General features: G+C 67.3%; 57 protein-coding genes and 1 riboswitch (2 of these 58 running past the window's edge). Of the genes, 21 read left to right on the top strand and 36 right to left on the bottom strand.

Annotation, left to right across the window (positions count from 1 at the left end; translation table 11 throughout):
• Together FQS62_RS02540 and FQS62_RS02535 are read left to right on the top strand one after the other, a co-directional pair.
• Positions 1-340, top strand: the 3' portion of a protein-coding gene (locus tag FQS62_RS02540; protein ID WP_049444878.1) for a free L-methionine (R)-S-oxide reductase MsrC. It extends 143 nt beyond the left edge of the window; only the last 340 of its 483 coding nucleotides appear in the window; the start codon falls outside the window, past its left edge; its stop codon occupies positions 338-340.
• On the top strand, positions 337-699 hold the full coding sequence (locus FQS62_RS02535; protein ID WP_049444877.1) for a TfoX/Sxy family protein: 363 nt from the start codon (positions 337-339) through the stop codon (positions 697-699). The genes FQS62_RS02540 and FQS62_RS02535 overlap by 4 nt, the downstream gene beginning before the upstream one ends.
• Positions 700-785: 86 nt before the next feature.
• Here FQS62_RS02535 and FQS62_RS02530 read toward each other — a convergent pair whose 3' ends face one another.
• Positions 786-1,364: a histidine phosphatase family protein gene (locus tag FQS62_RS02530; protein WP_032128728.1), complete on the bottom strand. Its 579-nt coding sequence runs from the start codon at positions 1,362-1,364 to the stop codon at positions 786-788.
• 142 nt (positions 1,365-1,506) lie between these two features.
• Positions 1,507-1,730, top strand: a riboswitch (cobalamin riboswitch).
• A gap of 113 nt (positions 1,731-1,843) precedes the next feature.
• Between FQS62_RS02530 and btuB the strand changes: the two genes are divergently transcribed.
• Entirely contained in the window at positions 1,844-3,685 is a 1,842-nt protein-coding gene (gene btuB / locus FQS62_RS02525) for a TonB-dependent vitamin B12 receptor (RefSeq protein WP_208044202.1), read from the top strand.
• Between the two features lie 99 nt (positions 3,686-3,784).
• Here btuB and gph read toward each other — a convergent pair whose 3' ends face one another.
• The 3 genes from gph to FQS62_RS02510 all read right to left on the bottom strand — a co-directional run bounded on the left by gph (position 3,785) and on the right by FQS62_RS02510 (position 6,223).
• Positions 3,785-4,441 carry a phosphoglycolate phosphatase gene (gene gph / locus FQS62_RS02520; RefSeq protein WP_049444873.1) on the bottom strand — a complete coding sequence of 219 codons (657 nt, stop codon included), beginning with the start codon at positions 4,439-4,441 and terminating at the stop codon, positions 3,785-3,787.
• A gap of 64 nt (positions 4,442-4,505) precedes the next feature.
• Complete coding sequence (locus FQS62_RS02515) at positions 4,506-5,297, bottom strand: class I SAM-dependent methyltransferase (RefSeq protein WP_107379062.1); 792 nt, start codon at positions 5,295-5,297, stop codon at positions 4,506-4,508.
• On the bottom strand, positions 5,294-6,223 hold the full coding sequence (locus FQS62_RS02510; protein ID WP_032128732.1) for a LysR family transcriptional regulator: 930 nt from the start codon (positions 6,221-6,223) through the stop codon (positions 5,294-5,296). Before FQS62_RS02510 ends, FQS62_RS02515 begins: the two co-directional genes overlap by 4 nt.
• A gap of 107 nt (positions 6,224-6,330) precedes the next feature.
• Between FQS62_RS02510 and FQS62_RS02505 the strand changes: the two genes are divergently transcribed.
• Positions 6,331-6,969: an NAD(P)-dependent oxidoreductase gene (locus FQS62_RS02505; protein WP_049444869.1), complete on the top strand. Its 639-nt coding sequence runs from the start codon at positions 6,331-6,333 to the stop codon at positions 6,967-6,969.
• A 91-nt stretch (positions 6,970-7,060) separates the two neighbouring features.
• Entirely contained in the window at positions 7,061-7,975 is a 915-nt protein-coding gene (locus FQS62_RS02500) for an MBL fold metallo-hydrolase (RefSeq protein ID WP_208044203.1), read from the top strand.
• A 275-nt stretch (positions 7,976-8,250) separates the two neighbouring features.
• Here FQS62_RS02500 and dinB read toward each other — a convergent pair whose 3' ends face one another.
• On the bottom strand, positions 8,251-9,345 hold the full coding sequence (gene dinB / locus FQS62_RS02495) for a DNA polymerase IV (RefSeq protein ID WP_049445937.1): 1,095 nt from the start codon (positions 9,343-9,345) through the stop codon (positions 8,251-8,253).
• 191 nt (positions 9,346-9,536) lie between these two features.
• On the opposite strand from dinB, the gene fabA reads away from it, so the two are divergent.
• The gene (fabA, locus tag FQS62_RS02490; RefSeq protein WP_049445920.1) at positions 9,537-10,052 is read left to right on the top strand and encodes a 3-hydroxyacyl-[acyl-carrier-protein] dehydratase FabA; all 516 of its coding nucleotides are present in this window, start codon (positions 9,537-9,539) and stop codon (positions 10,050-10,052) included.
• Entirely contained in the window at positions 10,052-11,260 is a 1,209-nt protein-coding gene (fabB, locus tag FQS62_RS02485; protein WP_049445922.1) for a beta-ketoacyl-ACP synthase I, read from the top strand. The genes fabA and fabB overlap by 1 nt, the downstream gene beginning before the upstream one ends.
• Positions 11,261-11,598: 338 nt before the next feature.
• On the opposite strand, the gene FQS62_RS02480 is transcribed toward fabB, so the two are convergent.
• From FQS62_RS02480 to FQS62_RS02470, 3 genes are read right to left on the bottom strand one after another with little or no spacing between them, the layout of a single operon-like run.
• Positions 11,599-12,282 (bottom strand): HAD family hydrolase, encoded by a 684-nt coding sequence (locus FQS62_RS02480; RefSeq protein WP_049445923.1) that lies wholly within the window; start codon positions 12,280-12,282, stop codon positions 11,599-11,601.
• The gene (locus FQS62_RS02475; protein WP_049445925.1) at positions 12,279-12,980 is read right to left on the bottom strand and encodes a pseudouridine synthase; all 702 of its coding nucleotides are present in this window, start codon (positions 12,978-12,980) and stop codon (positions 12,279-12,281) included. The genes FQS62_RS02480 and FQS62_RS02475 overlap by 4 nt, the downstream gene beginning before the upstream one ends.
• Positions 12,977-14,041, bottom strand: coding sequence for a class I SAM-dependent methyltransferase (locus FQS62_RS02470; protein ID WP_049445928.1), 1,065 nt, complete (start codon positions 14,039-14,041; stop codon positions 12,977-12,979). Before FQS62_RS02470 ends, FQS62_RS02475 begins: the two co-directional genes overlap by 4 nt.
• 156 nt (positions 14,042-14,197) lie before the next feature.
• On the opposite strand from FQS62_RS02470, the gene FQS62_RS02465 reads away from it, so the two are divergent.
• On the top strand, positions 14,198-14,461 hold the full coding sequence (locus tag FQS62_RS02465; RefSeq protein WP_005407925.1) for a hypothetical protein: 264 nt from the start codon (positions 14,198-14,200) through the stop codon (positions 14,459-14,461).
• 70 nt (positions 14,462-14,531) lie between these two features.
• Here FQS62_RS02465 and FQS62_RS02460 read toward each other — a convergent pair whose 3' ends face one another.
• Both FQS62_RS02460 and FQS62_RS02455 read right to left on the bottom strand, forming a co-directional pair.
• The gene (locus tag FQS62_RS02460; protein WP_049445930.1) at positions 14,532-14,825 is read right to left on the bottom strand and encodes a DUF3247 family protein; all 294 of its coding nucleotides are present in this window, start codon (positions 14,823-14,825) and stop codon (positions 14,532-14,534) included.
• 20 nt (positions 14,826-14,845) lie between these two features.
• Positions 14,846-16,834 carry a hybrid sensor histidine kinase/response regulator gene (locus FQS62_RS02455; protein ID WP_088480671.1) on the bottom strand — a complete coding sequence of 663 codons (1,989 nt, stop codon included), beginning with the start codon at positions 16,832-16,834 and terminating at the stop codon, positions 14,846-14,848.
• 244 nt (positions 16,835-17,078) lie between these two features.
• On the opposite strand from FQS62_RS02455, the gene FQS62_RS02450 reads away from it, so the two are divergent.
• Positions 17,079-17,642, top strand: a complete 564-nt coding sequence (locus tag FQS62_RS02450; protein ID WP_208044160.1) for a DUF3016 domain-containing protein — start codon at positions 17,079-17,081, stop codon at positions 17,640-17,642.
• A 283-nt stretch (positions 17,643-17,925) separates the two neighbouring features.
• On the opposite strand, the gene alr is transcribed toward FQS62_RS02450, so the two are convergent.
• Together alr and FQS62_RS02440 are read right to left on the bottom strand one after the other, a co-directional pair.
• Complete coding sequence (alr, locus tag FQS62_RS02445) at positions 17,926-18,993, bottom strand: alanine racemase (protein WP_049443492.1); 1,068 nt, start codon at positions 18,991-18,993, stop codon at positions 17,926-17,928.
• Entirely contained in the window at positions 18,972-20,276 is a 1,305-nt protein-coding gene (locus FQS62_RS02440; RefSeq protein WP_005412127.1) for a D-amino acid dehydrogenase, read from the bottom strand. The genes alr and FQS62_RS02440 overlap by 22 nt, the downstream gene beginning before the upstream one ends.
• Positions 20,277-20,425: 149 nt before the next feature.
• On the opposite strand from FQS62_RS02440, the gene FQS62_RS02435 reads away from it, so the two are divergent.
• The gene (locus tag FQS62_RS02435) at positions 20,426-20,905 is read left to right on the top strand and encodes an Lrp/AsnC ligand binding domain-containing protein (RefSeq protein ID WP_019660918.1); all 480 of its coding nucleotides are present in this window, start codon (positions 20,426-20,428) and stop codon (positions 20,903-20,905) included.
• 55 nt (positions 20,906-20,960) lie between these two features.
• Here FQS62_RS02435 and FQS62_RS02430 read toward each other — a convergent pair whose 3' ends face one another.
• Positions 20,961-21,116 carry a lana protein gene (locus tag FQS62_RS02430; RefSeq protein WP_208044161.1) on the bottom strand — a complete coding sequence of 52 codons (156 nt, stop codon included), beginning with the start codon at positions 21,114-21,116 and terminating at the stop codon, positions 20,961-20,963.
• 171 nt (positions 21,117-21,287) lie between these two features.
• Positions 21,288-21,662, bottom strand: coding sequence for a hypothetical protein (locus FQS62_RS02425; protein ID WP_057501662.1), 375 nt, complete (start codon positions 21,660-21,662; stop codon positions 21,288-21,290).
• A 140-nt stretch (positions 21,663-21,802) separates the two neighbouring features.
• Here FQS62_RS02425 and msrB point away from each other — a divergent pair, with 140 nt between their 5' ends.
• The 5 genes from msrB to FQS62_RS02400 all read left to right on the top strand — a co-directional run bounded on the left by msrB (position 21,803) and on the right by FQS62_RS02400 (position 25,029).
• Positions 21,803-22,270 (top strand): peptide-methionine (R)-S-oxide reductase MsrB, encoded by a 468-nt coding sequence (gene msrB / locus FQS62_RS02420; RefSeq protein WP_005412124.1) that lies wholly within the window; start codon positions 21,803-21,805, stop codon positions 22,268-22,270.
• A 91-nt stretch (positions 22,271-22,361) separates the two neighbouring features.
• Positions 22,362-23,216: a flagellar motor stator protein MotA gene (gene motA / locus FQS62_RS02415; RefSeq protein WP_005407915.1), complete on the top strand. Its 855-nt coding sequence runs from the start codon at positions 22,362-22,364 to the stop codon at positions 23,214-23,216.
• A 3-nt stretch (positions 23,217-23,219) separates the two neighbouring features.
• Positions 23,220-24,158 (top strand): flagellar motor protein MotB, encoded by a 939-nt coding sequence (gene motB, locus FQS62_RS02410; protein ID WP_049398339.1) that lies wholly within the window; start codon positions 23,220-23,222, stop codon positions 24,156-24,158.
• A 93-nt stretch (positions 24,159-24,251) separates the two neighbouring features.
• On the top strand, positions 24,252-24,740 hold the full coding sequence (locus tag FQS62_RS02405) for a hypothetical protein (RefSeq protein ID WP_049443497.1): 489 nt from the start codon (positions 24,252-24,254) through the stop codon (positions 24,738-24,740).
• Positions 24,741-24,753: 13 nt separating this feature from the next.
• A complete protein-coding gene (locus tag FQS62_RS02400; RefSeq protein WP_099589381.1) occupies positions 24,754-25,029 on the top strand; it encodes a DUF4031 domain-containing protein in 276 nt (91 codons plus the stop codon).
• A 219-nt stretch (positions 25,030-25,248) separates the two neighbouring features.
• Here the strand turns inward: FQS62_RS02400 and FQS62_RS02395 are convergent, their stop codons facing one another.
• Positions 25,249-25,791: a DUF6630 family protein gene (locus FQS62_RS02395; RefSeq protein WP_005407911.1), complete on the bottom strand. Its 543-nt coding sequence runs from the start codon at positions 25,789-25,791 to the stop codon at positions 25,249-25,251.
• A 90-nt stretch (positions 25,792-25,881) separates the two neighbouring features.
• Between FQS62_RS02395 and FQS62_RS02390 the strand changes: the two genes are divergently transcribed.
• Complete coding sequence (locus FQS62_RS02390; protein ID WP_012509930.1) at positions 25,882-26,130, top strand: DUF3297 family protein; 249 nt, start codon at positions 25,882-25,884, stop codon at positions 26,128-26,130.
• 101 nt (positions 26,131-26,231) lie between these two features.
• Here FQS62_RS02390 and FQS62_RS02385 read toward each other — a convergent pair whose 3' ends face one another.
• From FQS62_RS02385 to FQS62_RS02375, 3 genes are all read right to left on the bottom strand, one after another.
• Complete coding sequence (locus tag FQS62_RS02385; RefSeq protein ID WP_208044162.1) at positions 26,232-27,881, bottom strand: Na+/H+ antiporter; 1,650 nt, start codon at positions 27,879-27,881, stop codon at positions 26,232-26,234.
• Between the two features lie 117 nt (positions 27,882-27,998).
• Positions 27,999-28,787: a dioxygenase family protein gene (locus FQS62_RS02380; RefSeq protein WP_208044163.1), complete on the bottom strand. Its 789-nt coding sequence runs from the start codon at positions 28,785-28,787 to the stop codon at positions 27,999-28,001.
• 31 nt (positions 28,788-28,818) lie between these two features.
• Entirely contained in the window at positions 28,819-29,229 is a 411-nt protein-coding gene (locus FQS62_RS02375; protein WP_107379052.1) for a DoxX family protein, read from the bottom strand.
• A gap of 96 nt (positions 29,230-29,325) precedes the next feature.
• Between FQS62_RS02375 and FQS62_RS02370 the strand changes: the two genes are divergently transcribed.
• Positions 29,326-30,207, top strand: a complete 882-nt coding sequence (locus FQS62_RS02370) for a LysR family transcriptional regulator (protein WP_049443505.1) — start codon at positions 29,326-29,328, stop codon at positions 30,205-30,207.
• A 19-nt stretch (positions 30,208-30,226) separates the two neighbouring features.
• Here the strand turns inward: FQS62_RS02370 and FQS62_RS02365 are convergent, their stop codons facing one another.
• A complete protein-coding gene (locus FQS62_RS02365) occupies positions 30,227-33,289 on the bottom strand; it encodes a bifunctional diguanylate cyclase/phosphodiesterase (RefSeq protein WP_088480662.1) in 3,063 nt (1,020 codons plus the stop codon).
• 176 nt (positions 33,290-33,465) lie between these two features.
• Between FQS62_RS02365 and FQS62_RS02360 the strand changes: the two genes are divergently transcribed.
• Positions 33,466-35,577 carry a M13 family metallopeptidase gene (locus FQS62_RS02360; protein WP_208044164.1) on the top strand — a complete coding sequence of 704 codons (2,112 nt, stop codon included), beginning with the start codon at positions 33,466-33,468 and terminating at the stop codon, positions 35,575-35,577.
• A 150-nt stretch (positions 35,578-35,727) separates the two neighbouring features.
• Here FQS62_RS02360 and FQS62_RS02355 read toward each other — a convergent pair whose 3' ends face one another.
• Positions 35,728-36,900 carry an MFS transporter gene (locus FQS62_RS02355; protein ID WP_208044165.1) on the bottom strand — a complete coding sequence of 391 codons (1,173 nt, stop codon included), beginning with the start codon at positions 36,898-36,900 and terminating at the stop codon, positions 35,728-35,730.
• Complete coding sequence (locus FQS62_RS02350) at positions 36,897-38,111, bottom strand: MFS transporter (protein ID WP_208044166.1); 1,215 nt, start codon at positions 38,109-38,111, stop codon at positions 36,897-36,899. Before FQS62_RS02350 ends, FQS62_RS02355 begins: the two co-directional genes overlap by 4 nt.
• A 133-nt stretch (positions 38,112-38,244) precedes the next feature.
• Between FQS62_RS02350 and FQS62_RS02345 the strand changes: the two genes are divergently transcribed.
• Entirely contained in the window at positions 38,245-38,832 is a 588-nt protein-coding gene (locus tag FQS62_RS02345; protein ID WP_208044167.1) for a TetR/AcrR family transcriptional regulator, read from the top strand.
• A 111-nt stretch (positions 38,833-38,943) separates the two neighbouring features.
• Here FQS62_RS02345 and FQS62_RS02340 read toward each other — a convergent pair whose 3' ends face one another.
• Positions 38,944-39,873 (bottom strand): oxygenase MpaB family protein, encoded by a 930-nt coding sequence (locus FQS62_RS02340; RefSeq protein ID WP_107379049.1) that lies wholly within the window; start codon positions 39,871-39,873, stop codon positions 38,944-38,946.
• 309 nt (positions 39,874-40,182) lie between these two features.
• Between FQS62_RS02340 and FQS62_RS02335 the strand changes: the two genes are divergently transcribed.
• A complete protein-coding gene (locus tag FQS62_RS02335; protein ID WP_049443519.1) occupies positions 40,183-40,797 on the top strand; it encodes a hypothetical protein in 615 nt (204 codons plus the stop codon).
• A 39-nt stretch (positions 40,798-40,836) separates the two neighbouring features.
• On the opposite strand, the gene FQS62_RS02330 is transcribed toward FQS62_RS02335, so the two are convergent.
• From FQS62_RS02330 to FQS62_RS02270, 13 genes are all read right to left on the bottom strand, one after another.
• Positions 40,837-41,181 carry a hypothetical protein gene (locus tag FQS62_RS02330; RefSeq protein WP_208044168.1) on the bottom strand — a complete coding sequence of 115 codons (345 nt, stop codon included), beginning with the start codon at positions 41,179-41,181 and terminating at the stop codon, positions 40,837-40,839.
• Positions 41,182-41,214: 33 nt separating this feature from the next.
• A complete protein-coding gene (locus FQS62_RS02325) occupies positions 41,215-41,985 on the bottom strand; it encodes a LytR/AlgR family response regulator transcription factor (RefSeq protein ID WP_208044169.1) in 771 nt (256 codons plus the stop codon).
• Positions 41,975-43,234, bottom strand: a complete 1,260-nt coding sequence (locus FQS62_RS02320) for a histidine kinase (protein ID WP_049443525.1) — start codon at positions 43,232-43,234, stop codon at positions 41,975-41,977. Before FQS62_RS02320 ends, FQS62_RS02325 begins: the two co-directional genes overlap by 11 nt.
• A 176-nt stretch (positions 43,235-43,410) precedes the next feature.
• Positions 43,411-45,060 carry a M28 family metallopeptidase gene (locus tag FQS62_RS02315; protein WP_208043290.1) on the bottom strand — a complete coding sequence of 550 codons (1,650 nt, stop codon included), beginning with the start codon at positions 45,058-45,060 and terminating at the stop codon, positions 43,411-43,413.
• Positions 45,061-45,443: 383 nt separating this feature from the next.
• Entirely contained in the window at positions 45,444-47,093 is a 1,650-nt protein-coding gene (locus tag FQS62_RS02310; protein WP_049443868.1) for a CsgG/HfaB family protein, read from the bottom strand.
• A gap of 16 nt (positions 47,094-47,109) precedes the next feature.
• Positions 47,110-47,784 carry a hypothetical protein gene (locus FQS62_RS02305; RefSeq protein ID WP_049443870.1) on the bottom strand — a complete coding sequence of 225 codons (675 nt, stop codon included), beginning with the start codon at positions 47,782-47,784 and terminating at the stop codon, positions 47,110-47,112.
• Positions 47,785-47,883: 99 nt separating this feature from the next.
• Positions 47,884-48,984: a hypothetical protein gene (locus FQS62_RS02300; RefSeq protein ID WP_049443871.1), complete on the bottom strand. Its 1,101-nt coding sequence runs from the start codon at positions 48,982-48,984 to the stop codon at positions 47,884-47,886.
• Positions 48,975-50,171, bottom strand: a complete 1,197-nt coding sequence (locus tag FQS62_RS02295) for a hypothetical protein (protein ID WP_088480654.1) — start codon at positions 50,169-50,171, stop codon at positions 48,975-48,977. The genes FQS62_RS02300 and FQS62_RS02295 overlap by 10 nt, the downstream gene beginning before the upstream one ends.
• Before the next feature lie 107 nt (positions 50,172-50,278).
• Positions 50,279-51,541 (bottom strand): RNA polymerase sigma factor, encoded by a 1,263-nt coding sequence (locus FQS62_RS02290; protein ID WP_107379046.1) that lies wholly within the window; start codon positions 51,539-51,541, stop codon positions 50,279-50,281.
• A 45-nt stretch (positions 51,542-51,586) separates the two neighbouring features.
• Positions 51,587-51,943, bottom strand: coding sequence for a DUF1428 domain-containing protein (locus FQS62_RS02285; RefSeq protein ID WP_049443877.1), 357 nt, complete (start codon positions 51,941-51,943; stop codon positions 51,587-51,589).
• A gap of 24 nt (positions 51,944-51,967) precedes the next feature.
• Positions 51,968-52,378: a VOC family protein gene (locus FQS62_RS02280; RefSeq protein ID WP_088480652.1), complete on the bottom strand. Its 411-nt coding sequence runs from the start codon at positions 52,376-52,378 to the stop codon at positions 51,968-51,970.
• A gap of 34 nt (positions 52,379-52,412) precedes the next feature.
• Positions 52,413-52,835, bottom strand: coding sequence for a VOC family protein (locus FQS62_RS02275; RefSeq protein ID WP_005415090.1), 423 nt, complete (start codon positions 52,833-52,835; stop codon positions 52,413-52,415).
• Between the two features lie 67 nt (positions 52,836-52,902).
• A complete protein-coding gene (locus tag FQS62_RS02270) occupies positions 52,903-53,316 on the bottom strand; it encodes a YciI family protein (RefSeq protein WP_049443882.1) in 414 nt (137 codons plus the stop codon).
• A 725-nt stretch (positions 53,317-54,041) separates the two neighbouring features.
• On the opposite strand from FQS62_RS02270, the gene FQS62_RS02265 reads away from it, so the two are divergent.
• The gene (locus FQS62_RS02265) at positions 54,042-54,449 is read left to right on the top strand and encodes a YciI family protein (RefSeq protein ID WP_010484148.1); all 408 of its coding nucleotides are present in this window, start codon (positions 54,042-54,044) and stop codon (positions 54,447-54,449) included.
• Here FQS62_RS02265 and FQS62_RS02260 read toward each other — a convergent pair.
• Positions 54,427-54,468 carry the 3' end of an NHL repeat-containing protein gene (locus FQS62_RS02260; RefSeq protein WP_208043291.1) on the bottom strand. 2,040 nt of this gene lie beyond the right edge of the window, so the window shows 42 of its 2,082 coding nt (coding positions 2,041-2,082); its start codon lies beyond the right edge, outside the window — the gene reads right to left on this strand; the stop codon is at positions 54,427-54,429. The genes FQS62_RS02265 and FQS62_RS02260 overlap by 23 nt on opposite strands.

The raw sequence follows: 54,468 nt of genomic DNA, 5'->3' as shown, positions 1-54,468 counted from the left end.
CGACCTGAACTGGGTGGGCTTCTACCTGTACGACGGCAAGGAGCTGGTGGTCGGCCCGTTCCAGGGCCTGCCGGCCTGCGTGCGCATCCCGCTGGACAAGGGCGTGTGCGGTGCCGCCGCCAGCCAGCGCGTGACCCAGCGCGTGGACGACGTCGATGCCTTCCCCGGCCACATCGCCTGCGATTCGGCCTCGCGTTCGGAGCTGGTGGTGCCGCTGCTGCGCGGTGATGAACTGATCGGCGTGTTCGATATCGACAGCCCGAAGGTCGGCCGCTTCGATGCCGACGATCAGGCCGGCCTGGAAGCCATCGCCCGCGTGTTCATCGAGGCGCTGGGATGAGCGCACCGAAGCTGCGCAACATCGGCCCCAAGAGTGCGGCGTGGCTGCGCCAGGTCGGCCTGCGCAGCCGCGAAGACCTGGTTGCGATCGGTGCCGTGGGCGCCTTCGTCAAGGTCAAGCGCGCCGGCTTCAGGCCCAGCCTGAACCTGCTGTACTCACTGGAAGGCGCACTGCTGGACTGCCACTGGCAGGAACTGAGCGAGCCGCAGCGTGAGGCGCTGGTGCAGGATTACGAAGCGCGCATCGCCGCGCATCCGCTGAAGGCAGCCGGCCCGGCGTCGGGCCCGGTGCATGAGCAGCGCTTCGATGCTGACGATGACGCTGAGGACAGCGTGGCCGAGCGCGCGGACGAGGATTGACGGGTAGTGCCGGCCGCAGGCCGGCAACCTCAGGAACGTTACAAAGATCGTGCAGTTGCCGGCCAGCGGCCGGCACTACCGATGGGTTACGGCTGCTGCAGCTCCAGCAACTCGCCCACCAGCCCGACCTCACCGCGTTCCAGCCACACCCGCAGGCGCGTGCCGTGGTCGATGCGCAGGGCCCAGCACAGCGACATCGGCAGGCCGCAGACCTGCGACAGCACCATGCGCAGCGGGCCACCATGGCTGACCACCAGCGTCGGTACCGGATCGTCATCATCGAGCAGGCGATCCAGCGCGCGCGCAATGCGCCGCTCGAAGTGGCCCCAGCTTTCACCGTTCGGCGGCGGGAACGCGTGCGGGTCGGCATGGAAGGCGGCCAGTGCATCCTCCGGCAGGTCGAACAGCGACTGCCCGTCCCAATCGCCGAAGTCCAGCTCTTCCCATTCCTCGTCCGCTTCCACGTCCAGCCCACGCGGGGTGGCCAGGGCCATCGCCGTGTGCAGCGAGCGCAGCCGCGGCGAACTGATCACCCGCTCCCAGGGCTGCGCGGCGTAAGCGTCGACCAGTTCCTGCGGCAGGCGGGCCAGCTGCGGCGGATCACTGCGGCCATCGAGGAACTCATCGCGACCGTTGCCGGCATGGCGGACCAGGTCGAGGATCATGCGCAAGTCCTGTACAGGCAACGCGGGAACAGCGGGAAACGGGCGGACATCGGCAACGGCACCACGGGATCGAGGGACCATTCTAAAGGCACAGCAAAGGCAGTCGAACACGTTCGACACTACGGGCCGCCTGCGATGCCGTAGACTGCGCGCACTTCCAGGTGACCTGCGGCCACGGCCGGCAGGTTGAAACGGGAAGCCGGTGACGCGTGATTCCACGCCATGCCGGCGCTGCCCCCGCAACGGTAAGCACGTCAGTTCCAGGCAACAACGCCACTGTGCCGCAAGCATGGGAAGGCGCCTGGACGGTGGCCTCGCGCCACCCGGCGGCAAGCCCGGAGACCGGCCCGGAAGCCTCAGGTCGCGATGCGGTGGGCATGGCGCTGGATGACGTGGCCTGTGCTGCGGCATCGGCGCGTGCCTGCCTTCGCGGCTCCTCCCCTTCGCCACGCGGGCGTGCGTGGCACCTGGAGTCCCCCATGAAGCTGCAGTCCCGAATGCTGTCCCTGGCCGTGCTGGCCGCCCTGCCCGCGCTGGCCCAGGCCGCCGATGACACCACCGCGCTCGACCAGATCCTGGTCACCGCCACCCGCACCCCCATCGCGCTGCAGGACAGCATCGCGCCGGCGCAGGTGATCGACCGCGCGCAGATCGAATCCAGCCAGGCCACCTCACTGCAGGAGCTGCTGCGCGGCCGCGCCGGCATCAACCTGACCAATGCCGGCGGCCTCGGCAAGCAGAGCTCGCTGTTCCTGCGCGGTACCAACTCGGGCCACACCGTGGTGCTGGTCGATGGCGTGCGCATCAACAGTGCCGACCTCGGCCTGGCCATGTACCAGGACCTGCCGCTGGCGCAGATCGAGCGCGTGGAAATCGTGCGTGGACCGCAGTCGAGCCTGTACGGCGCCGACGCCATCGGTGGCGTGATCCAGATCTTCACCCGCCGCAACCAGGGCGATTTCGCCCCGCACTTCCAGCTTGGCGTTGGCAGCAACGGCCTGCGTGAAGCCAGCGGTGGCATTGGCGGTGGTACCGAGCGCGGCTGGTTCGGTGCCGACATCGCCTACCAGCATTCCGATGGCATCGATGCCTGCCGCGGCTCGGCCACGCTGTTCGCCGGCTGCTTCGCCGACGAGCCCGACCGCGACGGCTACCGCAACCTGTCCAAGAGCCTGCGCGGTGGCTACACCTTCAACGACCAGTGGAACGTGGAAGGCAGCGCCCTGCGCGCCGACGGCAAGAACCATTACGACGGCTACTACAACTATTCGGAAACCCGCCAGCAGGTGCTGGCCGGCAAGGTGCGCTACACCCCTTCCGAGCGCCTGGCATTCACCGCAAACGTCGGCCGCAGTGACAACGAGTCGGACAACTTCGGTGATTTCGGTGCCCGTGGCAGCGCACAGACCCACCGCGACAGCGCCTCGCTGCAGGGCGACATCATGCTGGCCGAAGGTCAGCTGCTGAGCGCAGGCGTGGACTGGAGCGAAGACAACCTGGATGGCAGCAGCGCGGGCTACCTCGTCGACAGCCGCCGCAACACCGGCGTGTTCGTGCAGTACCAGGGCCGCTTCGGCCGCCACCAGCTGCAGGCCAGCGCGCGCAATGACGACAACCAGCAGTTCGGCAACCACGCCACCGGCAGCGTTGGCTGGGCCATGGAACTGGGCGACGGCCTGCGCGTCAACGCCAGCTACGGCACGGCGTTCAAGGCACCGACCTTCAGCGATCTGTACGACCCGTGGAGCGGTGTGCCGACGTTGAACCCGGAGAAGTCCAAGAGCGCCAACCTGGGCGTTTCGCAGCAGGGACAGGGCTGGCACTGGGGCCTGGACGTATATGAAACCCGCATCGATGATCTGATCACCTACGATGCGGCGACCTTCAAGATGCAGCAGGTGGAGAAGGCCCGCATCCGCGGCGCCGAACTGACCGGTGGCGTGCTGCTGGCCGGCTTCGACATCAACGCACAGCTCAGCTACACCGACCCGCGCAACCGCACCGGCGGCAGCACCCAGTTCGACAACTGGCTGCCGCGCCGTGCACAGCAGACCGCGCGCCTGGACGTCGACCGCCGCTTCGGCGATTTCCGCGCCGGCCTGACCGTGCAGGGTGCCGGCAAGCGCTACGACGATGCCGCAAACGCGGTGAAGGTGGGAGGTTACGGCACGCTGGATCTGCGCGCCGAATACGCGCTGACGCCGTCGTGGTCGCTGCTGGCGCGTGCCGCCAACGTGTTCGACCGTAGGTATGAGACGGTGGCGTGGTTCAACCAGCCCGGCCGCGAGTACCAGCTGAGCGTGCGTTACCAGCCGAAGTGACCGCAACGGTCATGGTAGTGCCGGCCGCTGGCCGGCAACATCATGACCTTCGGCAACGCGTTCCGGGTTGCCGGCCAGCGGCCGGCACTACCCCCTGCTTCAGCCCCGCAACCCCGGCAGTTCACGCAGGTCGTCGATCACCGCCACGGCATGCGCGGTGGCCAGGTCCAGGCCGCGCGGGTAGCCGTAACGCACCAGCGCGATCGGCATGCCGGCATCTTCGGCGGCGCGGTAGTCGGTCAACGAATCCCCCACCATCAGACAGGCGTCCACCGGCAGCCCGAAGTGCGCGGCGATGTGCCGCAGCGGCTCACCGCTGGGCTTGCGCTGCGGCAGCGAGTCGCCCCCCAGCACCAGCGCAAACACATCACCGATACCCAGGTGCTGCAGCAGCGGCGGCACCAGCGCTTCGGGCTTGTTGGTGCAGATCGCCAGCGGCACGTTGCGTGCACGCAGTTGTGCCAGCGCTTCACCCACGCCATCGAACAGGCGCGGGCTGCGCAGCAGGCATTCGCGGTAGTGCACCATGAAGATCGGCATCACTTCGGCCAGGTCGATCACGCGGCCGACCGCCTGCAGGGCCTGCTCGACCAGGCGGCGCACACCGTCGCCGATCCAGCCCAGTACCGTGGTTTCCGGTACGCGTGCCACACCGATGTCCTCCAGCGTGCGGTTCAGCGCTTCGGCGATATCAGCTGCGCTGTCGACCAGCGTGCCATCAAGGTCGAACACGACCAGCGGATAGGGATACGACAAGGGACGGCACCTGCATGACGTGGGGCCGTCCATTGTACGCCGCTGGTTTTTGCACCGATCCGCCTCAACCGATGCGGCGCGCGCGGGTAGCCAGGAACGTGGGCAGGTAGCGGTCGATCAGGAAACGCGGCTGCGGCTGCCAGTCTTCCATGAAGCGATCGATGATGAAGCCGGCATCCAGCTGCCCGCCGATCAGTTCGGTCAGGCTGTGGCCGAAGGTCAGCGCATCGCCGCGGGCGAGTTTCGCCTCACGTTCTGCGGCGGGCAGGTCTTCCAGGTCCGAATAGGGAATGGCGTACTGCGGCCGGATCAGGCCCTGCGCATCGAGCTGCGGATCGCGCGCGCCGACGAACAGCACCGGGTTGTAGAAGCTGGCCATCAACATGCCATCGCGCGCCAGCACGCGGCGGCATTCGGTCCACACCGGGCGCACGTCGGGTACGTACAGGTTGGAGATCGGATGGAACACCACATCAAAACTGTCGTTGGCGAACACGTGCAGATCGCGCATGTCGCCCTGCACCGTGCGCAGCTGCAGGCCATCGCGCGCCGCCACGCTGCGGTCCTGTTCCAGCTGCCCGTCGGAGAGATCGAACACGGTGACGTCGGCGCCCGCAGCGGCCAGCACCGGTGCCTGCTGTCCACCGCCCGAGGCCAGGCACAGGATGCGGCGGCCGCGCACATCACCCATCCAGTCCAGCGGCAACGCGCGGGGCGTCAGGTGCACCTGCCAACGGCCTTCGCGCGCGGCGGCAATCGTTGAACTTTCCACCGGGCGCGACCATTCGCGCACTTCGCTGGCCTGGCGGTCCCAGGCAGCACGGTTGTGGTCAATCAAGGCCTGTCCATGGTTCATGTGTTCTCCTTGCCCGGTGGGCGCCAATCCAGATCCTGGAAGGCCGGGCTGGCGAAGCACTCGCCCAGGAAATCCAGGAATCGCCGCATGATAGCGGGCTGCTGGCGCCGTGACGCGTACACGGCATGAATGCCGAGTTCGTCCAGACTGAATTCAGGCAGCAGTTCGATCAGCTCACCACTGCGCAGCAGCGGCGCCACCTGGTAGGTCGGCAGCATGGCGATACCGGCACCGGCCCGCACCGCCTCCAACAGCAGCGAGGCCTCGTTGGCGCTGATGTTGCCGCCTACCGCCACCGACAGCGAACGGCCGTCTCGGTGCAGCTGCCACAGGCTCTTGCCGACGTAATGGTGGGTCAGGCAGTTGTGCGCGGCCAGATGCTCGGGGGCGGTCGGCGTGCCGCGTGCCTGCAGGTAGGACGGCGTCGCGCACAGCACCGAGCGGCAGGTGGCCAGCCGCCGTGCGATCAGGCTGGGGTCGATCTGGCGCGCAATGCGCACGGCCAGGTCCACCCGCTCCTCCACCAGGTTCACCGTGCGGTCGACCAGCAGCAGCTCGATGCGCGCCGCCGGATGGCGCGCAACGAAGCCGGCCACCGCCCGTGCCAGATGGCTCTGCCCGAACGACACACTGGCGGTCACCCGCAACGTGCCGTGCGGCTCGGGATCATCGCTGGCCAGCTCGCCCTGCAGTTCTTCGCCGATCGCCAGCATCTGCCGGAAGCGCGCCAGCGCCGCCTCACCGGGGCCGGTCAGGCTGACCCGACGCGTGGTCCGGTGCAGCAGGCGCGCCCCCAGCCAACCCTCGACCTCGGCCAGGTAGCGGCTGACCATCGCCCGCGACATGTCCAGCACCTCGGCGGCGGCGGTGAGGCTGCCGCGCTCGGCCACCTCGACGAACACGGTCATGGCGGTCAATCGGTCCATATGCTCGATCCATGCAACAAACAAGCGCGTTATACGCTGTTTTTCGATCAACTGCAGCAGCCTAGAGTGGCCCCATTCCCACCCCACACCGCCCCACGGAGTCCTGCATGAAAATCGCCCTCGTTGGTTCCACCGGCAACATCGGCCGCCAGATCGCCCGCCACGCGCTGGCCCGCGGCCACGAACTCACTGTCATCGTGCGCAGCGCGCAGGACCTTCCGGCAGAACTGGCCGGCGCCCATCCGGTGATCGCTTCGCTGGATGACCAGGACGCGCTGGTTGCCGCCATCGCCGGCCACGACGTGCTGGCCAGTGCCTACGGCCCGCGCCCGGGCGATGACATCGGCCGCGTCGGCGAGGTCGCCGCGCAGCTGGCTGCCGTCGCACGCAAGGCCGGCGTGCCGCGCCTGGTGGTGGTCGGTGGTGCCGGCAGCCTGGAGGTCGCCCCCGGCGTGCAGCTGGTCGATACCCCCAGCTTCCCGGAGGCCTACAAGCCCTACGCGCTGGCCCACCGTGAAGCGTTCAACCGCCTGCAGGCAGTGGACGACCTGGACTGGACCTTCTTCTCGCCGGCCGCCGAAATCGGCCCGGGCGAAGAGCGCGGCCAGTACCGCGTGCAGCCCAAGGCTTTCCTCGCCGACGCCAGCGGCCACAGCCGCATCAGCTACGCCGACTACGGCGCCGCGTTCGTCGCCGAGCTGGAAGCGCACCAGTACCCGAAGCAGATCATCACTGCGGCGTACTGATCCACGCACGTCCCTTGTAGAGCCAAGCCCGCGCTCGGCTCTACGCGAACCTGCAGCCGGGCATTGGCCCGGCTCTACACAAGGAATTCCCATGCGTACCGCTGCCCTGCTGCTTCCCCTCGCCCTGGCCGCCACCTTCACCAGTGCGCCGTTGCTTGCTGCATCGGCCTCCTCCCCGGCGCCGGCCACGGCGACGAATTCCCAACTCCACCTGCAGACCTTCCATCCCGGCCCGCAGGCGATGTTCTCGGTGTCCTCGGTGCTGATCGAAGGCCGCCACGATGCGATCCTGGTCAACGCGCAGTTCGGCGCCAGCGACGCGCGCAAGCTGGTCGAGCTGATCCGCGCCAGCGGCAAGCAGCTGACCACGATCTACATCAGCCACGGTGATCCGGACTATTACTTCGGCCTGGCCACCCTGCAGGACGCCTTCCCGCAGGCACGCATCGTCGCCACCGCGCAGACCGTCGCCCATATCCAGCAGACCCAGGCCGGCAAGCTGGCCTACTGGGGACCGAAGATGGGCGCCGACGTGCCGGCACGCATCGTGGTGCCACAGGTACTGGACGGCGACGCCCTGCAGCTGGAAGGCCAGCGCCTGCCGCTGATCGGCCTGGATGGCCCGACCCCGGACCGCACGGTGCTGTGGGTGCCGTCGCTGCGCGCGATCGTCGGTGGTATTCCGGTGGTAGCCGGCGAGCACGTGTGGATGGCCGATACGCAGACGCCGAAGTCGCATGCCGACTGGCTGCAGACCCTGCAGCGGCTGCAGGCACTGAAGCCGAAGGTGGTGGTGCCGGGTCACTACGCGCCGGGAATGGCGCTGGATGCCAGTGCGTTGCGCTTCACCGCGGACTACATCCGCGCGTTCGATGTTGAGGCGGCAAAGGCGAAGGACAGCGCGGCGCTGGTGAAAGCGATGCAGGCGCGCTACCCGAAGCTGGCGGGCGTGGAGTCGCTGGAATTGAGTGCGAAGGTGGCCAAGGGCGAGATGCAGTGGCCTTAAGGTGAAGGGTTGTTTTGCAGGGCTGCGCCCTGCACCTGCTCAATGCAACGGCAACGCAACGGCAACAGCTGGATATCTGTAGGTTGGCGGGGTGGGTCCGGTTGCGGGGGACGCCGTGAATCCGTCCATGGAGGCTCGGTCGCCGCATCCATGCGGCTCGCGCCCCCGCAACCGGACCCACCCCGCCTTCGACAGGTTCCCGCTGCTGTTGGTGGGTGCTGACCGTTGGTCGGCACGCGGCTGTTGGTAGGTGTCGACCTTGGTCGACACATGCATCAGGTCCGTGGGGAATCGTTCGTTGCGTGCTCGAACAATTCCCCCTGCACCACCGGCTCCTTTTCGCGGAAGCCACCGAGTCCGACACCCACCAGCCGGTAGCGGGTCTCCGCCGGCAGGTCGACGCGGGCGCGCAGGGCCAGCGCGATGTCGCGCAGTTCTTCCATCGATTCCGGCGGGCGCTCCGGGGTGAAGCTGCGGGTGAGGATGCGGAACTGCGCGGTCTTCAGTTTCAGCACCACGGTGTGGCCGACGCGTTCGGTCTTGCGCGTGGCATTCCAGGTCTTCTCCGCCAGCTGCACGATGGCCTCACCCAGATCTTCCAGCGGCAGATCCTCGGCGAAGGTGTCTTCGGAGGAAATCGACTGCACCTGCTGGTCCGGCTCCACCGGCCGTTCATCGATGCCGCGTGCGCGGTTGTACAGGCTGCGGCCGAAACTGCCGAACGCCTCTTCCAGATCGATCAAGGCCCACTGCCGCAGGTCGCCGCAGGTGACGATACCGCGTGCGGCCAGCTTGCCTTCCATCACCTTGCCGACGCCGGGCACCCGGTTCACCGGCAACGGCAGCAGGAACGCATCCACCCGCTGCGGGGGGATCACGAACTGGCCATCGGGCTTGCGCCAGTCCGAAGCGATCTTGGCCAGGAACTTGTTCGGCGCGATCCCGGCTGAAGCAGTCAGGTTCGTTTCCTCGCGGATCTGCGTGCGGATGGTACGGGCGATGTCGGTGGCCAGTTCGATACCGCTCTTCGGCTCGGTCACGTCCAGGTAGGCCTCGTCCAGCGACAACGGCTCGACCAGGTCGGTGTGACGCAGGAAGATCTCGCGCACGTGGCGTGACACCGCCTTGTAACGCGCGAAGTCCGGCGGCACGAAGATCGCATCCGGACACAGGCGTTCGGCACGCAGCGCCGGCATCGCCGAGCGCACGCCGAACACGCGGGCCTCGTACGAGGCCGCGCACACCACCGAGCGTGCGCCGCGCCATGCCACAACCACCGGCTTGCCGCGCAGTGACGGATCGTCGCGCTGCTCCACCGACGCGTAGAACGCGTCCATGTCGACGTGGATGATCTTGCGCAGTCGGGTCATGTCAGGCGGAAAGGGCGGGGGCGTGCCGAACGGGCCACACGCCGAAGTATGGTCGTTGCACATCAACAGGATGCGCGTATTCCATTGAAAACACTACGGTTGCGTACGGTTGAAATGTTTGATCGGCGCAGTTTCCACGGGCATCCTCGAGCGCTTGTTTCCCTGTTTCCCCGCTTCCAGGATTGTGCTTCATGACCCGTCTCCACGCGTTCAACCGCGAACAGCTGCTGGCCAGCGCACGCGGTGAACTGTTCGGCGCCGCCGCCGGCCGTTTGCCCAACGATCCGATGCTGATGTTCGACCGCATCACCGACATCCGCGAGGACGGCGGACCGCATGGCAAGGGCATGGTACGCGCCGAACTGGATATCCGCCCGGACCTGTGGTTCTTCGGCTGCCACTTCATCGGCGACCCGGTGATGCCCGGCTGCCTCGGCCTGGATGCCATGTGGCAGCTGACCGGCTTCTTCCTCACCTGGCTGGGCGCCCCCGGCAAGGGCCGCGCACTGGGCTGCGGCGAGGTGAAGTTCACCGGCCAGGTACTGCCGGAGGCCAAGCGGGTGCGCTACGAGATCGACATCAGCCGCGTCATCAACCGCAAGCTGGTGATGGCCCAGTCGGACGCGCGCATGTACGTGGATGACCGCGAAATCTACAGCGCGCGCGACCTGCGCGTCGGCCTGTTCACTGAAACCGGGAGCTTCTGATGCGTCGCGTCGTCATCACCGGCATGGGCATCACGTCCTGCCTCGGCAATGATCTGGATACCGTTTCGGCCGCGCTGCGCGAAGGGCGCTCGGGCATCACCGCCCTGGCCGACCACGCCGAAGCCGGCCTGCGCAGCCAGGTTGGCGGCCGTGTCGACCTCGACCTGGACGCATTGATCGACCGCAAGCAGAAGCGCTTCATGAGTGATGCGGCAGCCTTCGCCTACCTGTCCATGCGCGATGCCATCGCCGATGCCGGGCTCAGCCCCGAGCAGGTCAGCAACCTGCGCACCGGCCTGATCGCCGGTTCCGGTGGCGGCTCCAGCGAGTGGCAGATCGGCGCGGTCGACCTGCTGCGCGAACGTGGTGTGCGCAAGGTCGGCCCGTACATGGTGCCGCGCACGATGTGCTCGACGGTCTCGGCCTGCCTGGCCACCGCCTACCAGATCAAGGGCGTCAGCTATTCGCTGTCGGCCGCCTGCGCGACCTCGGCACACTGCATCGGCGCCGCCGCGGACATGATCCGCCATGGCGCTCAGGACATCATGTTCGCCGGTGGCGGTGAAGACCTGCACTGGTCGATGAGCGTGATGTTCGATGCGATGGGCGCGCTGTCGACCAGCTTCAACGAGACCCCGGCCAGCGCCTCGCGTCCGTACGACAAGGACCGCGACGGCTTCGTCATCGCCGGTGGCGGCGGCATGCTGGTGCTGGAGGACTACGACCACGCCGTTGCGCGCGGCGCGCACATCCATGCCGAGCTGATCGGCTATGGCGTGACCTCCGACGGCGCCGACATGGTCGCGCCGTCCGGCGAAGGCGCGGTGCGCTGCATGAAGATGGCGCTGCAGGGCGTCGATCGCCCGCTGGACTACCTCAACACCCACGGCACCTCGACGCCGCTGGGCGACGTCACCGAGCTCAATGCGATCCGCGAAGTGTTCGGTGATGCGGTGCCGCCGCTGTCCTCGACCAAGGCGCTGTCCGGACATTCGCTGGGTGCGGCCAGCGTGCACGAGGCGATCTACTGCCTGCTGATGATGCGCGATGGCTTCGTCGCCGGTTCGGCCAACATCGGCGAACTGGACCCGAAGGTGGAGAGCTTCCCGATCCTGCGCGAAAGCCGCGAGCAGAAGCTGGATACGGTGATGTCCAACAGCTTCGGCTTCGGTGGCACCAACGCCGCGCTGGTGTTCGGGCGGGTGTGATGGGGCAGGTGTGCCGACCAACGGTCGGCACCCACCAACGGATGTAGAGCTGAGCCATGCTCGGCTGCATTGAAAAGCGTGCCAACCAAGGTTGGCACCTACCGAAGCATTAACGCCGCGCTGGTGTTCGGGCGGGTGTGATGGGGCAGGTGTGCCGACCAACGGTCGGCACCCGTAGAGTCGAGCTTGCTCGACTCCATTGAAAGAAAAGCGTGCCAACCAAGGTTGGCACCTACCGGGGCATTGGGCGTGCCAACCAAGGTTGGCACCTACCGGGGCATTAGGGTGTGCCGACCAACGGTCGGCACCCACCGTCAGGGGCGGTCGGCACCTACCGGTTACCTCGGCAGCAGCGGCAGCAGCAGCGCGTGCGCGTCCACCAGCGAGCCGACGATGCGGTGGCCCAGTGCGCGCAGCTCTTCGTCAGGATGCACCAGGTCCGGCACCTGGATCACGGTCATGCCGGCGGCCAATGCCGCGCGCGTACCGGCCGGTGAGTCTTCCAGCGCCAGGCAGCGTTCCGGGGCCTGGCCCAGCCGCTGCGCGGCCAGCAGGTAGATGTCCGGCGCCGGTTTCGGCCGCGCCACGTCGCCACTGGTGATCACCGCATCGAAATACGGCAGCAGGCCGGCAGCGGCCAGCTTGCGGTTGGCCCGCGGCTGCCGCGTGGTGGTTGCCACTGCACGCGGTACCGCGTGCGCCTTCAACAGCTCCAGCAGCTCCAGGATGCCTGGCCGCAGCGGCAGACCGGTCTGCGTGCGTGCTTCGTACAGCTCATGGCAACGTGCCGCCACTGCGTCGATCACGCTGTCCTCGATGCCCTGCGCGCGCAGCAGCGCGTGCGTGTCACGGTCACCAAGGCCGACCATGCGCAGGAACACCGCCTCGTCCAGGCCCAACCCGAATTCGTCGGCGGCCTCGCTCCAGCAGGCCAGCGAGACCCGCTCGCTGTCGATCATCAGGCCGTCCATGTCGAAGATGACGGCGTCGGGGAGGAACGGCAGCGCAGCGATGGTGGTCATGGAGCGAACAGCGTATCCAGGTCGGTGGAAGTGAGCTGCCGCCATTGCCCCTCGTCCAGTCCCTGCAGGTCCAGCCCGCCAACACGACTGCGGTGCAGGGCCTGCACGTGGTTGCCGGTGGCGGCGAACATGCGGCGTACCTGATGGTAGCGGCCTTCGTGCAGCACCAGGCGCGCGCGACGCGCATCCAGCACTTCCAGTTCAGCCGGCAGCAGGGGCGTCTTCTCGGACTCCAGCATCAGCGTACCGCTGGCGAACAGCGCTACCTCGTCGCCGCGCAGGTCGTCGTTCAACTCGACCTCATAGACTTTCGGCAGCTTCGACTTCGGCGAGATGATCCGGTGCAGCAGGCTGCCATCGTCAGTCAGCAGCAGCAGGCCACTGGTCTCGCGGTCGAGGCGGCCCACCGTGGACAGCACCGGATCGCGGTCGCGGAAGCGCGGCGGCAGCAGGTCGTAGATCAGGCGGCCGGTGTCCTTGGTCGAACAGGTGTAGCCGGCCGGCTTGTGCAGCGCGATCGACAGGCCCACCGGCGGGTCCAGCGGCTCGCCATCGACCCGGATTGCCTCGTGCGGCACCTGGTCGTCGGCATACAGCACCTCGCCGTCGGCGTCGGTGACGCGGCCTTCGCGGAACATCCACTGCACCTGCTTGCGGCTGCCGTAGCCCAGGTTGGCGATGAGCTTGACCAGCTTCACTTGCCCTTCCCCTTCACCGCTTCCACCAGCTTGAAGCCATCGCGCTCGGCGACCACGCGCACCGCGCCAAAGCTCTCGTTGAGCGTGTACTCGTACGGCAGATGGCGGTTGGCCACTACGTACAGGCGTCCGCCCGGGCGCAGCGCCTGCGCGGCCACGGCGATGAAGCGCTGGCCGATGTCAGGACGGTCGGCGCGCGACGGCGTGTGGAACGGCGGATTGCTGATGATCACGTCGTAGCCCGGCTCGATGCCGGCGGTGACGTCGCGCCACAGGAAGCGCAGCGGCAGCGGGCGCGGCGGTGGTGCCAGGTTCAGTTCGGCCAGGGCCAGCGCGCGCTGCTCGGCTTCGTACAGGTCCAGCGCGGTGATCTTCGGGCAACGCTCCAGCAGCTCGCGCGACAGGTAGCCATAGCCCGCGCCGAGGTCGGCAGCACGCCCGGCCAGGTCGGCCGGCAGGTGCTCGGCCAACAGCGCGGACGCCGGGTCGATGCGATCCCAGGCGAACACGCCCGGGCGGCTGAGGAAACGGCCGCCGACGATTGGCCGCACCGCATCCAGTGCCGACCAGCGCTTGGCCAGGTCGGCGTCGTGCTGGCCCTGCATCGGGGCGGTCCAGTACACGCGGCAGTGGTTCTTGGTCAGGCTGCCGCCGAGGCCGGTCAGCTGCTTGAGGTCACCCTCGCCCGAGCGTGCCCCTTCGTTGTTGGACTGGCAGGCAACGATGCGGCCGCCCTCGGCGACCAGCGCCAGCGCGCGGGCGAACAGCGCGCGGGCTTCCTCACGCTGGCGCGGCGGCAGCACCAGCACCAGCGGGTAGCGGCCCTTGCCGGCCACATCATCCAGCTGGCCGCTGACGGTCCAGCCGGCGGCCTGCTGCAGCGGCTGCGCGAACGGGGCAAAGCTCTGCTCGCAGTGCACCTCGCGGTTGCCGGCCGCTTCGCGCAGCGGCCAGCCGTCGCGGGCACGCAGGAAGGCCACCGGGCCCTCCGGCCAGCGCAGGGCGCCTTGGGAGAACGGCAGGAACAGGGTCTGCAGGGGGGCGTCGTCGCTGGAGGCCATCGGCGCGGGTACTTCAAGCGTGAGGGCCGTCCATTGTACCGGCTTGGCCGGGCCGGCCCCGGCAGCCGCTTTGCGAAACCCGAACGGGGCCTTGATCTGCCAGCAACATTGGAACGTTCAGGGTAGAGGCTCCCCCGGAAACCCAGGAGAACCTGCATGCGAGCCTTGTTCGTCGGTGGCGTGGTCGACAACAGTGAAATGGACCTGGAAGGCAGCCATCCGCCCGTGCATTACCCCGAGGACACCGGCGGCGGCCACTCACGCTACCGGCTGCACCAGGTCGGTCATGGCGCCGACGGCAGCGTGGCCTATGCGGTGTACGGCGCACCGGATCTGGCCGATGACGAAGTGGCCCGGGTGGCGGAAGAACGCGCCTATGCGCGCCGGTTCGAGGCGACGCCGACGTTGTTCGAGCATTGACACACCGGTAGCGCCCGAGCCCACGCTCGGGCGACGGCGCAGCCGAGCGTGGGCTCGGCTCTACATCCGATCAAGGCGCCCTGGGTGGCAGGCGGTCGACGCTGGCGATTTCATCCAGCCACACATGATGCTGTTGCACCGGCGTGTCGTAGTCATCCAGGCGCAACTGGCCGTTGCTGCCTTCGTCGCCGGCTTCGTTGCGGTACTGCTGCACGGTCGGTTTCACCGCCACGGTGCCGAGCAGGCGGCGGCCATCGTGCAGGGTCAGCTGCACCTGCGTTTCGCCCTCCAGCTGCGGCAGCAGGGCTTCCAGGCGCGCGATCTGCGCCGGATCGGTATGGATGCGGGGAGCTGTACGGGACATCGGCGACCTCCTGTGAATGCTCAATGCAGCGCGCTGTCGGCGCGCGGCACCTGTACCTTGCGCACGGCCGACACTAGCTGCGCCACCGAATAGGGCTTGGCGACGTGCTCCTGGAAGCCAGACGCCAGCGCTCGGCGCCGGTCATCGGCACGCGCCAGTGCGGTCACGGCCACCGCCGGCAGCGTCAGCGCGTCCACGCCCATGTCCTCGCGCAGCGTGCGCACCAGGCCATAGCCATCCATGCCCGGCATGCCGATGTCGGTCAGCATCACGTGGTACTGCAGATGCCCGGTATCGGCCAGCAGCGCCAGCGCTTCACCGGCCGAGCTGGCTGCCGACACGCTCGCGCCCTGCTCTTCCAGCATGCGCCGCAGGTACTCCAGCACTTCCGGCTGGTCTTCCACCGCCAGCACGTGCATGCCACGCAGCGGATACGGCTCGACGATCACCGGCTCCAGGATCGGCCCGCTGATCACTTCGCGCAGTGGCCGCCGTTCGGCATCGGGAATGTGCTGCGGCAGGCGTACGGTGAAGGTGGCGCCGTGGCCATGGCCCTCGCTGGCAGCGGTGACGGTACCGCCATGCAGTTCGACCAGCTGCTGCACGATGGCCAGGCCCAGGCCCAGGCCGCCATGGCGTCGGGTGGTGGTGCCATCGGCCTGGCGGAAACGGCTGAACAGGTGATTGAGGAATTCGGGCGCAATACCGTCGCCGGTGTCACGCACGGTGATCACCCAGTGGTTGCCGTCGGCCTGCAGCTGCAGGTCGATGCGGCCTTCGGCCGGGGTGAACTTGATTGCATTCGACAGCAGGTTCCACAACACCTGCTGCAGACGGGTGGCATCGCCCAGCACCAGGCAGGGCTGCTCGGGCAGCAGCAGGCTCACGTCCAGTGCCTTGCCTTCGGCGACCAGCTCCTGCGCGCCGATGGCTTCGCCCAGCAGGTCGCGCAGGTCCAGTATCTCCACCTCCAGCTGCACCTTGCCCAGCAGCATGCTGCTGAGGTCGAGCATGTCCGAGATCAGCCGCTTCTGCGCACCGGCGCTGTTGGCGATCACATTCAGGCCCTTGTACAGCGGGCTGGTGTTGTCCACGCGCTGCAGCAGCAACTCGCTCCAGCCGAGGATGGTGGTCAGCGGCGTACGCAGCTCATGCGACAGCGTGGCCAGGAATTCGTCCTTCAGCCGCGCCATGTTCTCGGCGGCGCTGCGCGCGGCACGCTCGGACTGCAGCAACTCCTCACGGGCCAGTTCGATCTCGCGGCGTTCGGTCACGTCCGGGCTGCTGCCGGCCAGGCCGATGAAGCGGCCCATCCGCGAGAAGCGCGGGCGTGCGTTCATTTCCAGCCAACGCCATTCGCCATCGGCGCGCCGGGCCCGCACCAGCGCATGCATCGACCGCTGCGCCTTCAGTGCTTCCTGCAGTTCGTACTCGAACACCGATGCATCGTCCGGATGCACCAGGCCGCGCCAGACATCTTCCGGCACGCGTGTTTCGTCACCGCCGAAGAACTCACTGAAAGCGCTGTTGACGAAACGCGCATGGCCGCGCTCGTCGAGCACCCACACCGGCATCGGCAGGCCGTCGGCCAGCGCACTGAAGCGGGCTTCGCTTTCGCCCAGCTCCACTTCCATCTGCTTGCGTGCGGTGATGTCGAAGAACAGGATGCCGACCTTGTCCTCGCCCGGACGGCCCACGCGCACCGCATCGACCGCGAACGAACGGCCCAGCGCACGCGCTTCCATCTCGAACTGGGCGGGGCGGCCACTGCGCGCGACTTCGCCGTAGATGCGGAACCAGTCTTCCTCGTGATTCGGCTCCAGCAGGCTCATGCGCTGGCCGCAGGCGTCCTTCAGGCCGGTGTGCCGTTCGAAGGCATCGTTGACCTCGATGAAACGGTAATCCACCGCGCGGTCCCCCTCGAACAGCACCTGGATCACGCAGAAACCCGCGTTGATGCGCTCAAGCACGCCATGATGCAGGTCGGGTTCGGGCGCCGGCACCATCATCGGCGGGCGCTCCACTAGGGGCGGCAGTGTGGACAAGGGCGTCTATGCAGGCCGGATTGGAAGCACAGCATCTTCCAAAGCGCGTATTCACAGCGTCAAGCGACATCAGTCATGGTTGACGTCGATGAATTGGCGGCAACCACCCTTGCGCGCGACGCAATCGGCCATTGCGGCGGTCCGGCCACAGGATCACACTCGATCCGTGATCAACATCGTCCCCAGCTCGGGGACGCAGGAGACCGTCATGAAACGCTCACTCGCGATTGCCCTGCTGGCAGGCGCCCTGGTGGCGGGCGGCGCCAGCGCTGCACCGCGCACCGTGACCGATGCGGACGCGCCGCGCGCATTGCAGGCCGATGGCCCGGTCAGCGTGAAATGGGAGGATCCGGCCAAATTCACCGAGATCCGCCAGAGCACCAACCGCTTCGAAGCCGAACGCGGTGACTGGGTACAGCAGCTGGCCCGCTACCTGCAGACCACCGCTGCCAAGCCGCTGCAGCCTGGGCAGACCCTCGATGTGACCCTGGTGGACATCAAGCGTGCCGGTGACTACGAGCCGTGGCACGGCCCACGTGGCCGCGACATCCGGATCATGCGCGACATCTACCCGCCGCGGATCAGCCTGCAGTACACGTTGAAGGACGCCAGCGGCCGTATCGTCAGCGAGGGCGATGCGCGCCTCAGCGATACCGGTTACCTGCACAACCTGGGGCTGAGGAGCGACAGCGATCCGCTGCGCTACGAGAAGCGCCTGATCGATGACTGGGTCAGGCGCCAGCTGGCCAGCCAGGCGACCGCCGCGCGTTAGGCCCCTCGGTAGGTGTCGACCTTGGTCGACACGCATTCACGGTGCCGACCAAGGTCGGCTGCTACCAGAGCCGCGCATGGCGACCGCTGCGCGCCAAGCCCTCGGTAGGTGTCGACCTTGGTCGACACGCATTACACGGCGCCGACCAGGGTCGGCCGCTACCAGAGCCGCGCATGGCGACCGCTGCGTGCCAAGCCCGACGGTAGGTGTCGACCTTGGTCGACACGCATTCACGGTGCCGACCAAGGTCGGCCGCTGACCGGAGCCGAGCGTGGGCTCGGCGCTACACGTACACCTTCGCCACGCGCTTGACCGCGCACGGCAGCTGGTACGCGCTCACGCCACAGCGCGGCGCCAGCTCGGACAGCGTCGGTGCGCTGCCCCACAGTTCCACCACGCTGCCGATGCCGGCCTGCGCATGCGCGGTCAGGTCCACCGTCAGCATGTCCATCGACACGCGCCCGATCAGCGCACCGGGCTGGCCGTCGATCAGCACCGGGGTGCCATTCGGGGCGAACTGCGGATAACCGTCGGCATAGCCGAGTGCGACCACACCCACGCGGGTGCGCGCCTTGGCCACAAAGCGGGCGCCATAGCCCACCGGCTCACCCGCCTCGATCCAGCGTTCGGCGATCACCTTTGACTGCATCGTCATCACCGGGCGCAGGCGCTCGGTCAGTGCTGTGTTGTCCGGCAGCGGGTTTGCGCCATACAGCATCAGGCCCGGGCGCACCCAGTCACTGCGCACGTCCGGCCAGCCCAGCAGCGCCGGCGAGTTGCACACGCTGGTCTCGCCGTGCAGGCCCTCGATGGCCCGCGCGAAAGTCGCCGCCTGTTGGTGGGTGCGTTCGCTGTCCAGCTCGTCAGCGCGCGCCAGGTGGGTCATCAGCACGATGCGCTCGACCTGCGGCAGCGCCGACAGGCGTGCATGCGCGGCACGGAAGCTGTCCACGTCCAGGCCGAGGCGATGCATGCCGCTGTCCAGCTTCAGCCACACCGTCAACGGGCGCGGGCTGTCGAAGGCGGCGACGGCCTCCAGCTGCCACGGCGAACCAACGGCGAACCAGAAATCATGCTCGGCCACCAGCGCCATGTCGCTGGGTTCGAAGATGCCTTCCAGCAGAAGGATCGGCGCACGGATGCCGGCCTGGCGCAGTTCCAGCGCCTCTTCGATGGTGGCCACGCCGAAACCATCGGCCTCGCCTTCCAGCGCCTGCGCACAGCGCACCGCGCCATGCCCATAGGCGTCGGCCTTGATGATCGCCAGGGCCTTGCCACCGCCCAGTTCACGGGCGAGCCGGTAATTGCTGCGCAGGGCGCCCAGATCGATCAGCGCGCGGGCAGGACGCATGTGCGGTTCTCTTGTTGCGGCGCGTGACCGTACTGGCCGTAGCGGAAAATATCCAGGCCTTCGGTGCTGATCTGCGGCTGGCGCGCGCTCATCAGGTCGGCCAGGTAGCGGCCCGAGCCGCACGCCATGGTCCAGCCCAGCGTGCCGTGGCCGGTGTTGAGGTACAGATTGCGGAACGGCGTGGCGCCGATCACCGGCGTACCGTCCGGCGTGGCCGGGCGCAGGCCGGTCCAGAACTGCGCACGCGACAGGTCACCGCCCTTCGGGTAGAGGTCGCTGACCACCAGCTCCAGGGTTTCACGGCGGCGCTGCGACAGCGACAGGTCGAAGCCGGCCACTTCGGCCATGCCACCGACACGGATGCGGTCGTCGAAACGGGTGACCGCCACCTTGTAGCTTTCATCGAGGATGGTCGAGGTCGGTGCCATCGCCGGATCCGTGATCGGCAGGGTCAGCGAATAGCCCTTCAGCGGGTACACCGGCAGGCGCATGCCCAATGGTGCGACCAGCGCCGGCGAATAGCTGCCGAGCGCGACCACGAAGCGGTCGGCGGTTTCCAGCTTGCCGTCGATGCGCACGCCGGTGATGCGGTCGCCATCGAACTCCAGGCCGGTGATGTCCTGGTCGAAGCGGAACTCGACACCAGCATCCACGCACATCTGCGCCAGGCGGCGGGTGAACAGCTGGCAGTCGCCGGTCTGGTCACGCGGCAGGCGCAGCGCGCCGACCAGGCCATCGACATGGGCCAGCGCCGGTTCGGCCTGGATGATGCCGGCGCGGTCCAGCACCTCGTACGGCACGCCGTACTGGGCCAGGATCTCGATGTCCTGCGCCGAGGCATCCAGCTGCTGCTGGGTGCGGAACAGCTGGGTGGTGCCCAGGTCGCGGCCTTCGAATTCGATGCCGATCTGCGCGCGCAGCTCGTTCAGGCAGTCGCGGCTGTACTCGGACATGCGCACCATGCGCGCCTTGTTGATCGCGTAGCGCTCATGGGTACAGTTGCGCAGCATCTGCCACAGCCAACGGTACTGGGCCAGGTCCATGCCCGGCTTGATCGCCAGCGGTGCGTGCTTCTCGAACAGCCAGCCGATCGCCTTCTTCGGCACGCCCGGGGCCGCCCACGGCGAGGTGTAGCCGAACGACAGCTGGCCGGCATTGGCGAAGCTGGTTTCCAGCGCCGGTCCGGGTTGGCGGTCGATGACCGTGACTTCAAACCCGGCCTGTCGCAGGTACCAGGCACTGGTGGTGCCGATCACGCCGCTGCCGAGAACTAGGACTCGCATGGGACTTCTCCAACCCGATCATTCCCTGCACTGGAGCGTGCCGGGACCATAATTGGGGAAGTATAGACAGCCATTCCCAGTTGATTTGCCTGTTTTGAAATCAACCGGCAGGATGTTCTCCTGCAATTCATTCCCCAAGGTTGACGGCCATGGCCACCCGTATCCGCGAACTGGACAAGATCGACCGCAAGATCCTGCGCATCCTGCAGGCCGAGGGCCGTATCTCCTTTACTGAGCTGGGCGAGCGGGTCGGCCTGTCGACCACGCCGTGCACCGAGCGCGTGCGTCGATTGGAGCGCGAAGGGGTTATCACCGGCTACCACGCCCACCTCGACCCGGCTGCGGTGAAGGCCAGCCTGCTGGTGTTCGTCGAGATCAGCCTGGCCTACAAGTCCGGCGACATCTTCGAGGAGTTCCGGCGCGCGGCGCTGAAGCTACCCAACGTACTGGAGTGCCACCTGGTGTCGGGCGACTTCGATTACCTGCTGAAGGCGCGGATCAGTGAAATGGCCTCCTACCGCAAGCTGCTCGGCAGCACCTTGCTGACGCTGCCGCATGTACGTGAGTCGAAGAGCTACATCGTGATGGAAGAGGTGAAGGAAACGCTGAGCCTGCCGATTCCGGATTGAGGCGTTCGCAGGATGGGGTCAGAGCCCGCTGCGCGGGATCCGACCCCTGGGTCCGTCAGCGCTGCTGCGGATGCTTCTGCGAGCGCTGTTCCTGCTGCTTGCCGCCCTTGTGCTGCTGCGGCTCCATCTGCTGCTGTTGTTGCTGCTGCTGTTGCTGCGGATTACGGCCCTGCGTTTCCTTGCCGGGATGACGGCTCTGCTGGTTTTTCATGATCGCGATCCAGTGGACGAAGGAGATGCGGCGGCGGAATGCCGACGCAGGGCCACGGTGGTCCCGGAACGGTTAATCGCAGGCGAAAAAGCAGTGATCTCCAGGAGGCTGTTTTCGTGCGTTCAGTCCGCACAGCGTGCGGTCGCTGCCCACCCGGGTTGGCACCAGTGGTCAGCGCTTGATCTGCTGGCCGTCACCGGCCGGCACGCTGTCGTAATAACGGCCGGTACGCGAGTCGAATACGCGGTTCGGGCCGGCCGGGCGCACGCCCGGCACGATGCGGCCATTGCGGTCATAGACCTTGTCGGCCGGCTTCGGTACCGGCGCCGGCGCGATCCGGGCGGGGCCGGTGGACTTGATCGGCTGCGCCGGCTGCGGCGACGGCAGTACCTGCGGCTGCGGGCGGGCGGCCTGCGGTGGCGGCACCACCGGCTGCGGTGCCACGGTGGTGGCACTGCGGGTAGCGGTCGGGTCGGCGGTGGGCACCTGCGCCAACGCCAGCGTGGGCAACAGGGCCATCAACAACAGGGACAGGGTCGGTTTCATGTCACGCTCCGGCGTGGATCGCATTCACCTTGCGCCTGCACCTGTGTGCCGCCCATGAACGGCCATCACACTTGCAAGCGCGCGCCGGCATCCCCACGTTTTCCGGCATCCCCAGGCCATCGACCCCACGGAGCGCCGCCATGACTGCCTTCGACCTGACGCCCCCCACCGCCACCCAGACCGAGGCGCTGGTTGCCGGTCTCAGCAGCGAGGAACGCCGCGTGCTGCTGCAGCACGGCACCGAGGCGCCGTTCTGCGGCGTATTCCTCGACAACAAGCGCGAGGGCGTCTATTGCTGCCGTCTGTGCGCACTGCCGCTGTTCCGCTCCAGCACCAAGTTCGATTCCGGCACCGGCTGGCCCAGCTTCTTCGCCCCCTTCGACCCGGCGCACGTGCGCGAGATCCGCGATACCAGCCACGGCATGGTCCGCACCGAGATCACCTGCGCGCGCTGCGGCAGCCACCTGGGCCACGTGTTCCCGGACGGTCCGCCGCCCACTTACGAGCGCCACTGCCTGAACTCCGTCTCACTTTCGTTCACCGGCAATGGCGAGCCCTGGCCCGACCCGTTGCAGCGTGGCGGCGCCGAAAGCGGCGTAGCGGGCTGAGACACCCCGCTGACCGATTTCACAGAATTCCCTCTTCAGAAAATCGGGCGACGGGCCGACAAGGAGATATCCCCTCTCCTTGCGTCGCCCCATGCTCATCATCGTTGGATTCCTGGTCGTCATCATCAGCGTGATCGGGGGCTATCTCGGTGCCCACGGCCGCCTGGGTGCCCTCTGGCAGCCCTACGAGCTGGTCATCATCGGCGGCGCCGCGCTCGGCGCCTTCCTGGTCGGTACCCCGGCCAAGACGGTCAAGCAGACCCTGCAGGCCATGGTCGGCGTGTTCAAGGGCCCGCGCTACAAGCAGCAGGACTACATCGACGTCCTCAGCCTGCTCTATGAACTGCTCAACAAGGCCCGCCGCGAAGGCTTCATGGCGCTGGAAGACCACGTCGAGCGCCCGGCCGAGAGCGCGCTGTTCGGCAACTACCCCAAGGTGCAGGCCGACCACCACCTGATCGACTTCATCACCGACTGCCTGCGCCTGATGATCGGCAGCAACATCGAGCCGCATGAGCTGGAGCCGCTGCTGGAACTGGAGCTGGAAAAGCACCATGCCGAAGCCATGGCACCGTCGCAGGTGCTGACCAAGGTCGCCGACGGACTGCCCGGTTTCGGCATCGTCGCCGCAGTGCTGGGCATCGTCATCACCATGGGCTCGATCGGCGGCGACATCGTCGAGGTCGGTGGCCACGTGGCCGGCGCGCTGGTCGGTACTTTCCTCGGCATTCTGCTGGGCTACGGCTTCGTCGGCCCGATGGCGGCCGCGATGGAGGCCCGCGCCGAGCAGGACAGCCGCATCTACGAATCGGTGAAGACCGCCCTGCTGGCCTGCCTGCGCGGCTACAACCCGAAGATCGCGCTGGAATTCGCCCGCAAGACGCTGCCGTCGAACGTGCGCCCGGCCTTCTCCGATTTCGAGCAGCACCTGAAGACGGTCAAGTAAGCCATGGCCGAGACCAAGCCCACCGTCATCGTTCGCCGGGTAAAGAAGGCCGGCCACGCCGCCCATCATGGCGGTTCGTGGAAGGTGGCCTATGCCGACTTCGTGACCGCGATGATGGCGTTCTTCCTGGTGCTGTGGCTGATGGCCACCACCAACAAGAACGACCGGGCGGCCATTTCCGAGTACTTCCGCAACCCCAGCCCGCTGAGCGGGCAGAACGCCACACCGGCGCCCGGCATGGCCGGCCCGGGCGGCGCCAGCACCTCGATGATCAAACTCGGCGGTGCCACCGACATCTCGCGGGGCAGCAGCAACGATCCCTTCCAGAACCAGAAGGAAGCGGTGCCGCAGCCGGTGGACCAGCAGCAGCGCGACAAGCAGCAGCTGGAAGCACTGATGAAGGAACTGCAGGAGGCGATCAGCAAGAGCCAAGCACTGGAGCCCTTCAAGGACCAGCTGCTGCTGGACCTGACCCCGGAAGGCCTGCGCATCCAGATCGTGGACAAGCAGAACCGGCCGATGTTCGACCTCGGCAGCGCCACGCTGAAGCCGTATACGCAGCAGATCCTGCACGAGCTGGCCAACTACCTGAACCACGTGCCGAACCGGATCAGCCTGACCGGACACACCGACATCACCGCCTATTCCGCCGCACGCGGCTACGGCAACTGGGAACTGAGCGCCGACCGTGCCAATGCCGCACGGCGCGCACTGGTGGACGGCGGGCTGGAGGACAGCAAGATCACCCGCGTGGTCGGCCTGTCTTCGTCGGTGCTGTTCGACAAGGCCGACCCGCAGAACCCGATCAACCGCCGCATCAGCATCGTGGTGATGACCCAGGCTGCCGAGGCCGCTGCACTGGCCGGTGCCGGCCCGCAGGTGGGACTGTCGGCGCCGGCCGCCGATCCGGACGTGCAGGCCGCACAGGGGCCGGCAAAGTAAACGGTGGGTACGACCTTGGTCCGCACCTGCCAAGGGCATCACCCGGCACACCCGCTACAATGGCGGTCTTTCCGTTTTCAGGTGACCCACCCCATGTCCCAGTCCTCCAAGGCCAAGCGCGACAAGCGCAAGAAGCAGCAGGCCAAGCGCCCGTTCCTCCGCCTGAACGCCCAGCAGCAGGTGCAGAACCATGCCGTGCTGACCAACGAAGACGGCCAGGTGGTCGCGGCCATCGGCCTGCAGGGCCGTGAGTGGCTGCTGGCCATCGGCGGCCAGACCATGGGCAACGCCGAGAACCCGGTGCCGATGCTGGCCATGCTCAAGCACCTGGCCAACGTGCAGGAGAAGGAAGGCCGCAAGGTCAACCTGGAGTACTCCGAACTGCTGCAGAAGCTGCTGGACACCCTGGCGGCCGAATCCGAGCAGACCGCTGACGAATACCTGGACAAGCTGGTTGCCGAGTTCGAAGGCGTAGACGCTGCTGAAGGCGAAGAAGGCGAAGCCGTCGAGGGCGACGCGGCCGAAGAAGCCGCTGCCGAGGCCGCCCCAGCCGCTGACAGCGACAGCAAGCCGCAGGCCTGAACCGGCCGCGGCGGTGACGGTCTACGTCGATGACGCGGTGCATCCCTGGCGCGGACAGCGCTGGGCGCACCTGATGGCCGACACCCTGGCCGAGCTGCACGCGATGGCGGCGCAGCTCGGCATTCCCCTGCGGGCCTTCCAGAACAAGGCCAGCGGTGCTCACTACGACGTCACTGCCGAGCTGCGCGCACAGGCAATAGCGCTCGGTGCGCGGGCGATTTCCCGGCACACCGACCGTGACCTGGTCAAAGCGGTGATTGCCAACGCCAGGGCGCAGTACCGGCCGTAGGCCACGTCGCGGGTTCGCCGGACACCAACCGGCACCGACAGGGTAGAGTCGACTGTTGGTCGACTATCGCGCGCAGCGCGGGGTTCTCGCGGCCGGATGGGAAAGCAGTCGACTAACAGTCGACTCTACCCCGTCGGGTCGTCCTCAGCGGATCACCCTGTCAGGCCGCGCCCAACAGATCGTCCCCGCCGGGTCGTGCCCGGCGGATCGGCCCGTCGCTCAGAACGGGTCGCTACCCAGCCGGATTTCCACGTTCAGCAGCGAGCACAGCGCCAGCATCGCGTCATCGTCGCGGGTCAGCGCCATCACGCCGGTGAAGCCGTCGCTGCCGGCATCCACGCTCCACAGCGTGTAGTTGTGCTCGCGCAGGCGGTCGAAGGCGGTGGACATCAGCTGCACGCCGTCCAGGTCTTCGGCGAAGTCCTCGTCATCCAGGTCGCCGCCCCAGTCCAGCTGCAGGTTGAAGCGCGCCGACAGCTCGTTCACCGCCGACTGCAGCGATTCCAGGTCATCACGTTCCACCTCGAAACCGGACTGCCAGGCGATGGCCGTGAACAGGGCCGGCAGCCAGTCGCTGTCAGCCTCCAGCGGCTGCCCGTCCTCGGCCAGGTGCTCGCGCCAGCGGTTGAACTGCTGCAGGGCCAGCTCTTCGTCGCCCGGGTTGATCAGTACCAGCAGGTTCCAGACCCGCGCCTCGAAGCCGTCTTCGTCGAAGTCGTGGATGTCTTCCTCGAAGTCGAAATAGTCGCTGTTGTCAGGCATGGCGGAACGTCCTCTGGGGCAGGCGGGCATTCTACGGTTTATCCTGTGCCGCTGAAGCCGGCCTTGGTGGCCGTCACTGTGAATGAAGCGATGAGCGATACCCCTCCCGACCATCTGGCGATCAACCCGGCCAGCCCCTTCCATGATGCGCAGGCGCTGGAGCGCGGCGTCGGCGTGCGTTTCAACGACGTCGAGCGCGACAACGTCGAGGAATACTCGGTCAGCGAAGGCTGGATCCGCGTGCAGGCCGGCAAGGCCCGCGACCGTCGCGGCAACCCGATGACCATCAAGGTCAAGGGCAAGGTCGAGGCGTATTTCCTGGAAACGAAGCCGGAGTAACCGGCTTCTGTAGAGTCGAGCCATGCTCGACTGCTTTCCGTTCCGGGTCCATGACGCCTGGGGCAGGAGCAGTCGAGCATGGCTCGACGCTACACCCACCGTCATTCGCGCTTGCGCGATTCCAGCAGGTCCAGGTTGCGGATCAGGCGCCGCGAGATCTCATCGGAGATCACCCCGCGCCGGGTCAGCCGGAACAGTTCCTCGCGCTCGGCATTCAGGCCGGCGCTGCGCAGCTGGCGGTACCCCATTTCCATGCGCCGTACCTTCTCCGGGTCCACGTCGGGCCCATCACTGTCGCGCTCCAGGTGGCGCTGGTACAGCAGGCTCACCCGCGAGGCGGCGTCGTTGTAGAGCTGCACGTTCTCGGTGTTCTGGTTCATCACCATCTGCTGGCGCATACGCTCGACCCCGGTCAGTGCGGCCTTCGATGACAGCCGGCGCGCCAGATCCTCTTCCTTGCGTTCACCCGAGTCGGACGGCAGCTGCAGGCCCTTCAACAGCCGCGGCAGCGCGATGCTGGCGCCCAGCAGCGAGAACAGGATGACCGACGCGGCCAGGAAGATCACCAGGTCACGCGCCGGGAACGCACTGCCATCGGGCAGGAACAGCGGCAGGGTCAACACACCAGCCAGGGTGATCGCACCGCGCACGCCGGCCACCGAGGTCGCCACCACGATGCGCCAGTTGGGTGCCTCGCCCCGCTCCAGGCCGCGACGGCGCGCGCGCAGCAGGTTCCAGCGCAGCGACAACCACACCCAGAGCAGGCGCAGTACGACCAGTGCCAGATTGATCACCACCACATACACCAGCAGCCACCACGCACTCTGGTGGCCGCTCTCGTTCATGGTGGTGGTGGCGCGTTCGACGATGCCCGGCAGCTGCTCGCCAAGCAGCACGAACATGATGCCGTTGAAGCTGAACTGCAGCATGTTCCAGACCCCGGCGCGCTGCACGCGCATGCTGCCGGAGACGCGGCCGGTCAGCTCGACATAGCTCATCGCGATACCGGCGGCGACCGCAGCCAGAATGCCCGAGGCATGGATCTCTTCGGCCAGAAGGTAGGCCGCGAACGGAATGAGCAGGTTGACCAGCATCGCCGCGCCCGGCTCTTCGCCGAAGCGGCGCCACAGCCAGCGCTGGAACGTGGACACACCCAGCGTCACCGCCACGCCTACCGCCAATCCCGCCACCGCCACCCACACGAAGGTCAGCGAGGCCGTGGCCAGCGAGAAGGTGCCTGTCATCACCGCCGCCACTGCGAAGCGGAAGCAGACCAGGCCGGACGCATCGTTCAGCAGCGACTCGCCCTCGAGGATGTGCATCAGGCGCTTGGGAATCGGCGCCTTGGACGCGATCGCACCCACTGCCACCGGATCGGTCGGTGACACGATCGCGGCCAGCGCGAAGCACACCGCCAGCGGCATCACCGGAATCAGCCAGTGGATCAGGAAGCCGGCGCCGATGACGGTGAACACCACCAGGCCGAAGGCCAGCTCGAGGATCGCGCCCTTGTCGCGGAACAGGCCCTGCTTGGGAATGCGCCAGCCATCCAGGAACAGCAGCGGCGGCAGGAACAGCAGGAAGAACACCTCCGGCTCCAGCGCGTGGCCGCGGTTGAACACCCCGGCGATGACCGCGCCCAGGCCGATCTGCACCAGCGGCAGCGGCAACGAAAACGGCAGGACGCGAACCAGGTAGCCGCTGGCGACAACGGCCACCAGCATCGCCAGGACGACTTCAATGGTATGCATGCTTCTTCCAGGAAGCGGCGCGCGGGGAGGCTTGAAGGCCAGCGCCGGAAACCCGGAAAAAACTACCACATGCGGCCACGACCGCGACGGCCGGGGCCGTCGCGCGTCAGCCCCGGCTCATGCCCCGTCGAAGCGGTACAGGTCCATGGCCAGGAAGCCAGCGTCGATGCCGGCATCGATGCGACGCGCACCGAAGCCGCCCTCGCCCGCCGCGCCCATCGCGAAGAACAGCGGCAGCAGGTGCTCGTCGGTCGGGTGCGCACGTTCGGCGAACGGCGCCTGCCGGCGGTAATCCAGCAGCGCCTGACGGTCATCAGCGGCCAGGCGCTGCTCCACCCATTCGATGAAGGGCCGCACGTACGGCGCTTCCTTGCCGTCCTGGTAGTCGCCCCAGTCGTGCAGGTTGTGGGTGATGCTGCCGGAGCCGATCAGCAGCACGCCCTGTTCGCGCAGCGGCGCCAGCGCGCGGCCCAGCGCGAACTGATGCTCGGGGCCGAGCAGCGGCTGGATCGACACCGGCACCACCGGGATGTCGGCCTGCGGGCGCAACAGCCGCAGCGGCACCCACGCACCGTGGTCCAGGCCACGCTGCGGGTCGAGCGCCACCGGCAGGCCGGCGGCAGCGATGCGGCCGGCCACCTCTTCGGCCAGCGCCGGGTCACCCGGCGCCGGGTACTGCAGTTCGAACAGCGCGCGCGGGAAGCCGCCGAAATCGTGGATGGTTGGCGGCTGCGGATGCGCCCCGACCAGCGGCTGCCGGCCCAGCCAGTGCGCCGAGGCCATCACGATGGCGCGCGGCGTGGGCAGGTCGCGCGCCAGCTCGGCCAGGCGCACGCCGACCTGGCCCGGATGCAGGGCAGTCATCGGCGAACCATGGGAGATGTACAGCGAAGGCAGGCGGGACATGGAATTCTCCAGTTGCAGGATCAGGCGGCGATCAGCGCGAACGCAGGGTCCACTTGCCGTCGCCAACCAGGAACAGCACCACCAGCGCCAGCGCCCAGAACGCCGGGTATTCCCAGCCGCCGCCAGCATTGGCGAAACCGAAGCCGTTGGCGCCGTGCACGGTGACGATGGTGCCCAGCAGCAGCGGCACGCCGACCAGGCCCACCCAGCGCGCGTAGACGCCCAGCAGCAGCGCGGCAGTGATCACCAGCTCGACGCCGATGGTGACGTAGCCAAGCACGCCGGGCAGCCCCAGCGACTCGAAGAACGCCGCCGTACCGGCCGGGGTGAACACCAGCAGCTTGGTCAGCGCATGGACCAGGAACAGCACGCCCAGGGCCAGGCGCAGCAGGGTGGCGCCATACGGCGCCAGCGGCGAAACAGGAGGGGTCGTGGCGTGCATCGGAAAGCACCTTGAAGGGAATGGGCACAGGTTATTGCGCCTTCACGGGCCGATAAATACGATCGTTTGACCGTATTTATTTCAGAAGGCGCAACAATGGACACCCTCGAGGCGATGCGCGTGTTCGTGGCGGTGGTCGAGCGCAACGGCTTCAGTGCCGCCGCCCAGGCGCTGGACATGTCCACCGCCGGCGTCACCCGCCAGGTCGCCGCACTGGAAAAGCGCCTGTCGACCCGCCTGCTCCACCGCACCACGCGCCGGGTCAGCCCGACCAGTGCCGGCGCCGCCTACTACGCCCAGTGCGTGCGCCTGCTGGCCGAGTTCGACGCACTGGAGGCCAGCATCGGCGCGCAGGCGCTGGAACCCTCGGGCACGCTGCGCATCAACGCACCGGTCAGCTGGGGTATCGCCCGCCTCGGCCCGTTGCTGGCCAGCTACCGCGAACGCTTCCCGCAGGTGGAACTGGATCTGGCCCTGTCCGACCGCCTGGTGGACATGGTCGAGGAAGGCTACGACGTGGCCATCCGCATCACCCGCGAGCCCAGCCCCACGCTGATCGCACGCCGCCTGGGCGAATCGCGGGTGAGCCTGTGCGCCGCGCCGTCCTACCTCGCCGCACACGGCACCCCGCAGACCCCGCAGGACCTGCAGGAACACGCGTGCCTGAGCTACAGCTACTGGGCCGCCGGCAACAACTGGCCGTTGCAGGGACCCGGCGGTGAAGTGAAGGTGGCAGTGAGCAGCCTGCTGCACGCCAACAACGGCGACGTGTTGCGCGAAGCCGCGATCGCCGGCATGGGCGTGATCCTGCAGCCGGACTTCCTGCTGGAAGACGCGCTGGCCGATGGTCGTCTGGTGCGCGTGCTGCCGGAGTGGGAGGCCTCGCCGATCGGCATCTTCGCGGTCTACACCAGCCGCAGCCACCTCGCGCCGAAGGTGCGCAGTTTCATCGACCATCTGGTGGAGGCCGGGGTGTAGCCGAGCCTGGCACTACCAGTTAGGCCACCACCTCATCCAGCGCGTCTATGATCCGTTCCAGCGGTGCCGGCCGCCCCAGCAGGTAACCCTGCACCTGGTCGCAACCGTGCGCAGCCAGCCAGTCCAGCTGCCCCGGCGTTTCCACGCCTTCGGCGATGATGGTCAGGCCCATGCTGTGGCCCAGCGACAACAGCGCGCGGCAGATCGAGGCATTGCGTGGATTGGTTTCCACATCGGCAACAAAACTGCGGTCGATCTTCAGGATGTCCAGCGGCAGGTGCTGCAGGTAGGACATGCTGGAATAGCCGGTGCCGAAGTCATCCAGCGACACACTGATGCCCTGCTCGTGCAGGCGCTGCATGGTCTGCATCGCCTGCGCCGGCTTGCGCATCAGGCTGCTTTCGGTCAGCTCCACGTGCAGGGCACCGCGGGCCAGGCCGAACTCCTGCTGGGCGCGGGTGAACTCGGCCACCAGGTCGCTGTTGAAGAACTGCACGGCAGACACATTGACCGCGATCGGCAGCTCGCCCCAGCCGGCCTCGACCAGCCGCCGCTGCGCCTTGGCCGCCGCGCGGATCACCCAGCGGCCCAGCGCCAGGATCAAACCGGTCTCCTCGCACAGCTGGATGAACTCGTTGGGCGGAATGAAGCTGCCATCGGCCTGTGGCCAGCGCAGCAGCGCCTCCAATGCCGCCGGGCTGCCATCGCTGGCGTGCCGGATCGGCTGGAAGTACAGCTGGAACTCGTTGTCGATAGCGGCGTGGATGCGCCCGGCCAGACGCAGGCGATCGGCCAGGCGCGTGGTCACCGCCGCGTCGAACCAGACCACCACGTTGCCCTCGGCGCGCGCGGCGTGTGCGGCCTGCGCAGCCATGCCGATCACCTGCTCGGCCGAGTGGCCATCACCCGGCACATGCACGGCCACACCGATGCGCGGCTCGAACTGGTGCAGCGAATCCTTGCCCCGCATCGGTGCCGACACGATCTGCAGCAGATCGTCCAGCACGCGCTGGGTATCGTGCTCGTCCCCGATGGCGAACACGAAGTCCTCCGCCGGCTGGAACGCCAGCGTGCCACATCGCGCGCCCAGGCCACCGAGCCGGGTCGCCATCGACTGCAGCACCGCATCGCCAATCTCGCGGCCCAGCGTATCGGCCACCAGCTGCAGGCCGCGCAGCTGCACGAAGGCGATGGTGTAGCCCGCTTCCTGCTCGTCCAGCTGCTCGGTCAACGCGCGCACGTTGAGCAGGCCGGTGGCCGGGTTGTGCCGCGCCTGGTAGGCCAGGTCACGTTCGTAGGCCAGCCGCTCGCTGACATCCTCGGCCAGCACCAGGCACGCAGGCTGGCCATCGAAATCGAGCCGCGACAGATGGGCGCGCACTTCGAACACGCTGCCGTCCTTGCGCCGGTGCAGGCGCACGGTGGCGTCCTGCAGTTCGCCGACACGGGCCTTGGCGATCGCACCCTTCACCTCGTCCCAGCCTTCGCGCGGGCGGATGTCGAGGATGCTCATCGCCAGGAACTCTTCGCGGCTGAAGCCATACTGGCGCACGGCCGCATCGTTGACCTCGATGAAGCGCAGCGTGTCCGGATCGAACACCCAGAACGGCGCGGGGTTGCGGTCGAACAGCAGGCGGAAACGGCGCTCCACTTCGCTCATCTGCTCGCGGGCCTGGTAACGCTCGGTCAGATCGCTCAGCGCACCGATCATGCGCCGCTCGCTGTCGGCCACTTCCACCCGCTGCCCACGCGCGCCGACCCAGCGCACCTGGCCACCGGGCAGCACCAGGCGGAATACCTCGTCGAGTACCGCACCGCCGGCGAACGCCTGGTCGAAGGCCTGTTGCAGCCGTGCGGCATCATCGCGGTGCACGCGTGCGAAGAAATCCGCTACGGGCAGCGCATCGGTCTGCACGCCGAAAATCTCGCGGGCCAGTGGCGACCAGCGCAGCAGCGCGGCGTCCTCGTCCACATACCAGGTGCAGATGCGGCCCACCTGGTGGGCCAGGCGCAGCTCGGCGTGGCCTGCCTTCAGTTCCTCGGCCATCGACTGCTGGCGGCGGGTACTGCGGCGCACGGCATACAGCAGCACTAGCAGCACCACGATGTAGGCCAGCACGATCGCCACCGACGCCTGCAGGTACGGCCACCAGGGTGCCAGCACGTCCTCGTCGGCCAACCCGACCTGCACCGCCAGCGGACTGCGCTCCAGCGTACTGATGGTGATGATGCGCGGCACCCCATCCACCGCGCCCGGCAGGCTGCCCAGCTCGACCACCGCCCGCTTGCCGAGCAGGTCGCGGCGCGGCAGATCGTAGCGGCGGCCGACCGTGCCATGTGGGTCGGGCACGCGGGCCAGCATGTAGCCTTCCGCGTCGCTGATCGAGACCAGTCCGTTGGGGCCAACATCGAGGCCACCGATGATGCGCTGCAGCTCACCGCAGCGCAGCCGTGCCAGCAGCCAGCGGTCGCCCGTCATCGGCAGCGCCAGCGGCACCACCCAGCCGTCGTTGCTGGCGCGCTGGGGTGGGCCGATGTACAGCGCGCTGCCGTGGCCACGGCGTTGCGTGTCGGTCCACAACGGCAGGTTCAGATCGCCCTTGCCGGTGGTGATCGAGCGGCCATGGCGATCAAGCACGACAATGCTGTGCAGTTCGGCATGGCGGCGCAGCACGCCGTCGATCGAGGCATCCAGCAGTGCCGGGGCCTGTGCGGGCACGCTGCGGAACAGTTCGGCGGCGTCGGCTGCGATGCCGGACATCGCCCGCTCAAGGTTGCGCAGCTCAAGCGCCAGCAGGCGCTCGCTGCCCACTGCCAGCGCGCGGCTCTGGCGCTGCGCGGCCTCCAGCCGGCGCTGGTGGTCGTTGATCAGCATGATGGCCAGGCCAGCCACCAGCAACACGCCCAGCAGCACTCCGCCCCAGGTAATGGCGCGCAGTGGCCGGGCCAACGCCCGTTTCAGCGCGGGCATCGGTTGATCTTCCTTGTGCTGTCGGCTGGCTTCATGCGCGAACGAATCCTCCACGTCCCCGACCTCAACGGCCGGCGGACGCCATTCTTGACGCCTGACCCGCCCCGCCATGGCTACCTCCTCGTGTCCGCGCAGGGCTCCTGTGGCCAGCATGCACCACGCCGGTGACGGCGTGAAGATCGTTTCCGCGCGTTCAGCCAGATCCTGCACAGGACCGGCGGCCCCCTGGGACGGCGGGCCGGGCCGGGGCGGATTAGACTTGGCGTTTTCCGCTGCAAGAGAAGTCCATGTCCAAGCTGCGCCGTCCCACCCTGGCACTGGCCATCGTTGCCAGCCTGTCCCTGGCCGCCTGCGACCGTCCGGCCGAACCGACGGCCGGCAACGCCGCGCCGGCCGATGCCGCGCCCGCTGCGGCCAAGCCGATGCTGGGCAGCTTCGGCTTTGATGCCAGCGGCATGGACCGCAGCATTGCCGCCGGCGACGACTTCTTCGGTTTCGCCAACGGCACCTGGGTCAAGAACACCGAGATCCCGGCCGACCGCTCGCGCTTCGGCAGCTTCAACGTCATCGCCGAGAAGACCCTGGCCGACACCCGCGCCATTCTCGAAGGCGCCGCCGGCAACACCCAGGCCAGCGGTGACGACAAGCTGATCGGCGACTACTACGCGGCTTACATGGACGAGGCCGGCATCGAGCAGCACGGCATCGCACCGGTGCAGCCGCAGCTGAAGGCCATCGAGGCCATCACCGACAAGGCCGGCCTGGCCCGCACCCTCGGCGGCGAAATGCGTGCCGACGTCGACCTGCTCAACGCCACCAATTTCTACACCGACCGCCTGTTCGGCCTGTGGGTGTCGGTGGACATGCTGCAGCCGGACCGCACCGCGCCCTACCTGGTGCAGGGTGGCCTGGGCATGCCGGACCGTGATTTCTACCTGGGCGGCGGCCGCATGGCCGAGCTGCGCAATCAGTACCAGGCCTATATCGCGCAGATGCTGCAGCTGGCCGGCGTTGCCGACCCGGCCGGCAAGGCACAGCGCATCCTCGCGCTGGAGACCAAGATCGCGCAGGCGCATGCCACCCAGGAAGAAACCAACGACGTGACCAAGGGTGCCAACCCCTGGACCCAGGCCGACTTCAATGCCAAGGCGCCGGGCATGGACTGGAACGCCTTCCTCGATGCAGCCGCGCTGGGCAACCAGCAGGACTTCATCGTGTGGCAGCCCAAGGCCGTGGCCGGCCTGTCCAGGCTGGTCGCCACCGAGCCGCTGGACGCCTGGAAGGACTACCTGGCCTTCCACGCGCTGGACCGCGCTGCCGCCTACCTGCCGAAGAAGTTCGCCGATGCCCGCTTCGCCTTCCATGGCACCGCGCTGAGCGGCACGCCGCAGCAGAGCGACCGCTGGAAGCGCGCCGTGGATGACGCCAACCATGCGGTCGGCGAAGCCATCGGCAAGCGTTATGTCGAGAAGCACTTCGACGCCAAGACGAAGGAGCGCGCGGACGAGATGGCGAAGAACATCATCGCCGCCTTCGCCAAGCGCATCGATGCGCTGTCGTGGATGTCGCCGCAGACCAAGGCGCATGCCAAGGCCAAGGTGGCCGGCCTGACCGTGGGCATGGGGTATCCGGAGAAGTGGCGCGACTACACCGGCCTGGAGATCCGCCGCGATGACGCACTGGGCAATGCACAGCGCGCTGAACTGTTCGAATACCAGCGCAACATCGCCAAGCTGGGCAAGCCGGTCGACCACAGCGAGTGGGCGATGCTGCCGCAGACCATCAATGCGATGAACGTGCCGCTGGAAAACCGCCTGGTGTTCCCGGCCGCGATCCTGCAGCCGCCGTTCTTCGATGGCGCCGCCGACGATGCGGTGAACTACGGTGCGATCGGCGCGGTGATCGGCCACGAGATCAGCCACGGCTTCGACAACGCCGGCGCGCTGTTCGACGAGACCGGCAAGCTGCACAACTGGTGGACCGCCGAGGACCTGAAGCAGTTCAACGCGGCCGGTGATGCGCTGGCTGCACAGTTCAGCAGCTACGAACCGTTCCCGGGCGTGCATGTGAACGGCAAGCTGACCCTGGGCGAGAACATCGCCGACGTGGCCGGCCTGGGCACCGCCTACGACGCCTACCAGCTGTCGCTGCAAGGCAAGCCGGGCCAGACCCTGGAAGGCTTCACCCCGGACCAGCGCTTCTTCCTGGGCTTCGCCCAGGCGTGGCGCAGCAAGAGCCGCGAGCAGGCGCTGCGCAACTCGCTGCTGACCGATGTGCATGCACCGGGCCAGTTCCGCGCACTGACCGTACGCAACATCGACGCCTGGTATCCGGCGTTCGAAGTGAAGGAAGGCCAGAAGCTGTACCTGGCCCCGGACAAGCGGGTCAAGGTGTGGTGATGTAACGCGAACGGGCGCCGCAAGGCGCCCGTCTCATTTCCGGGCAACGGCCAACCTTGGTCGGCACATGCCTCGCTCGGGTAGGTGCCGACCTTGGTCGGCCTATCTACAGGTCTACAAGCCTAGAAACCATCCACGCATGGCGTGGATCTACCGGCGGGTGGTGGCAATCACCAGCGTGGCGACCATGGCAAGCCCGGCCGCGGCCCACAGATTCGCATGCAGGCCCACGCCATCCAGCAGTCGTCCCCCGCTCCACGCGCCCATTGCGATGCCGATGTTGAACACACCCACATACAACGCGGTGGCGACCTCCACGGCCTGCGGCACCGCTCTCATCATCCAGCTCATCAGGCCCACCGACACACCGCCATAGGCAAGGCCCCACAGCAGCAGCACCGCGATGCCAGCGGACGGTGTGCTTCCCACCCACAGGAACAGCAGAGGCGTCAGCAGCAGGCCAGACGCGATCGCCAGCAACGTACCGCGCGGATGGCGCGCAGCCAGCGGCCCCGCGATGAAGTTGCCCGCAATGCCAACCAAACCATAGGCGAACAACAACGCGCCGATCCACGACGCATCCATGCTCGATACAGACGTCAGCAGCGGCCTCACGTAGGTAAAGGCAACGAAGTGCCCGGCTACCAGCAGCAGGGTCAGCCACAGCCCGCGTTGCAGGCCACGGTGGCCAAGCTGCTGCACGAACTGCTGCGGCCGCACGGATGTACAGACTGGCAACGCAGGCACCACCCGCAGATGCAGCAGCATCACCGCCGCACTGAACAACGCCATCGCCACGAACGCGCTGCGCCAGCCCAATGCATCTCCGATCAGCGCGCCCAGCGGGACGCCCAGCACCGATGCCGCGGCCACGCCTCCGAAGATGATCGAGGTGGCCAGGCCGATGCGCTGCGCAGGCACCAGGCGCGCTGCCAGCCCACCGGCGATGGCCCAGATGCCGCCCATGCAGAACCCCACCAGCACCCGCGCGGCCAGCAGCCAGCCGATGCCCGGTGCCAGCGCCGACGCAAGGTTGGCGGCCAGCAGCAGCCCCAGCAACGCACACAGGATGCGACGACGATCGATGCCACCAGCCGCGATCACCACCAGCGGTGCGAACAGTGCCGCCAGCAGTGCCGGCAGCGAGATCATCAGGCCGGCGGTGCCGGTGGACGCGCCGAGATCTTCGGCGATCGGGGTCAGCAGGCCCACCGGCAGCATTTCGGTGGTGATCACCGAGAACGTGGCGAGGCCGATGGCGGAAACCGCCCACCACGGATGACGAGGCACGGGCGCGGCATGCGCAGGCGATGAAGCGCTCACGGGATGATTCCTTCAGGGGATGTGGGCGCCGCAGACGGGCGCAGCGCACGTTGCGCGAGCACGGCGGACAGCACCACACCACCGCCTGCGACCAGCGCAACGACAAAGCCGCTGCGCACGCCCCCCGCATCGACGCTCTGCCCGGACAGCGCCGCGCCCAGCGCCACGCCGATGTTCAAACCGGCCAGCAACCAGGTCATGCCCTCGGTCAGGCGCGATTCGGGTACGTGCTGTTCGACCAGCGACATCGCCACGATCATCGTCGGCGCGAAGAACGCTCCGGCCAGCAGCACGGCAATGGCCAGCGCCGGCAGGTCGCCGACCCACAGCAGCGGCAACGTGGTCAGTGCGGTGGCCGCTGCTCCGATCAGCAACAGGCGCTGCAACGGTGCCTGCAGCTTCAGCGCACCGAACAGCAGGCCCGCTGCGCAGCTGCCCAGCGCATAGGCCGACAGCACCGCGCTGGCGGCAAGCGGCTGCCCCCGCTGTTCGGCGAAGGCCACGCTGGTGACGTCGACGGTGCCGACAATCACGCCCATCGCCAGCATCAGCAGCGCCAGCAGGCGGATCTCCGGTTGCCGCAGCAGCGAGCGCGAGGATGTTGCACCTTCGTAGCGCTGCAGTGGCGGCTCGGTACCCCGCTGCAGTACCAGTGCAGCGACGCCGACCACCAGCAGCAGGGCGGCCGCCAGCACCCCAGCCTGTGGCCATACCGCCACCGACAATCCGACTGACAACGGTGGCCCGACGATGAAGGTCACCTCGTCGAACACGGTCTCCAGCGAGTACGCGGTCTGCAGCTGCGGGCGTCCGCGATGGATCGCGGTCCAGCGCGCGCGCACCATCGCCGACACGCTGGGCATGCAACCGGCCAGCATCGCCGCAATGAACAGCGTCCAGTCCGGCGCGGCCAGCAGCGTGCACGCGAGCAGCAACAGCAGACCGGCCGCACTGACCGCCGTGGCCCAGGGCAGCACCCGGCCCTGCCCGTGCCGGTCGACCCAGCGCGACACCTGCGGCGACAGCAACGCGTAGGTCAGCACGAAGGTGGCCGACACCGCACCGGCCAGTGCATAGCTGCCGCGCAGCTGGGACAGCAGGGTGATGATGCCGATACCGGTCATCGGCAGCCGCAGGCGTGCCAGCAGCCCGGCAAGGGCGAGGCCGGCGGTACCGGGGGCCGCGAACAGGTCGCGATAGGGGGTGGCCATCAGGTTCTCCAGGGCAGCGACTTGCCTGGCGCACGGGGCGCCACGACAATACATACAGAGCGTATGAATAAGAGGCTACATTCATACGCACCGTATGTAAATAATCATGCACTGCGTATGTAAGGAGCTCCGTATGGTTCGTCGCACCCGCGCCGAGATGGAAGAAACCCGCGCCACCCTGCTGACCACCGCCCGCCGGGTGCTCAGCGCGCATGGCTATGCCGCCACCTCGATGGACGATCTGACCGCCCAGGCCGGGCTGACCCGCGGCGCGCTTTACCACCACTTCGGCGACAAGAAGGGTCTGCTGGCGGCTGTCGTCGCCCAGCTCGATGCCGAGACCGACCAGCGCCTGCAGGCAATCAGTGATACCGCCGACGATGCCTGGGAGGGCTTCGTGCAGCGTTGTCGTGCCTATCTTGAGATGGCACTGGAGCCGGAGATCCAGCGCATCGTGCTGCGCGATGCGCGTGCGGTGCTGGGTGGCGCCTCACCGGAATCGCAGCGCCACTGCGTGCACTCGATGCAGCACCTGATCGAACAGCTGGCTGCCCAGGGCGTGGTGGCGCCGGTGGATGCACAGGCGCTGGCGTCGCTGATCTACGGCAGCCTGGCCGAGGCCGCGTTCTGGATTGCAGAGGGCGAGGATGGCGGCGCGCGCCTGCGGCAGGCGACGGCGGCGCTGGAGATGCTGTTGCGTGGGTTGAAGTCGGCCGGGTGAAGCCCATCCACGCATGGCGTGGATCTACGGCGGCATCCGCTCTGGTGGAGGCCAACCTTGGTTGGCGCTTCTGCGGCACCGCGCGCAATGCGTGCCAACCAAGGTTGGCACCTACCTGAGAGCGGTGGGCCACTCGCGCAACACTGACACCGGCACGCCCATGCGCGTGCAGGCGCGGCTGGCCAGGCCATCGGGCAGTGCGCGGCGGAACAGCGGCGCCATGCCCTGCATCAGTTTCGCCGACGCGGCCGCCTGCGCGCGCTGGCGTGCGTTGCGTTCCAGCATGCCCTCGGCCCAGTCCGGCAGCAGCGCCGCACCGGCGCCGAGGAACACTTCGCGCGACAGCCCCGGCACCGGTACCGGCAAGCGCACGCCGGACAACACCTCCAGCACTTCGCGCGAGCGCTCATCCACACGCAGTTCCGGTTGCCGCGCGCAGAAGTACGCCGCTACTTCCGCCTCACTGCGGGGCACATCCACCGCACCCAGTGCCTCGGCCACGCAGCGGTATTCGTCATAGTAACGATCGGCGATGTGCGCCGGCACCTCGCGTCCGTACCGACGGAAGCCCTGCAGGAAACCAAACGCTTCTGTCACGTGCACCCAGGTCAGCAGTTGCGGATCATCGGCGGCATAGGCCTCGCCCTGCGCGGTCTGGCCGCGGATCTGCGCATGGATGCGGCGTACCTTCGCCACCAGCGTCTCCACTTCGCCGGCAGGCGCATAGCTGGTGCCGGCAACGAAGGCGGTGGTGCGGCGCAGGCGTCCCACCAGGTCCTGGCGGAAGTTGGAATGGTCGTAGACTCCGGCCAGCGCGCGCGGGTGCAGGGTCTGCAGCATCAGCGCGCACAGGCCACCGGCCAGCATCGACGGGAATTCCGCATGCAGTCGCCAGGTGACGCTGTCCGGGCCGAACCAGCCCGGGTCACCCAGCGGGTGGTCGTAATCGATGCCGCTCTGGCCACGCGGGAAGGCCTCCAGGACCCAGCGCCGGATCGGCGCGGTCACGGGGCGGGAGAGTCGCTGCAGCAAAGCCGGCATCACAGGTCCAGGAAAGGCGGAAGAACGGCCACGCCTTGCGCGGTCGGCCCCGATTCTGGTCGATCACGACGCCGACGGCGAGCCTACGGGCTCAGCTACGGTTTCATGTGCGCCCGCAGCACGTTTCACCCTGCGACATCCTGTCGCAGGCTGCCGCCGTGATGCTGCAGTGCACCAACATTCACCCATTCAGACAAGACCCTTACGCCGCTAGGCATTGCGCCCATTGCACGGCTCGCTGGAAGTGCTAGAACTGAACCCGCCACACCGTCCAACGCTGATCGACGCACGTTCCACAAGGAGCCAGCCATGATTGCTTTGTTCAAGGGTTTGGGAATTCTGCTTCGCGACAACGAGCTCTACAGTAGCCCGTTCGACAAACAGGTTGCGCATTGGCGCAATCTCAGCGAGCAGCAGATCCGCGATGAAGTGGCGGTGCTGGCGCAGGCCAAGTGCCAATGGCTGATCGCCTCGATCGTCGGCTGGCAGGCAGCCTCGCTGCTGATTCTTGGCCTGATTGCCAACTACCTGTGGCGTGACGACTTCCATATCACGTTCACCCGCGTGGTAGTTGTGTTCGGCTCGTGGGTCTCGATCCTGTTCGTGATCTGGTTCATGGCCAACATGTTCGATCAGCAGGCCGGTTTCGAACGTTGGATGAAGGCGTTCAACAGCCGCGCCCGCATCAGCTCCAAGGCCGACAGCGTCGAGCACGTGGCCGAGGCGCTGGAGTTGGCCGAGCACTATCCGGAAGTGCTGGACTACAAGCAGGCGGTCACCGCCAGGCGCGAACTGCGCCATGAGGACATCCGCATCATGACCGAGATCGGGCGCATGAAGCAGCACTCAGAACTGGTCGGTCGCCTCAACCATGTCGGCGAGAACGAGCACCACCATGACCTGACACTGCAGCCTGCCTACTGACCCTTCAGGGAAGCGGGGGGACCCACAATGCCACCGTGATCACTCACGGTGGCATTGTTCTATCGGTTCTTCGCTGACGCATTGGGCGAAGCCCTTCGGCAGGTCACTGAACTCCCGGGTGGTGCCGACCGCCAACGCGAACGACCGTATCGGCGCTTTCGCACAGGCGGCGTCAGGACGACAGGCCGGATCCAGCACCAGGTAATGGCACTGACCGCTGCGGCTGGCCATGCACTCGAAACGCGCCACGCCATTCACTACCGTGCGCTTGCTGTACAGCGTGTCCACCCCATTGGCCGTGGTGCGGGTGATCGCGGTTTCTGTGGACTTCTGGCAACCGGAAATTGCCAATGCGGCGAGGCCTACGAGCAGGAAAAAACGCATGCAATGCTCCTGGTAGTGGAAGGTGCGGCGCGGCTACATGCCGCGGAACAGGCTCATGAATGGTTGGCTGACCACCAGTGTCTCGCTACGCCCCCGCAGCCGCAGTACACCGCGGCCGGTATCGTCGCGGCTGACCGCCGCCACCGCCTTCATGTTGACGATGGTCGAGCGATGGATCTGGCGGAAGTGCTGCGGATCGAGCACGTCCAGCAGTTCGCGCAACGGCGTGCGCAGCAGGCTCTCACCGGCCGCGGTCACCACGGTGGTGTACTTGTTGTCGGCGCGGAAATAGGCCACGTCCTCCAGCATGATCAACTGCGTCTCGCGGCCGTTGCTGGCGGTGATCCAGGCCAAGGGGGGGCGCTCGGCAGCGCCCTGCGATGGCCCCAGCCGCTGCAGCAGACGTTCGAGCACGGCATCGTCCTGGCGCGTTGATGGCAGCCGCGACAGGATGCGTTCGCGCGTGGCCAGCAGGCGCTCGTCGCTGACCGGCTTCAGCAGGTAATCCATCGCGCCCTGCTCGAACGCGTCGATGGCGTACTGGTCGTAGGCGGTGACGAACACCACCTGGGTACGCGGACTCAGCTCGGACAGCGAACGCGCCACCTCGATACCACTGATGCCGGGCATGCGGATATCGAGGAAGGCAATGTCCGGCTGTTTCTCGGCCAACTGTTCCAGCGCACTGGCGCCATCCTCGCACTCGGCCACCAGCCTCAGGTCCGGCCACAGCCGGCGCAGCTGTTCCACCAGTGATTGCCGCAGCAGTTCTTCATCTTCAGCAATCAGCGCTTCAAGCGGCATGGCTGCGCTCCTTGTTCGACTGCGGCAGGGTCATGGTCGCGGCCACGCCGCTGGGGAAGTTGGCGACGATCGCCACACCGGCCTGCTCGCCGCAGGTCAGGCGCAGGCGCTCGCGTAGATTCTTCAGGCCGATGCCGGTGCCGCTGGTGCCCTGGCCGAAGCCGAGGCCATCGTCGGCCACGGTCACGGTCACATGGTCATCAAAGCCACGCGCCAGGATCCAGATCGTGCCACCGCCGGGCTTGGGTTCCAGGCCATGCTTGATCGCGTTCTCCACCAGCGTCTGCAGCGCCATCGCCGGCAGGTGGACGCCGTGCAGTTCGTTGGGCACCTGCACTTCCACTGCCAGCCGCGCGCCCATGCGGATACGCAGAATCTCCAGGTAGGCGCGGGTGCGCTCCAGCTCCACGCCCAGCGTGGACACCGATTCGTCCACCTGCGGCAACGAGCTGCGCAGGTACTGGATCAGGTGGCCGAGCATCTGTTCGGCACGCGCCGGGTCGGTGCGGGTCAGCACCTGCGCGTTGGCCAGCGTGTTATACAGGAAGTGCGGTTCCACCTGCGCGTGCAGCAGATTCAAGCGCGCCACCGACAGCTCCTTCTCTACCTGGGTCTGTTCGGCGGCGGCCTGCTCATCGCGACGCTGGTCGGCCACGCGGCGGCTGATCGCACGGGTGACCGCTTCGGCGTTCTCGAAGTTGCTGCCCTCGTCCAGCGCCAGCAGGTCGGCCCACCAGCCCGCATCCGGTTCAAACAGCAGGGTGACGGTGCTGGTGCCCTGCCCTGGCGTGACCGTGGCCAGCACGCTGTTGCGCTTGATCGCCAGCCGCGCCGGCAGGTTCCAGCGCGAGGGCTGGCGGCCATTCCAGAGGTCGACCCGGCGAACGTAAGCGCGCACCTGCAGGCTGCCGGCCGAACTCTCAACGTCTTCGACACGCGGCAGCTCGGCGATCGCCGCTTCCACCACGGCGTAGGCCTGGCCGGCATCCATCGGCAGTTCCACCTGGCGGCGCTGGCGCCCGGACAACGTGGTCGAATCCAGCCGTCCGGCAACCAGCCAGACCCGGCGTATATGGGTGATTGCGCTGCCCAGCGCGGAGATCATCAGGAACATCGCCAGCAGGCCGAAGACCCAGCCCGGGCCGTCGTTCATGCCGCTGAAGATGCCGCTCCAGACCATGCCGGCGACGAACAGCGCCGCAGCCCAGGCCAGCAGGTGACGGAACATCAGAGAGAGGCTGGCGAACACGGCGGCGCCTTGGAGGAAGGGGGTGAGCCGAGCATAGGGCGGCCCGCCGGGCAAACAAGCGGGCTGCGACGAAGGGCCGGAATCCGGGGATGGAAGCTGTTACGGAAACGCCGGGCATGGCCCGGCGTTTCCCCGGAGGGGCAATGCCGGCCAGCGGCCGGCACTACCGAACGCCGTTATTTGCGCTGGTCGGCGCTGGCGTCACGCACGGCGCGGAACGACTCGTCCCGGCTCCAGTTCGGCCAGCTGCGCGAGTTGGCCAGCTGGTTGCCCAGCGTGTACAGCACTTCCAGGTCGCGGGCGGCACCGGCGAACACCCAGTCCGGCTGCCACTCGTCGCCCTGCTGGTGGTAGCGCTTGGCGGTGTAGTCCTCGGACGCCTTCTTGCCTGCGGCCACGCCGCCGTCCACCCAGTCCTGGCCAGCCGACCAGGACAGCGCCGGCACGCCACGCTTGGCGAACGGGAAGTGATCGGAGCGGAAGAACAGGCCGGCTTCCGGCTTCGGGTCCGGCGTGTAGCGGATATCCCAGCCCTTGGCCACGTCCTTCAGCTGGTCCAGCAGTTCGAAGCGCGCGGCACCGTAGATGCCGAAATCACGCGACGGACCGAACGGCGCCATGCCGTCCATGTTGATCACCGCTACGGTCTTTTCCAGCGGATACAGCGGATGAGTGGCGTAGTACTCCGAACCCAGCAGGCCCTTTTCCTCGGCAGTGACCGCCAGGAACACCACCGAGCGCTGCGGGCGCTTCTGCTTGGCAAAGCCGCGCGCCAGCTCGATCAGCGAGGCGGTACCGCTGGCGTTGTCCAGTGCGCCGTTGAAGATGCGGTCGCCACGCGCGTCCGGCTCACCCACGCCGATGTGGTCCCAGTGCGCGCTGTAGATGATCGTCTCGTCCGGGTGGCTGCTGCCTTCAAGGCGCGCGGCCACGTTGTGCGAGGTAATCACTTCGGTCTTCACCGCGTACTTCGCGTCCAGGCTGGCGCCGGTCAGCGGCACCGGGGTGAAGTCGCGCTGCTGCGCCTTCTTCTTCAGCGCCTCGAAGTCCTGGCCGGCCGAGCGGAACAGCTCCACCGCCAGATCGCGCTGGATCCAGCCTTCCAGCAGCGGGTGGCTGTCGGCCGGGTTGTCGCGCACCACATCGAACATGGTGTTGGTATTGGAACCGGCCACGGTGGCCCAGCCGTACGACGCCGGGGCGGTCTCGTGCACGATCAGCACGCCCAGCGCCCCCTGGCGGGCGCCTTCTTCGTACTTGTAGGTCCAACGACCATAGTAGGTCATGCCCTTGCCGTCGAAATCACCCTGGCCCGTCTCGAAGTCCGGGTCGTTGATCAGCACGACGGCGATCTTGCCCTTCAGGTCCACGCCCTTGAAGTCGTCCCAGTTGCGCTCCGGGGCCTTCACGCCGTAGCCAAGGAACACCAGCGGAGCCTTGCTGATGTCGACGTTGCTGGCGCCGTTCATGGCGGCGCGCACGGCAATCTGCTTGCCCTGCTCCAGCGCAACGGTCTTGCCGCCCTGGTGCAGCGCCAGCTGCGGTGCGCCGACGATGTCGCCCTTGCGCAGCGGCACGGCCTGGGTCCACAGGCGCTTGCCGTCCTTGAGGTCACCGCCGGGCTGCAGGCCGGCATCGGCGAACTGCTTGCTGAGATAGGCGATGGTCTTCTCTTCGCCGGCGGTGGCCGGCGAGCGGCCTTCGTAGGCGTCGGAGGCCAGTTCCTTGACGTCGGCGGAGATCCGCGCACCGTCGAATTTCGGGGTGGCCGCCATCAGTGCGCTCGACACCGACAGGGCCAGCATGCCCAGTGCTACTCGTTTCATTGCTCTCTCCAGCAGGGAAATCCTTCTGGAGTGTAATGGGATTCGGCAGGGCTGCGCCCTGCACCTGCCGAAACAACGGCAACAGCCGAAGCAACAGCAAAAGCTGGTTTCCTGAGGGTAGGCGGGGTGGGTCCGGTTGCGGGGGACGCCGTAAATACGTCCATGTAGGCTCGGTCGCCGCATCCATGCGGCTCACGCCCCGCAACCGGACCCCCCCCCCGCCGTCGACAGCTTCCCGCTGCTGTTGGTAGGTGTCGACCTTGGTCGACACATCGCTGTTGGTAGGTGCCGACCTTGGTCGACACGCACGGAAACACGAAGGGGCCAGATCCCTTTCCCGGCGGGAAAGGTCTCTGACCCCATCTGTGTGTTGCTTGAGCCTGTTACCAGTTCGGGTCTTCGGCCGGGGCGGCAGCAGGCTTGGGCTTCGGCTTGGCGGCCGGCCGGGCGGCGGCAGGAGCGGCCGAGGCAGTTGCACCTGCGGCAGCAGCAGCTGGCTTGCTGCCCAGCTTCTGGCGCAGTTCGATCTGGCCCGGACGGAAGCCGCCGCGCATCGCGTCGACGCCGTCTTCGATGGTGCCGTACGAGGTCTGTGCGGCCACGCGGTCGATGCGGATGGTGCAGCACGGGTGTTCGCTGCGGCCCAGCGAGCGGCCGGTCTGCGGGTCCTTCAGTTCTTCGCCCAGGCGCACGGCCTGCCAGCGCTGGCCGGCCTGCACGGTGTCACCGCCCTGGCTCAGCACGACCTGGTCACCATCCACAGAAACCACCGACACCGGGAACAGGGTGGTGACGATGGTGGTGCCGATCTGGCCAGACAGCGATTCCATCATCGCCGCGGCCATGTTGCGGCCGTTGACCACGCGCGGCAGGGTGCTGGGGCCGGTCGAGGCCAACTGGTGGTCGAAGCTGTCGGACATCACCACCTGGCCGGTGGTGGCGTTGATCAGGCGCAGGGTGATGCGGCCGCCACCGGAGTACGAGGTCACCTGGCGGTCGGACATGCGCAGGTTGCGCACGCTGCGCGGGTACTCGAAGCGTTCGATGGTCGGGATCAGGATCAGGTCGGTCGCCAGCTGCTGGCCCACGCGTGCGGTGTCCTGCAGGCGCACGTTGCCGCTGTTGATGTGGTCGATCTCGGCCTGCAGTTCGTCGCCGAACTCACGATCCAGCACGATGAAGCGCTGGGTCTGGGTCAGCGTGTCGGACAGGCGCGCGCGGATCGCATCGGCCACTTCATCGGCGTCCACGCGGCCGTCGCCCACGGCGTAGCTGCCAGCCTTGGTGCGCGGCAGGGCGACCACGATCTTCGGCTTGCCCTGCTCGTCCGGTGCGCGGTACTGGGCGATCTGTGCGCGCACGCGCACCTTCCAGTAGCTGCGCATGCTGCGATGGGTCACATCGGAATCGAACGAGCTGGCGCCACGCTTGGCATCGACATTGACCTTCTCGTCGTAGCTTTGCTTGACGCTGGCCGAGGCCGAACCGCTCTTGGCCGAGGCTTCGCCAGATGCACTGGCCGACGCCGAGCCCTTGAAGCTCCAGCCTTCGTCGCTGGCGCGCACGCGGGCGATGGTTTCCTCGTCCAGCTGCCGCACTTCATCCTGCGACAGGATTTCATAGCCCAGCACCGCGCCCTGCGAGCCGGCGATCATCTGCTGGGTGAACGCGTCGGCGCGGATATCGCCGACGTGTTCGTCATCCACATCCACATGCAGGCCTGCTCGCAGGCTCTGCATCTGGCTGGCCACGCGTACGCCGTTGACCTGCGCCACCGCCGACTGCAATGCCGCCAGCACCGCCAGTTCCGGGGTGCTGCCGATGCCGTCGGCTTCCCGCGCGACCTGGGTGGTGCCGCCGAAATCCGGCGTGCCACGCAGGGGCGCTGCTTCCACTGGCGCATTGCTGGCCAGTGCACTGGTTGCCTTGTCCTTGGCGGGTGCGGGCGCTTCGGCCGGGGTGTCCTGCTTGCCGCACGCTGCAAGCAGCGCGGCAGCCAGGCCCAGGCCGATCAAACGGTAGGTCATACGCATGGAGATTCGCCTCGGATCAGAGCTTGTCGAGCATCGAATCGGCGTTGGACGGCACCTTCACCTTGCTCTTCTTGGCAAAGGTCACGGCCGACTTGGTCGAGCCGTACAGGCCCTGGATGAAGCCCGGCGATTCCTTGGCCACCCATGCACCGGCGGCCAGCTTGCGGCCGACGGTGGCCAGCTGGGTCGCGCCCAGGTTCTTCATGCCGGCGGTGAAGTTGCTGGCTTCGCCGCCCAGCTTCTGCGCTTCGGCGGCCGAGGACAGCAGCGAGACCAGGCCTTCGGCGTAGTGCTGCTTGGATTCAGCGTTCAGTTCCGGCTGTGCGGCCTGGCGCTCGTTGATCGCCGCCTGCGCAGCTTCGCTGACCGACACCGACTTCTTCATTGCATCGACGCTGACCGAACCCGACGACAGCGCCTGGCGCTCGGCTTCCAGCAGCTGCACCTGCTCGGCCAGGCCGAAGGCGCGGGCGAACGAGGTCTGGGCCTGCAGCGAGTGCGACTGCGAGGTAACGAAACGACGCACCAGCGCTTCCTGCGCGGCTTCGTCCGGGGCGGCGGCGCTGGAGGCGCTGCTGGAGGTGCCGGTGGCGGCACCGGCCAGGTCCTTCAGCTTGCCCAGGCCAGCATGGGCGGGCATCGACAGGGTGGCGGCAGCGATGGCCACGACAAGAGCGGTATTGCGGATCATGTGAGTGTCCTTTGGGAGTGACGGCCGCGAAGCGGCACGTGGGAAATCGGTAACCCCAGGGCGATGCCAAGCGAGCTCGGCACCCACCTGGGTGGCGGATCAGCGGACCGCTTTGACGTTCAGTTCGTTGATCATCTGCTGCGCGGCCTTTTCAGCCGCCAGCTGCAGCGCGTTGGTACGGGCGACGGTTTCATTCGGGCCGGTACCGGAGAACTGCACCGGGCCCACCGACGACACGGTGCGCGGGAAACGACCGGTCACATCCAGCACCTTGCCGGTGACCGTGACGAACACGCGGGTGTTGCCACTGGCCGGGTCGCGGTCGCGCATGCCGACGTCGAGGGTGCCGACAGCGATGTACGGAATGTTGGCCGCACGGATGCCGTTGGCGGTATCACGCAGGGTGGCCGGGGCCAGGTCGTTGCCGGTGCTGAAGTCCTTGCGGATGCGCTCGATGCTGAGCAGGCCGCGCGACTCGCCTTCCACGTATTCGGCTTCAACCACTTCGTAGCCGGCGGCGCTGAAGGCACCGGTCATTGCGGTGTTCACTTCGGCCGCGTTGGCCACCTTCCAGCTGATGTTGTCGCTGCGCTGGGTGGTGCTGCCGCCGCTGGTGACCGACATCGACGCATTCTGGTTGATGCTGCCGTTGGTGCTGACCGAGTTGCCACGGAAGCTGTCGCCTTCACGGGTGTTCTCGTTGTAGCTGGAGCTGACGTCGGTGCGGCGGTATTCCTTGTCCTGGAACGACTGCACGGTGTCCTGCGAGCGCGCCATGAACAGGAAGGTCAGCAGCGAGCGCTGGGCGGCGGTGGCTCCGGCCACGGCCGAGCCGGCATCCAGCTTGGTCTGCAGCAGGGTGGTGTTGATCTCGGCGCGGACGGTGACGGTGTAGGTCTTGGCCTTCTTGTCTTCGGTGTCCGACAACTGCACGGCACTGAGCACGTAGCGGTCGATCTCGCCGATGAACTCGGCGCGACGTGCTTCGAACAGGCGCAGCTTGGCCGCACCGGTTTCGGCGATGTACGCCTCCAGTGCATTGACCTTGGCCTTGTTCAGGGCCTGGGCACGGGTGTCGGCACTCAGGCGCAGGCCGTAGCTGGCCGAGCCGGTACCGCGCGAACTGGCGGTCTGTGCAGCGACCGGCGAGGCCACCACCAGGGCGATGAGGATGAGCAGGATGGTACGCATCAACGACATGACTTGATCAACTCCTGGAGGGCTTGGGTCTGCTGCTGCAACGGGCGGCCGCCCGGCTTCTGTTCGTCCAGCCAGCCGCGCGAATCGGCGCGCTTGGCGGCGGCGCCGGCGAAGGCGTCGAAGCCGGCCAGCAGGGTTTCGTAGCTGGCCGACCACTGGTCAACCTGCCACTGCGTGACCGGCACCACCTTGGTGGCCCCCTTGCGCAGCGGCTGTTCGAAATAGACCTTGCCGGAGAACGGCTCGGTCACCTTGGCGGTGAAGAACGCGCCGAACAGCATCGTCTTCATCGCCGGGGTTTCTTCGATCACGCCGTTCTTCAACGCATCCACCTGCAGGTTGATGACGTAATCCGGCTCGGGGATCTTCAGCTGGTAGACCTTGCCGTCGGCAAAGCGCGCCGCCATCGCACCACCGATCGCCTGGCCCGAGGCCGGCGGCAGCAGGCCGACACCGGTATTGGACGACAGCGTCTTGGACAGTTCATGGGCCAGCGTGGCGCGCAACGGCGCTTCCCACTTCGGGTCGGGCAGCTTGGCGCGGACCGCATCGGACAGGGTCACGCCACCCACCTGCAGGCGGCGCACCGCCGCGTCGGGCAGCTTGGCCTGAGCGAGGCTGGCCGCGAGTACCTGCGACAGGCTGGTCGCAGCGTTGCCGTACAGCAGATCGGCGACGATCGCGTCGATATCGTCGTTGTCCGGCCGGTAATCCTGCACGTCGATGCGCTGCAGGGTCAGCGGATAGGACGCGATCACCTGGCGCTCGCGGAAGTCGAAGAACAGCGCCTGCAGCGCCACTTCCACCAGCACCTTGTACTGGTCACCGATCGGCTCGATCGAGACCAGTTCGCGGTCCAGTGCTGCGGCCAGCACGGTGGCACTGGTGGTGCCGTCGAGCATCGCCACCGGCTGGTCGATCAGTTCCAGGTTGGCCGGCGGGCGACGCTTGAGCCCCTGCGCCAGGGTCTGGTTGAGCGGGATCAAGCCACGCTTTTCCAGCACGGCATGCGCATGCGGCGTGGTCGCCTGCACGGCAGCGGCATCAGCGGTATAGGCAAAACCGGCCCAATAGGCCTGCTGTGATTTGTCTGCCGCCTGCACGGCCATCGGCCATACGGCCAGGCACAGGGCACAGGCAAGCAGGCGCGCAAAAGCGCGCGATGCGCTCTTCGTCCTTGAATACATCCAACCGCTCCTCGGTCATTACGCACGGAAAGCGGACGCTCATGCGCCCACTGGGCGCGAAACATAACGGCTCGCGGGCCTGCCGACAAGTGCTGCCTTCGTCGAGGTCACTCCGCGGGGGGCAGACCGGCCCTTTGCCGCAGCAGGCCGCGCTCTGCCTGGTTCTGGCTGAGTTGGGCAGCTTCCGCAAAAGCGTGACGTGCATCCTGCTCCCGCCCCAGCTGCTGTAGTAGTTCACCGCGCACCACCTGCAACGGCGCGTAGTCACGCAGGCGCGTATCGTCCAGCAACGGCTGCAGCTGCGCCCAGGCCGCGAAGGCACCGTCGCTTCGCAGTATCGCCACCACGCGGTTCAATGCGACAACTGGCGAGGGCTGCACCTGCAGCAGCTGCGTATAGAGTGCTGCGATGCGCGGCCAGTCGGTATCCTCGGGGCGACGCGCCGCTGCATGGCACGCTGCGATGCGCGCCTGCAGTACATAGGGATCATCAGCACCACCGGCGGCCAGCGCGCGCGCCAGCACCTGCTGTCCGCGTTCAATCTGCAGCCAGTCCCAGCGCGCGCGGTTCTGCTGGTCCAGCAGCACCGGCACGCCCTGCGCATCGGTCCGTGCTGCGGCACGCGAGGCCTGCAGCTCCATCAGCGCCAGCAGGCCAAGCACCGGCGGCACCGGCAGCCGGTGCGCCAGGATGCGTGCAAGCCGAAGTGCCTCCTCGCACAGTGCCGGTCGCATCCAGTCATCGCCGGCACTGGCCGCGTAGCCCTCGTTGAACACCAGGTAGATCGCCTCCAGCACCGACGCCAGCCGCTCGGGCATCGCGTCAGCACGCGGGACCTCGTAGGGCACCTGCTTCTGCGCCAGGGTGCGCTTGGCGCGCACGATGCGCTGGGCGATGGTCGGCTCGGGCTGCAGGAAGCCACGGGCGATCTCGGTCGTGGTCAGGCCACCGAGCAGGCGCAGGGTCAGTGCCACCCGTGCGTCGGCTGGCAGCACCGGATGGCAGGCCACGAACATCAGCCGCAGCAGGTCGTCACCCAGGTCATCCTCCAGCGCCTGGCTGTCATCGGGTGCCGGCAGCGCCGCTGGATGCAGTTCCTCGCCCCACTGCGCATGCTGCTGCGCCACCCGCTGGTGCTGGCGCAGCACATCAATGGCACGGTTGCGCGCAGTGGTCATCAGCCAGGCTCCGGGGTTGTCCGGGATGCCCTGTTCTGGCCAGCGCTCCAGCGCGGCCAGCCAGGTGTCCTGGGCCAGCTCCTCGGCACGGCCGACATCGCCCCCGAGCAGCCGCGCCAGGCGCGCGATCAACACCGGCGACTCCATCCGCCAGAGGGTTTCCAGACGCTGCGTCAGTGCGGGATCGAGCATGCGCCGATCACAGCACGCACGCCCGGCCCGCACAAGCGCCACAGCTCACGCTTCAACAATCGGCTTGAAGCCGCCCCAGAACATGCGCTGGGTATCGAACGGCATGTCCTTCGGGCCCAGCGACGCCAGCCGTGGGTCGGCCATCACCCGGGCGTTGACGCGGTCGCGCGCCGCGCGCGAGCGAAATACCACGAAGGCGACGATCACCGTTTCACCGGGCTTGGCCTTGACCGCCCGCGGGAACGACGTGCGCTTTCCCGGTTCCACATCGTCGGCCACGCACTCCATGTACTGCAGCGCGCCATGGTCCTTCCACACCGCACCGGCCTTGCGGGCAAGGCGGCGGTAGGCCGCCACCTTGTCCTGTGGGCACGGCAGCACGTAAGCATCCACGTAAGCCATGAGGGTTCTCCCTTGCGGCGACCGTCAGCCCGGCTCGCCGTCCATGTGTGCGATTTCCCAGAGATGACCATCCAGGTCCTGGAAGCCACGCTGGTACATGAAGCCCAGGTCGCGCGCCGGCTGCGGTTCGCTGGCGCCGGCGGCCAGTGCCTTGTCCACCAACTCGTCAACTGCCTTGCGACTGGGTGCCGAGAGCGCATTGATCACTTCCGTGTGGGTGTGCGCATCGGCAATCGGCTTGTTGGTGAACTGCTGGAAAAAAGGTTGGGTCAGCAGCATCACGTAGATGCTATCGCTGATGACCATGCCAGCCGCATCGTCATTGGTGTAGGTTGGATTGAAGCTGTATCCCAACGCGGTGAAGAACGCCTTCGACTTCTCCAGGTCCTGCACAGGCAGGTTGACGAAGATCATCTGCGGTTGCGGTGCACTCATCGGTGAAGCTCCTTGTGGCTGAAGAAAAGAGGGATCAGGGCTGCTTCATGCAATTGACCATCCACGGCTTGCCGTAGCGGTCGATCAGCATGCCCCAGCGGTGCGCCCAGAACGTTTCGGCGATCGGCATCTGCACTTGGCCGCCTTCGGCCAGCGCCGCGAACACGCGCTCGGCTTCTTCGATGCTGTCAACGTCGACATTGATGGTGGTCGAACCACCCTCGCCACCGCCGGGACCGTCGGCCGCCATCACGATGGCGCTGCCGATTTCCAGCTGGCTGTGCGCGACGTGGTCCAGGGTTTCCGGCGGCATCTCGTTGCAGCCCGGCGAACCATCGGAGGGCGGCATGTCGCGGTATTTCATTTCCGAGGTGACCTGGCCACCGAGTGCCTTGGCATAGAACGCCATCGCCTCATGGGCCTGGCCGCTGAAGCCGAGGAAGGGAATCAGTCTCATGGCAATACTCCGTTGTGCGGTTCAGGGCAGTAGCGCCGGGTCGTGCCCGGCAGGGAGATGAATCGGGTCAACCTTCCAGCTGTGCACGCAGACGCTGTTCCTGCTGCTGTAATTCGGGGGTGAAGGCCTCACCGAAGTCTTCGGCGGAGATCAGCGGGCGAAGTTCCAGCGTGCCGCCACTGTTGAACGGCGCACGGCTGGCCCATTCAACGGCCTCGTCCAGCGAGCGCACGTCCCACAGCCAGAAGCCGGCGATCTGGTCGCCGGCGGGGCCGAACGGACCGGCCTCGACCTTGGGCGCGCCGCTGCCGAAGTGAATGCGGCGACCGCGCTGGGTGGCGTGCAGGCCTTCACCGGCCAGCATGATGCCGGCGGCCACCAGTTGTTCGTTGAAGGCGCCCATTTCGGACAACTCCTGTTCGCTGGGCATGCGGCCGGCTTCGGAGTCGGCGTTGGCCTTCACGATCACCATCACTTTCATTGCGGTCTCCCGTGGGGACGCGTGGTGCGTGCCCTTCACTGGGTACAACGAACCAGGGTCATCGGAATCGACACGTTTCCGGAAATTTTTTTTTTCTGCGTGGAAGGCACGCCTTCGGCGGGAGTCGGCGAACGGCGGAGCCCCTCCGTGGCGGGGTTGGGTTGGTCGCTGAAAGCGGGTTTCTTGCGGATGGGCCGGGCGGGTGGGATTGGCGGGGACGCCGTGAACCCATCCATGGGGGCTTAGCCGCGCCATCCATGGCGCGGATACCCCGCCAACCCCACCCGCCCGGCCCCAGACAGATTCCGGTCGCCGAACCACCACGGGAAGATCAAGAGAAAAGGCAGAAGCAAAGGCAACAGCAACAGCGGTTGGCTGGCGGCCTCGGCTTTGCGAGCGAAGCGACCCGCTTTTGCTCTTGTTGTTGATTTCCCGTGGTGGGTCAGCCGCAGAGATCTGTCCAAGGCCGGGTGGGGAGGCAGGGCAGGGGCGTGAGCCGCATGGATGCGGCGACCGAGCTTACATGGACGTACTTGCAGCGCCCCCTGCCCTGCCTCCCCACCCGGCCAAATCCAAGAACCCGAGCTTTCAGCGACCAACCCACCCCACCACGGAGGGGCTCCGCCGTTCGCCGATCGCCCGCCGCAGGCGGCTTTTCGCGCTGCAGCATGCCGGCAGGCAAACCTGCGCCATCATGGACACCCCGCCCCCGCCAGGACCGTGCCATGCAGCAGTACCTGCTTCTGATCTATATCGAGCCTGCCCTGCTGCAGGCCCTGCCCATCGAAGAATTCAACGCGCTGATGCGCGACTGCCTGGCCCATGCCGACAAGCTGCAGGCCGAAGGCACGCTGCTGGCCGCGCAGAAGCTGCAGCCGGTCGACACCGCGCAGACCCTGCGCGTGCGTGATGGCCACAGCCGCGTACTGGATGGCCCGTTCGCCGAAACCCGTGAACTGCTGGCCGGCTTCAACCTGATCGTCGCCCGCGACCGCGACGAAGCCATGCGCATCGCCCGCGACTTCCCTTGGGCACGCTTTGGCAGCATCGAAGTGCGGCCGCTGGAAGACATGGACGCCGAGCGCGAACGCTGCGGCGCCCCGGCTGCCGCTATGGCAGCAGCCGTACCCTGATCTCGCGCGGGCCGATGCC

Source organism: Stenotrophomonas sp. SBJS02, assembly GCF_020428325.2.
Classification (GTDB): Bacteria; Pseudomonadota; Gammaproteobacteria; order Xanthomonadales; family Xanthomonadaceae; genus Stenotrophomonas; species Stenotrophomonas africana.
Note: the sequence above shows the minus strand (reverse complement) of the source record. Positions and strands in the feature narration are given on the sequence as shown.

What these genes read in the sequence shown, in the direction of transcription:
- FQS62_RS02535 (WP_049444877.1), top strand. Translation starts at nt 337, where the DNA reads ATGAGCGCACCGAAGCTGCGCAACATCGGCCCCAAGAGTGCGGCGTGG.
- FQS62_RS02530 (WP_032128728.1), bottom strand. Translation starts at nt 1,364, where the DNA reads ATGATCCTCGACCTGGTCCGCCATGCCGGCAACGGTCGCGATGAGTTC.
- btuB (WP_208044202.1), top strand. Translation starts at nt 1,844, where the DNA reads ATGAAGCTGCAGTCCCGAATGCTGTCCCTGGCCGTGCTGGCCGCCCTG.
- FQS62_RS02515 (WP_107379062.1), bottom strand. Translation starts at nt 5,297, where the DNA reads ATGAACCATGGACAGGCCTTGATTGACCACAACCGTGCTGCCTGGGAC.
- FQS62_RS02510 (WP_032128732.1), bottom strand. Translation starts at nt 6,223, where the DNA reads ATGGACCGATTGACCGCCATGACCGTGTTCGTCGAGGTGGCCGAGCGC.
- FQS62_RS02505 (WP_049444869.1), top strand. Translation starts at nt 6,331, where the DNA reads ATGAAAATCGCCCTCGTTGGTTCCACCGGCAACATCGGCCGCCAGATC.
- FQS62_RS02500 (WP_208044203.1), top strand. Translation starts at nt 7,061, where the DNA reads ATGCGTACCGCTGCCCTGCTGCTTCCCCTCGCCCTGGCCGCCACCTTC.
- dinB (WP_049445937.1), bottom strand. Translation starts at nt 9,345, where the DNA reads ATGACCCGACTGCGCAAGATCATCCACGTCGACATGGACGCGTTCTAC.
- fabA (WP_049445920.1), top strand. Translation starts at nt 9,537, where the DNA reads ATGACCCGTCTCCACGCGTTCAACCGCGAACAGCTGCTGGCCAGCGCA.
- fabB (WP_049445922.1), top strand. Translation starts at nt 10,052, where the DNA reads ATGCGTCGCGTCGTCATCACCGGCATGGGCATCACGTCCTGCCTCGGC.
- FQS62_RS02480 (WP_049445923.1), bottom strand. Translation starts at nt 12,282, where the DNA reads ATGACCACCATCGCTGCGCTGCCGTTCCTCCCCGACGCCGTCATCTTC.
- FQS62_RS02470 (WP_049445928.1), bottom strand. Translation starts at nt 14,041, where the DNA reads ATGGCCTCCAGCGACGACGCCCCCCTGCAGACCCTGTTCCTGCCGTTC.
- FQS62_RS02465 (WP_005407925.1), top strand. Translation starts at nt 14,198, where the DNA reads ATGCGAGCCTTGTTCGTCGGTGGCGTGGTCGACAACAGTGAAATGGAC.
- FQS62_RS02460 (WP_049445930.1), bottom strand. Translation starts at nt 14,825, where the DNA reads ATGTCCCGTACAGCTCCCCGCATCCATACCGATCCGGCGCAGATCGCG.
- FQS62_RS02455 (WP_088480671.1), bottom strand. Translation starts at nt 16,834, where the DNA reads ATGATGGTGCCGGCGCCCGAACCCGACCTGCATCATGGCGTGCTTGAG.
- FQS62_RS02450 (WP_208044160.1), top strand. Translation starts at nt 17,079, where the DNA reads ATGAAACGCTCACTCGCGATTGCCCTGCTGGCAGGCGCCCTGGTGGCG.
- alr (WP_049443492.1), bottom strand. Translation starts at nt 18,993, where the DNA reads ATGCGTCCTGCCCGCGCGCTGATCGATCTGGGCGCCCTGCGCAGCAAT.
- FQS62_RS02440 (WP_005412127.1), bottom strand. Translation starts at nt 20,276, where the DNA reads ATGCGAGTCCTAGTTCTCGGCAGCGGCGTGATCGGCACCACCAGTGCC.
- FQS62_RS02435 (WP_019660918.1), top strand. Translation starts at nt 20,426, where the DNA reads ATGGCCACCCGTATCCGCGAACTGGACAAGATCGACCGCAAGATCCTG.
- FQS62_RS02430 (WP_208044161.1), bottom strand. Translation starts at nt 21,116, where the DNA reads ATGAAAAACCAGCAGAGCCGTCATCCCGGCAAGGAAACGCAGGGCCGT.
- FQS62_RS02425 (WP_057501662.1), bottom strand. Translation starts at nt 21,662, where the DNA reads ATGAAACCGACCCTGTCCCTGTTGTTGATGGCCCTGTTGCCCACGCTG.
- msrB (WP_005412124.1), top strand. Translation starts at nt 21,803, where the DNA reads ATGACTGCCTTCGACCTGACGCCCCCCACCGCCACCCAGACCGAGGCG.
- motA (WP_005407915.1), top strand. Translation starts at nt 22,362, where the DNA reads ATGCTCATCATCGTTGGATTCCTGGTCGTCATCATCAGCGTGATCGGG.
- motB (WP_049398339.1), top strand. Translation starts at nt 23,220, where the DNA reads ATGGCCGAGACCAAGCCCACCGTCATCGTTCGCCGGGTAAAGAAGGCC.
- FQS62_RS02405 (WP_049443497.1), top strand. Translation starts at nt 24,252, where the DNA reads ATGTCCCAGTCCTCCAAGGCCAAGCGCGACAAGCGCAAGAAGCAGCAG.
- FQS62_RS02395 (WP_005407911.1), bottom strand. Translation starts at nt 25,791, where the DNA reads ATGCCTGACAACAGCGACTATTTCGACTTCGAGGAAGACATCCACGAC.
- FQS62_RS02390 (WP_012509930.1), top strand. Translation starts at nt 25,882, where the DNA reads ATGAGCGATACCCCTCCCGACCATCTGGCGATCAACCCGGCCAGCCCC.
- FQS62_RS02385 (WP_208044162.1), bottom strand. Translation starts at nt 27,881, where the DNA reads ATGCATACCATTGAAGTCGTCCTGGCGATGCTGGTGGCCGTTGTCGCC.
- FQS62_RS02380 (WP_208044163.1), bottom strand. Translation starts at nt 28,787, where the DNA reads ATGTCCCGCCTGCCTTCGCTGTACATCTCCCATGGTTCGCCGATGACT.
- FQS62_RS02375 (WP_107379052.1), bottom strand. Translation starts at nt 29,229, where the DNA reads ATGCACGCCACGACCCCTCCTGTTTCGCCGCTGGCGCCGTATGGCGCC.
- FQS62_RS02370 (WP_049443505.1), top strand. Translation starts at nt 29,326, where the DNA reads ATGGACACCCTCGAGGCGATGCGCGTGTTCGTGGCGGTGGTCGAGCGC.
- FQS62_RS02365 (WP_088480662.1), bottom strand. Translation starts at nt 33,289, where the DNA reads ATGGCGGGGCGGGTCAGGCGTCAAGAATGGCGTCCGCCGGCCGTTGAG.
- FQS62_RS02360 (WP_208044164.1), top strand. Translation starts at nt 33,466, where the DNA reads ATGTCCAAGCTGCGCCGTCCCACCCTGGCACTGGCCATCGTTGCCAGC.
- FQS62_RS02350 (WP_208044166.1), bottom strand. Translation starts at nt 38,111, where the DNA reads ATGGCCACCCCCTATCGCGACCTGTTCGCGGCCCCCGGTACCGCCGGC.
- FQS62_RS02345 (WP_208044167.1), top strand. Translation starts at nt 38,245, where the DNA reads ATGGTTCGTCGCACCCGCGCCGAGATGGAAGAAACCCGCGCCACCCTG.
- FQS62_RS02340 (WP_107379049.1), bottom strand. Translation starts at nt 39,873, where the DNA reads ATGCCGGCTTTGCTGCAGCGACTCTCCCGCCCCGTGACCGCGCCGATC.
- FQS62_RS02335 (WP_049443519.1), top strand. Translation starts at nt 40,183, where the DNA reads ATGATTGCTTTGTTCAAGGGTTTGGGAATTCTGCTTCGCGACAACGAG.
- FQS62_RS02330 (WP_208044168.1), bottom strand. Translation starts at nt 41,181, where the DNA reads ATGCGTTTTTTCCTGCTCGTAGGCCTCGCCGCATTGGCAATTTCCGGT.
- FQS62_RS02325 (WP_208044169.1), bottom strand. Translation starts at nt 41,985, where the DNA reads ATGCCGCTTGAAGCGCTGATTGCTGAAGATGAAGAACTGCTGCGGCAA.
- FQS62_RS02315 (WP_208043290.1), bottom strand. Translation starts at nt 45,060, where the DNA reads ATGAAACGAGTAGCACTGGGCATGCTGGCCCTGTCGGTGTCGAGCGCA.
- FQS62_RS02310 (WP_049443868.1), bottom strand. Translation starts at nt 47,093, where the DNA reads ATGCGTATGACCTACCGTTTGATCGGCCTGGGCCTGGCTGCCGCGCTG.
- FQS62_RS02305 (WP_049443870.1), bottom strand. Translation starts at nt 47,784, where the DNA reads ATGATCCGCAATACCGCTCTTGTCGTGGCCATCGCTGCCGCCACCCTG.
- FQS62_RS02300 (WP_049443871.1), bottom strand. Translation starts at nt 48,984, where the DNA reads ATGTCGTTGATGCGTACCATCCTGCTCATCCTCATCGCCCTGGTGGTG.
- FQS62_RS02295 (WP_088480654.1), bottom strand. Translation starts at nt 50,171, where the DNA reads ATGTATTCAAGGACGAAGAGCGCATCGCGCGCTTTTGCGCGCCTGCTT.
- FQS62_RS02290 (WP_107379046.1), bottom strand. Translation starts at nt 51,541, where the DNA reads ATGCTCGATCCCGCACTGACGCAGCGTCTGGAAACCCTCTGGCGGATG.
- FQS62_RS02285 (WP_049443877.1), bottom strand. Translation starts at nt 51,943, where the DNA reads ATGGCTTACGTGGATGCTTACGTGCTGCCGTGCCCACAGGACAAGGTG.
- FQS62_RS02280 (WP_088480652.1), bottom strand. Translation starts at nt 52,378, where the DNA reads ATGAGTGCACCGCAACCGCAGATGATCTTCGTCAACCTGCCTGTGCAG.
- FQS62_RS02275 (WP_005415090.1), bottom strand. Translation starts at nt 52,835, where the DNA reads ATGAGACTGATTCCCTTCCTCGGCTTCAGCGGCCAGGCCCATGAGGCG.
- FQS62_RS02270 (WP_049443882.1), bottom strand. Translation starts at nt 53,316, where the DNA reads ATGAAAGTGATGGTGATCGTGAAGGCCAACGCCGACTCCGAAGCCGGC.
- FQS62_RS02265 (WP_010484148.1), top strand. Translation starts at nt 54,042, where the DNA reads ATGCAGCAGTACCTGCTTCTGATCTATATCGAGCCTGCCCTGCTGCAG.